Source organism: Micromonospora sp. CNZ309, from assembly GCF_002846525.1.
In genome coordinates this window covers 2,999,322-3,055,910 of the sequence record NZ_PJNG01000001.1, presented here as the reverse complement: position 1 = coordinate 3,055,910, position 56,589 = coordinate 2,999,322, and the positions used below count along the sequence as shown (strand labels likewise).

The following is a 56,589-nucleotide window of genomic DNA, read 5'->3' as shown; positions in this document are numbered from 1 at the left end:
CGACCGACTTCGGCAGGTCGAGGTGGGCGACGAAACGGACGTCGGGCTTGTCGATGCCCATGCCGAACGCGATGGTCGCCACCATCACCAGGCCGTCCTCGCGCAGGAAGCGCTGCTGGTTGCGGGCGCGGGTCGCCGCGTCCAGGCCCGCGTGGTAGGGCAGCGCGGAGACGCCGTTGGCGGCCAGGAAATCCGCCGTCTTCTCCACCGAGGCGCGCGAGAGGCAGTAGACGATGCCGGCGTCGCCGGGATGCTCGTCGCGCAGCAGGCTCAGCAGCTGCTTGCGCGGCTCGCGCTTGGGCACGATCCGGTACTGGATGTTGGGCCGGTCGAAGCTCGCCACGAAGTGCCGGGCGTCGGCGAGCTTGAGCCGGGTGGCGATCTCGTCGCGGGTCGCGCTGGTCGCGGTGGCGGTGAGCGCGATGCGGGGCACGTCCGGCCAGCGCTCGTGCAGCATCGACAGGGCGAGGTAGTCGGGGCGGAAGTCGTGCCCCCACTGCGACACGCAGTGCGCCTCGTCGATGGCGAACAGGGCGATGCGGCCCCGGTCGAGCAACTGCTGCACGCCCCGGGTGCCCAGCGCCTCGGGGGCGAGGTAGAGCAGGTCCAGCTCGCCGCCGACGAACGCCCGCTCCACGGTGCGGCGGGCGTCGAGATCCTGGGTGGAGTTGAGGAAGCCGGCCCGCACGCCGACCGCCGTCAGCGCGTCGACCTGGTCCTGCATCAGCGCGATCAGGGGGGAGACCACCACCGCCACGCCGTCGCGGACCAGCGCCGGGATCTGGTAGCACAGCGACTTGCCGCCGCCGGTGGGCATCAGGACCAGCGCGTCGCCGCCGGCCACCACGTGGTCGATGACCTCCTGCTGGAAGCCACGGAAGGCGTCGTAGCCGAAGACCCGGCGCAGCACCTCCAGGGCGGCGGAGGAGCGCAGGTCGGTGGGGGAAGCCATCCGGGGATTCTACGAACCTCCCCCGACAGCCGGTGCGGGCGAGCGGCCCGGGCGCGTCGGGCGGCCGGCACCGCGGGCGTACGACGGCCGGCCCGGCGTGGCGGGATAGAGTCGCTGATTGACCACGCGCGGCCGGGGGTGCCGGCCGCGGCGCCACGGCTTGGGGGTAGCGGGTGAGCGAGGCGCGTACGGCCGAGGAACGGAGCGTGACGGTGACCGGGCAGCACACACCGGCGGAGTCGGACACCACCCTGGTGGTGGTCACCGGTCTCTCCGGCGGCGGTCGCAGCACGGTGGCGAGGGCGTTGGAGAACGTCGGGTTCTACGTGGTGGACAACCTGCCCCAGGCGCTCATGCTCGACATGGCCGAGCTGGCGTTCAAGGCGGGCGGGGCGGCCCGGCGTACGGCGATGGTGCTGGACGTGCGCTCGCGCGCCTTCTCCACCGACCTGGCGGGGGCGATCCGGGAGCTGAAGGAGCGCGGCTTCTCGCCCCGGGTGGTCTTCGTCGACGCCGACGACGAGGTGCTGATCCGCCGGTTCGAGAGCGTCCGGCGCTCGCACCCGTTGCAGGGCGACGGGCGCCTCGCCGACGGCATCGCGGTCGAGCGCGGCCTGCTGGAGGAGGCCCGTGACCAGGCGGACGTGATCATCGACACCAGCCACCTGAACGTCAACCAGCTGCGTCGGCGCGTCGAGGAGCTCTTCGGCGGCGAGGACGCCCGCCGGCTGCGCGTCACCGTGCTCTCCTTCGGCTTCAAGTACGGCCTGCCGCCCGACGCCGACTTCGTGCTCGACGCCCGGTTCCTGCCCAATCCGTACTGGGTGCCGGAGCTGCGCGAGCACACCGGCCGCGAGGAGGCGGTCAGCTCGTACGTGCTCGGGCAGGAGGGCGCGGACGCCTTCGTCGGCGCGTACGCGGACCTGGTCAACGCCACCACCGTCGGCTTCGAGCGGGAGGGCAAGCGCTACCTGACCGTGGCGGTCGGCTGCACGGGCGGCAAGCACCGCAGCGTGGCCATCGCCGAGGAGCTGGCGGCCCGGCTGCGCCACTCGGGTCTGGCCGCCAACGCCCAGCACCGCGACCTGGGGCGCGAGTGACGGCGACGCGCGTGGTCGCGTTCGGCGGCGGGCACGGCCTGTCCGCCTCGCTGCGTGCCCTGCGCCGCTGCGCCCCGGAGCTGGACCTGGACATCACGGCGGTGGTCACCGTCGGCGACGACGGCGGCTCCAGCGGCCGGCTGCGCGCGGAGCGGGGCGGCCTGCCCCCGGGCGACCTGCGGCAGGCGCTGGTCGCGCTGGCCGGGGACCACCCGGCCACCCGGCGCAGTGCCAAGCTCTTCCAGCACCGCTTCGCCGAGGTGCCGCCGCCCGCCCACGGCCCGACTCCCGCCGGGGACGGATCGGCGGGGCGCCTTGCGGTCTCCGGTGACGGGCGGGCCCCTTCCGGTCCGGAGCCGGCCGGAGTCGCCGCAGGGACGGCCGGCGGGGTCGGCGGAGGACGCGCGGGTGCCGGTGCGACCGGACGGCCGGGTGACGGCGACGGCGGGCTGGCCGGGCACGCGGTGGGCAACCTGGTGCTGTGCGGGCTGATGGAGCTGCTCGGCGACCCGGTGGCCGCCCTGGAGCACGCGGGCGCGATGCTCGGCGCGGTGGGCCGGGTGCTGCCGATGTCGTGCGAGCCGGTGGGGATCGAGGCGCGGGTGCGCGGCGCCGATCCGCGCCGGCCGGACGAGGTGCGTACGGTCACCGGACAGCACCAGGTCGCGGTGACCACCGGCCGGGTGGAGTCGTTGCGGCTCACCCCGGTAGCGCCGGAGGCCTGCCCGCAGGCGGTCGCCGCGATCGGCGCGGCCGACTGGCTGATCTTCGGGCCGGGCAGCTGGTACACGAGCGTGCTGCCGCACCTGCTGGTGCCGCAGCTCGCCGCCGCCGTCGTCGCCAGCCCGGCGCGGCGGCTCGTCACGTTGAACCTCGCCGCCGAGAAGGAGACCTCCGGGCTCTCCCAGGCCGACCACCTGGCCGCGCTGCGCGCGTACCTGCCGGAGCTGAGGGTCGACCGTGTGGTCGCCGATTCCAAGGCGGCGGGTGACCCCGAACCGGTCGAACGTGCGGCAGAATCGCTGGGTGCCCGCCTGGTCCTCGCTCCCGTCGCGGTCACCGACGGCACTCCCCGTCATGATCCGGCCGCCCTGGGCGCCGCACTGGTGCCTGTCCTGGGCGCCGATCGTTAGACACGTACGTAATCTCCGGCGACACGCCGGAACAGGTCCGTGAGGGGACGCACAATGGCGATGACGGCTGCGGTCAAGGACGAGCTGAGTCGGGTCGACGTGCCCAAGCCCTGCTGCCGGCGAGCGGAGATGGCGGCGCTGCTGCGCTTCGCCGGCGGGCTGCACATCGTCTCCGGTCGGGTCGTGGTGGAGGCCGAACTCGACACGGGAGCGGTGGCCCGGCGGCTGCGACGGGAGATCGCGGAGGTCTACGGCTATCCGAGCGAGATCCACGTGCTCGCGTCCGGTGGCCTGCGCAAGGGCAGCCACTTCATCGTGCGGGTGGTCAAGGACGGTGAGGCCCTCGCGCGGCAGACGGGGCTGCTCGACGTGCGGGGACGCCCGGTGCGGGGCCTGCCGCCGCACGTCGTGGCCGCGAACGTCTGCTGCGCGGTGTCGGCGTGGCGTGGCGCGTTCATGGCGCACGGCTCGCTGACGGAGCCGGGCCGCTCCAGCGCGCTGGAGATCACCTGCCCCGGCCCGGAGTCGGCGCTGGCCCTGGTGGGCGCGGCCCGGCGCATCGGCATCACCGCCAAGAACCGCGAGGTGCGCGGCGTGGACCGGGTGGTGGTCAAGGACGGCGACGCGATCGCCGCGCTGCTCACCCGGATCGGCGCCCACTCCAGCGTGCTGGCCTGGGAGGAGCGCCGGGTACGCCGCGAGGTGCGGGCCACGGCCAACCGGCTGGCCAACTTCGACGACGCCAACCTGCGCCGCTCGGCGCGGGCCGCGGTCGCCGCCGCCGCCCGGGTGACCCGGGCGCTGGAGATCCTCGCCGAGGACGCGCCCAACCACCTCACCTCGGCCGGCCGGCTGCGCCTGGAGCACCGGCAGGCCTCGCTGGAGGAGCTGGGCGCGCTGGCCGACCCGCCGTTGACCAAGGACGCCATCGCCGGCCGGATCCGCCGGTTGCTCGCGCTGGCCGACAAGCGGGCCCGGGACCTGGGCATCCCGGATACGGAAGCGGCCGTCACGCCCGACATGCTCGTGGTCTGATAGGACGGAGCGGGTCGGCGGTGCCGGTGGGGTCACCACCCGGCGCTGCACTGCGCCGCACGCTCGGATAGGGTCGCTGCGTACGGCAAGGAGGCCGGCACAGGCATTCCTCGCCGTGCACACCGCCTCGGGCGGTCAGGTCCTTCGAGACCGCGGCGGGGTGGCCGAGATGAACCGTCAACGGCCGGCTCCAACGGTCGGCGCACACACCTCCGCCGGCCCGGGTCTGACGCCGGCGGACCAGAACGCAAGGAGATGGGACCTGTGACCATCCGGGTTGGCATCAACGGCTTCGGCCGGATCGGCCGCAACTTCTTCCGGGCAGTGCTGGCGTCCGGCGCTGACATCGAGGTCGTGGCGGTCAACGACCTGACCGACAACGCGACGCTCGCCCACCTGCTCAAGTACGACAGCATCCTGGGCCGCCTCCCGCACGAGGTGAAGGCCACCGCCGACGAGATCACCGTGGGTGGCAAGACCATCAAGGCGTACGCCGAGAAGGACCCGTCGAAGCTGCCGTGGGGCGACGCCGGCGTGGACGTCGTCATCGAGTCCACCGGCTTCTTCACCGACGCCACCAAGGCGAAGGCACACGTCGACGGCGGGGCCAAGAAGGTCATCATCTCCGCCCCGGCGAAGAACGAGGACGTCACGGTCGTCATGGGCGTCAACCACGACCAGTACGACCCGGCCAAGCACACCATCATCTCGAACGCCTCCTGCACCACCAACTGCCTGGCGCCGATGGCGAAGGTCCTGCACGACACGTTCGGCATCCAGCACGGCCTGATGACGACGATCCACGCGTACACGCAGGACCAGAACCTCCAGGACGCGCCGCACTCCGACCTGCGTCGGGCCCGCGCCGCCGCGCTGAACATCGTGCCGACCTCGACCGGCGCGGCGAAGGCGATCGGCCTGGTGCTGCCGGAGCTCAAGGGCAAGCTGGACGGCTACGCGCTGCGCGTGCCGATCCCGACCGGCTCGGCCACCGACCTCACGGTCGACGTCGCCCGGGAGACCACGGTGGACGAGGTCAACGCCGCGCTGAAGGCCGCCGCCGAGGGGCCGCTCAAGGGCGTCCTGGTCTACAACGAGGACCCGATCGTCTCCGCCGACATCGTCACCGACCCGGCGTCGTGCATCTTCGACGCGCCGCTGACCAAGGTCGTCGGCAACCAGGTCAAGGTCGTCGGCTGGTACGACAACGAGTGGGGCTACTCGAACCGCCTGGTCGACCTGGTCAAGCTGGTCGGTCAGTCGCTGTGAGCATCCGTACCCTCGACGACCTGCTCGCCGAGGGGGTGTCGGGTCGGCGCGTGCTGGTGCGCGCCGACCTGAACGTCCCGCTCGACAAGCAGACCGGCGACATCACCGACGACGGCCGCATCCGGGCCGTGCTGCCGACCCTGAGCGCCCTCACCGGAGCCGGCGCCAAGGTGGTCGTCTGCTCGCACCTGGGCCGCCCGAAGGGCACGCCGGACCCGAAGTTCAGCCTGAGCCCGGTCGCCGGGCGGCTCGGTGAGCTGCTCGGCACGCGGGTGCACTTCGCCACCGACACCGTCGGCGAGTCGGCCCGCTCCACGGTGGACGCGCTCGCCGACGGCGAGGTCGCGCTGCTGGAGAACCTGCGCTTCAACGCCGGCGAGACCAGCAAGGACGACGCCGAGCGGGGCGCCTTCGCCGACCAGCTCGCCGCGTTCGGCGACGCCTACGTCGACGACGCGTTCGGCGCGGTGCACCGCAAGCACGCCAGCGTGCACGACGTGCCGGCCCGGCTGCCGCACGTCGCCGGGCGGCTGGTGCTGCGCGAGGTGGAGGTCCTGTCCCGGCTGACCGGTGAGCCGGAGCGCCCGTACGTGGTGGTGCTCGGCGGCTCGAAGGTCTCCGACAAGCTGGCGGTGATCGAGGCGCTGCTGCCGACGGTCGACCGGCTGCTGATCGGCGGCGGCATGTGCTTCACCTTCCTCAAGGCCCAGGGCCACGAGGTGGGCTCCTCGCTGCTGGAGGAGGAGATGGTCGAGACCTGCCGCAACCTGCTGGAGCGCTCCGAGGGCAAGATCATGCTCCCGGTCGACGTGGTGGCCGCGGACGCGTTCGCCCCGGACGCCGCGCACGACACCGTGCCGGCCGACGGCATCCCGAGCAAGCGGGTCGGGCTCGACATCGGGCCGGAGACGGTCGCCGGTTTCGCCGCCGCCCTCAAGGGCGCGCGGACGATCTTCTGGAACGGCCCGATGGGCGTGTTCGAGATGCCGGCGTTCGCCCACGGCACCCGGGGGATCGCCGAGACGATCGCCAAGGCCGACGCGTTCACGGTCGTCGGTGGCGGTGACTCGGCGGCGGCGGTACGGGCCCTGGGGCTGGACGAGTCGTCCTTCGGGCACATCTCCACCGGCGGTGGCGCCTCCCTGGAATACCTGGAGGGCAAGACCCTCCCCGGCATCGCGGCCCTGGAGAACTGATGGCGAGCGTCACCCGCCGGCCCCTGATGGCCGGCAACTGGAAGATGAACTGCAACCACCTCGAGGCCAACCTGCTGGTGCAGAAGCTGGCGGCCAGCCTCACCGAGAAGCAGCTCACCGACGTCGAGACGGTGGTCCTGCCGCCGTTCACCGACCTGCGTACGGTCCAGACCGCCGTCGACGGCGACAAGCTGCTCATCGGCTACGGCGCGCAGGACCTCTCGCCGCACGCGTCGGGTGCCTACACCGGGGAGATCTCCGGCTCGATGCTGGCGAAGCTCGGCTGCACGTACGTGGTGATCGGGCACTCCGAGCGGCGGGCCTACCACCACGAGGACGACGCGCTCGTCAACGCCAAGGTGCAGGCGGCGCTGACCAACGGGCTCACCCCGATCCTCTGCGTGGGGGAGGGGCTCGACGTGCGCGACCAGGGCACCCACGTGGCGCACTGCAGCGACCAGCTCGACGGCGCCCTGAAGGGGCTGACCGCCGAGCAGGTGGCGAAGGTCGTGGTGGCCTACGAGCCGGTCTGGGCGATCGGCACGGGCAAGACGGCGACCCCCGAGGACGCCCAGGAGGTGTGCGGCGCGGTCCGTCAGCGCCTGGCCGAGTCCTTCGGGCAGGATACCGCCGACAAGGTCCGGGTCCTCTACGGCGGGTCGGTCAAGTCCTCCAACGTCGCGGCGATCATGGCCCAGGCGGACGTCGACGGGGCGTTGGTGGGCGGCGCGAGCCTGGACGCCGAGGAGTTCGCGAAGATCTGCCGGTTCCCGGAGCACATCTCCCGCTGATCGCTCGCTATCCTTGACTCCGCCCGTCCGTCGGTCGGTGCCACCGTGCCCGATCTGCCCGGGCGAGGATCGTAACGAGAGGACTGACCCCAGCCATGCCGATCTGGTTCGCATACACGTTGATCGTGTTGCTGGTCATCACGAGCGTTCTGTTGACCATGCTGATCCTGCTGCACCGCGGTAAGGGCGGCGGGTTGTCGAGCATGTTCGGCGGTGGCGTCAGCTCCAGCCTCGCCGGGTCCTCGGTGGCGGAGAAGAACCTCGACCGCTACACCGTCCTGGTGGGCATCGTCTGGTTCGCCTGCATCGTGGGGCTGGGGCTCTGGCTCCGTCTCCAGATGGCCAGCGGCACGGTCTGAGCCCGCCGAGTCGTAGAATCTGCGCGCGGTCCGTCACCGACGGGCCGCGCGCAGTTCGTTCCACCCGCTGCACCGCGTCGCCCGCTGCCCCTCCGGCGGCGGTTCCCCTCCGACGACAGGAGCGAGCAGCCGTGCCCATTGGCAACGTCATCCGGGGCACCCGGGTCGGGTCCGCGCCCGACCGTCACGCCCAACGCCACCAGCCGGCCCCGTGCCGGACGGTGACCTACTGGTGCCGCAACGCCCACCGCACCGAGATCCGGCTGGCCGCCGAGGTCGAGGTGCCGCAGGTGTGGGACTGCCCGCGCTGCGGCCTGCCGGCCGGCCGGGACGCGCAGAACCCGCCGGGCCGCGCCCGGCCCGAGCCCTACAAGACCCACCTGGCGTACGTGAAGGAGCGGCGCACCGCCGAGGAGGGCGAGGCCATCCTGGCCGAGGCCCTCGCCGCCCTGCGCCGCCGACGGGGCCGTCCCGCCGGCTAGACGGCGTTCCCGCCCACGGCGGACAGCGAAGGACCCCTCGTCGCCGCCGAGGGGTCCTTCGTCGGTCAGCGCAGGCTGCGCAGGCGGGCCGGCACGTCGGCCGCCGCCGCCCGGTCCAGCAGCCAGAGGGTACGGCCGGTGCCCTGTACGCCGGCCGCCGGCAGTTGCACCGGCCCCGCCCCGGCCAGCGCCATGCCGACCGCCCGGGCCTTGTCGGACCCGCTGGCCACCAGCCAGACCTCGTCGGCCGTGTTGATCGCCGGGAGGGTCAGCGTGGTCCGCACCGGTGGAGGCTTCGGGCTGCCCCGCACCGCGCTGACCGGCCGGCTGTCGTGGTGCACCGGATGCTCGGGGAAGACCGAGGCGACGTGCCCGTCCTCGCCGACGCCCAGCATCAGCACGTCGAAGTGGGGGAGCGCGGCGTGCCCCGGACGCGCCGCGCGGGCCAGCTCCTGGGCGTAGCGGGCCGCCGCCTCCTCCGGGTCCGGCCCGGCCGGGCCGTCGGAGGCCGGCATGGGGTGCACCCGGGCCGGGTCCAGCGGCACCGCGTCCAGCAGCGTGGCGCGTGCCTGGGTCTCGTTGCGCTCGGGGTCGCCGGCGGGCAGGAACCGCTCGTCGCCCCACCAGACGTCCACCCGCGACCAGTCGACGGCGTCGCGGGCCGGCAGCGCCGCCACCGCCCGGTGCACCGCCGCGGCTATCCGCCCGCCGGTCAGCACCACCGACGCGTGGCCCCGCTCGGCCTGCGCGTCGAGCAGCTTGACCAGCAGCCGGGCGGCCACCGCCTGGGCCAGCAGGTCGGCGTCGGCATGGACGGCGACACTCGCCTCACTCATCTGTGTGCCTTCGTTTCTCCGGCCGCCGCGCGGCCGGTCTTCCGTGGTGCCCCCGACAGTCGGGCGCTCAGTGCTCGGCGCTCGTACCCACGTGCGCCGTGACCCCCGCCTCGGCCCGCTGGGCGGTGGCCGGGTCCTTCCAGACGTGCACCCGCTGCGGCGGGCGCTGGTCGAGGTCGCTCAGCCCGGCCGCCGTACCCAGCGCCTCCGCGTACACCTGGTCGGCGTCGAGCCGGCGCAGCTCCTCGGCCAGCTCGTCGCCGAGCGGCCGCCGGACGAGCGGCAGCTGCCGGTCCTCCTGGCCGGTACGGCGGAACGTCGCCACGCTGTCGTCGCGGGTCAGCGTCAGCGTGTCGCCGTTGGCGCAGCGCAGCTGCACCTCCCGCATCCGGGGGGACGCGTCGCTGTGCTCCCACGTCGGCTGGATGCCGAGTCGCGCGGCCAGCCACCCCTGCATCAGCGCGGCGGTCGGATCGCTCGGCGGCGCCACCACCGTCGCCTCGGTCACCCTGGCCTGGGTGGTGTCGAAGGCCCCCGCCACGAGGGTGCGCCACGGGGTGATCCGGGTCCACGCCAGGTCGGTGTCGCCAGGTGCGTAGTCCCGGGCCCGCTGGCGCAGCGCCTCGATCGGGTCGGCGGCCTGCGCGCTGTCGGTGATCCGCCGGTCGGCCACCACGCCGAGGAAGTCCGTGGAGATCTCGGCCGGCGGCTCGCCGTGCCACCACGTCACCACCGGTACGTCCGGCACCAGCAGCGGCATCACCACCGACTCGGCGTGCAGGGCCAGCCGCCCGTACATCCGGGTGACCACCGCCTCGCACGGGCCGAGCCGGCCGCCGACGACGATCTCCGCGTCCAGCCGGTTGCGTTCGCGCTCCACGTCGGCGCGGACCACCACCAGCAGCCGGCAGGGGTGGGCGGCGGCGGCTATCGTCGCCGCCGCCTCCGCCTCGCGGACCCGCTTCTCGTCCACCACCACGATCAGGGTGAGCGCCATGCCGCTGGCCACCCCGCCGGCGCTGCGCCGCTCGGCGGCGAGCGCCTTGACCACCTCGTTTCCGGTGGTGTCCCACAGGCCGATCACTGGAGCCTCCTGGTTTGCTCGCTGCGCCTGCTCGCGGCACCTGCCTTCGCGCTCACGCCCGCCGCCAGGCGCGGCCCTCGCGGGCCAGCATCTCGTCGGCGGCCCGGGGGCCCCACTCGCCGGCCCGGTACGGCTCCGGCGTGGTGCCCGCCCACGCGTGCTCCAGCGGGTCCACCACCTGCCAGCTCTGCTCGACCTCGGCGGCGTCGGGGAAGAGCGTGCGGTCGCCGATCAGGACGTCCAGCACGAGCCGCTCGTACGCCTCGGGGCTGGCCTCGGTGAACGCCTCGCCGTACTGGAAGTCCATGGCGATGTCGCGGACCTCCATCGTGGTGCCGGGCACCTTGGAGCCGAACTTGAGCACGACGCCCTCGTCCGGCTGCACCCGGATGACGAGCTGGTTGTTGCCCAGCGACTCCATGTCGGCCTCGTTGAACGGCAGGTGCGGCGCCCGCTTGAACATGATGGCGACCTCGGTGACCCGCCGCGGCAGCCGCTTGCCGGCCCGGATGTAGAACGGCACCTCCGCCCAGCGGCGGTTCTGGATGCCGAGCCGCACGGCCACGTAGGTCTCCGTGGTGGAGTCCTCCGGGACGCCCTCCTCCTCCAGGTACCCGACGGCACGCTCGCCGCCCACCCAGCCGGGCAGGTACTGGCCGCGTACGGTGCCCTCGGCGACGTCCTTGGGCAGGGTGATCGCCCGGAGCACCTTGAGCTTCTCCGTGCGGATCTCGTCGGCGTCGAAGCTCGTCGGCTCCTCCATCGCCACCAGCGCCAGCAGCTGGAGCAGGTGGTTCTGGAACACGTCGCGGGCCGCGCCGGCCGAGTCGTAGAAGCCGGCGCGGGTGCCGATGCCGACGTCCTCGGCCATGGTGATCTGCACCGAGTCGACGTACTTGGAGTTCCACAGCGGCTCGAACAGGTTGTTGGCGAACCGCAGGGCGAGGATGTTCTGGACGGTCTCCTTGCCCAGGTAGTGGTCGATGCGGAAGACGTCCTTGCGGGTGAAGACGTCGTCGACCAGGTCGTTGAGCGCCTTCGCCGACGGCAGGTCGTGCCCGAAGGGCTTCTCCACCACCACCCGCCGCCAGCCGCCGGACTTGGCGTTGTCGGCCATCCCGGTGCGGGCCAGCTGCTTGAGGACCACGGGGAACGCCGCCGGGGGGATGGAGAAGTAGAAGGCGGCGTTGCCCGGGATGCCGTGCGTCTGGCGCAGCTCGTCCAGCATCTCGGAGAGGTGGTCGAACGCGGCGTCGTCGTCGAACGAGCCGCCGACGAACTTGATGTTGCCCGCCAGGCGCGCCCACACCTCCTCCCGCCAGGGGGTGCGGGCGTGTTTCTTGGCCGCCTCGTGGGCCAGCGACTCGAAGTCCCCGTCGCCCCAGTCCCGGCGGGCGAAGCCGAGCACGGCGAAGCCCGGGGGCAGCAGCCCCCGGTTCGCCAGGTCGTACACGGCCGGCAGGAGCTTCTTGCGGGCCAGGTCACCGGTGACGCCGAAGATCACCAGAGCGCACGACTCCGGGATCCTCGGCAGCCGGCGGTCCTGCGGGTCGCGCAGCGGGTTCACACCGCCTCCTCGCTCCGCGTCGTCCATGGTCCCCATCGTCACGCCCGCAACGCCCCGGCCGCATCGAGCAGCTGGGCCACGCCCGCCGACCGGTCGGTCAGGTGCAGCCGCACCACCGGGCGCTCCCGCTCGGCCAGGGCCTGCCGGTCGCCGGCGGCCTGCGCCGCCTGCAACTCGCCGAAGGTGTACGGCCGCCCCGGCACCGGCAGGTCGTCGGCGACCGCGCCGGTGAGCTGGAGGTAGCTGCCGACCTGCGGACCGCCCTTGTGGTACTGGCCGGTGGAGTGCAGGAACCGCGGGCCCCAGCCGAAGGTGACCGGACGGCCGGCGGCGCCGGCCAGCAGCGGCCGCAGCCGGGCGGCGTCGGCGTCGGCGAACCGGTCGAGGTACGCCATCACCGCGAGGTAGCCGTCGTCGCCCGCCCCGTCGATCAGCAGGCGCAGCACGCCGGCCAGGTCGCCCGGGGCGCCCTGCGGCGCGTACACCTCGATCGCGCCCTCGGTGAACGACGGCGTCTCCGCCGGCGGACCCGAGGCGAGGATCCGGTTGGTGTTCTCCTTGCTCTCGGTGACGTTGGGCTGGTTGAACGGGTCGATGCCCAGCACCACGCCGGCGACCGCGGTGGCGTACTCCCAGGCCAGGAACTGCGCGCCGAGCGGGCCGTTGACCGCCACGTCGGCGTCGACGCCGCCGGCCGGGACGGCGCCGGCGGGCAACGCGCCGCCGTAGGTCACGGTGAGTACGTCGTCGCCGGCGGCACCGGGACTCTGCGGCGACTCCACGACGACCGGCAGGATGCCGACGCCGGCCTTGCCGGTGGACTCGGCGATGAGCTGCTCCGCCCAGTCGCCGAGGCCCTCGATGCCGGTGCCGTCGGAGATCAGGGCGACCTTGTCCCGGCCCATGGTGGCCGCCGCGCCGAGCGCCGCGCCGAGCGCCAGGCCCGGGTTGTCGCGGTCCCCGCCCAGCGACCGCGCCAGCGCGTCGGCCTGGTCGAGCAGCTCGCCCACCTCGACGCCGGCCAGCGCCGACGGGACCAGCCCGAACGCGGTCAGCGCGGAGTAGCGGCCGCCGACGTTCGGGTCGGCGAGCACCGTGAAGGCACCCATCTCGGCGGCGGTCTGCTCCAGGGGCGAGCCCGGGTCGGTGACGACCACGAAGTGCCGGCCGGCCTCCGCCTCGGTCATCCCCGCGTCGAGGAACGCCTGCCAGTAGGCCCGGCGGTGGCTGTCGGTCTCGACCGTCGAGCCGGACTTGCTGGCCACCACCACCACGGTGCGCTCCAGCCGGTCGGCCAGCGCCGCCCGGACCTGTCCCGGGTCGGTGGTGTCGAGCACCGTCAGCTGCTTGCCGAGGGTGCGGGCGATGACCTCGGGGGCCAGCGACGAGCCGCCCATCCCGGCGAGCACCACGTGGTCCAGGTCGGCCAGCTCCGCCTTCAGCTCGGCGAGCTGGGGGAGCAGTTCCCGGCTGCGCAGGTGGGTGTCCACCCAGCCGAGGCGGATCTTCGCCTCGGCCTCGGCGTCCGGCCCCCACAGGGTCGGGTCCTTCGCGGCCAGCTTGCCCGGCACGCCGGCACCGACCAGCGCCTCGCGGGTGGAGGCGGGCGCCGACTTGTCGACGGTGTCGGCCCCGTGCACGGAGAGCCCGGCGGCGGCCTCGACCGCCCCGGCCAGCAGGTCACTCACGCCGCCACCTCGCTTCGCTCGGCGGCGGCGCGAGGCGCCGCACTGCTGAGCCCGATGGTTCGCTCGCTACGCTCACTCACGCGTTGCCTCCCGCCTGCTGCGCGGCCTGCGCGTTGCCCTTCGCGGCGTCGCCCGGGTGGCCGGCGCCCCGGCCCGCGGCCGACAGCGACTTGCGGACGCCGTCGAGCAGTTCCTGCCAGCTCGTCTCGAACTTCTCCACGCCCTCGCGCTCCAGGGTCTCGATCACGTCGGCCACGTCGATCCCCACCGACTCCAGGTCCGCGAAGACCTTGCGGGCCTCGTCGTACGAGCCGGTGATGGTGTCGCCGCGGGTCTCGCCGTGGTCGGCGTACGCGTGCACGACCGGCTCCGGCATGGTGTTGACCGTGCCGGGGGCGATCAGCTCCTCGACGTAGATGACGTCCCGGTAGTCCGGGTTCTTGGTCGAGGTGGAGGCCCACAGCGGCCGCTGCGGGTGGGCGCCGGCGTCGGCGAGGGCCTGCCACCGGTCGGAGGAGAAGACCTCGCCGTAACGCTCGTACGCCAGCTTGGCGTTGGCGACGGCGGCCTTGCCGCGCAGCGCCTTGGCCTCGTCGGAGCCGAGCTTCTCCAGTCGCTTGTCGATCTCGCTGTCGACGCGGGAGACGAAGAACGAGGCGACCGAGCCGATCTTCGACAGGTCGTGGCCGTTGGCCTTGGCCTTCTCGAGACCGGCCAGGAACGCCTCCATCACCTGCGAGTAGCGCTCCAGCCCGAAGATCAGCGTGACGTTGACGCTGATCCCCTCGGCCAGGGTGGCGGTGATGGCCGGCAGGCCCGCCTCGGTGGCCGGGATCTTGATGAAGAGGTTGGGCCGGTCGACCAGCCACCACAGCGCCTTGGCCTCGGCGACCGTCCTGTCGGTCTCGTGGGCCAGCCGCGGGTCCACCTCGATGGAGACCCGGCCGTCGACGCCGCCGCTGCCCTCGTACGACGGGCGCATCACGTCGCACGCCCACCGCACGTCGTACGTGGTGAGCATGCGTACGGCCTCCTCGACCTCCACGCCACGGGCGGCGAGGTCGCGCAGTTGCCAGTCGTACTCGTCGGCGTCGCTCAGCGCCTTGGCGAAGATCGTCGGGTTGGTGGTCACCCCGGCCACGTGCTTCTCCCGGCGGAGCTGGTCCAGCCCGCCGGAGGACAGCCGTACCCGGGAAAGGTCGTCGAGCCAGACCGCCACGCCTGCGGCGGTGAGTTCACTAAGCCTGTCCGTCATGCCGTCCACGCTCCCCTCAGTTGCCGGTCGTGAAACCGGTGATGTCGCCCATCCGGGTCAGCGCCGCGTGCGCGGCGGCCACGATCCGGTCGGGGGTGAAGCCGAACTGCTCGAAGAGCACGGAGTGCGGGGCGCTCGCGCCGTAGTGCTCCAGGCTCACGCTCTCGCCGCAGTCGCCGACGATGCCGTGCCAGGACATGGCGATGCCCGCCTCCACGCTCACCCGTGCCTTTACCCCGCGCGGCAGTACCGACTCCCGGTACGCCTCGTCCTGCTCGAAGAACCACTCCTGGCAGGGCATCGAGACGACCCGGGTGGGGGTGCCGTCGGCCTCCAGCCGCTCGCGGGCGGTGAGGCAGAGCTGCACCTCGGAGCCGGTGCCGATGAGGATCACCTGCGGCTTGCCGTTGGACGCCTCCGCCAGCACGTAGCCACCCCTGGCCACGCCCTCCGCGCCGGCCAGGGCCGCGCGGTCCAGCGTCGGCAGCGGCTGCCGGCTCAGCGCCAGCGCCGTCGGCCGGTCGGTGTGCTCCAGGGCCTGCCGCCAGGCCCAGGCCGTCTCGTTGGCGTCGGCCGGCCGGACCACGTCCAGGCCGGGGATGGCACGCAGCGCGGTCAGGTGCTCCACCGGCTGGTGCGTGGGGCCGTCCTCGCCGAGACCGATCGAGTCGTGCGTCCAGACGTAGACCACCGGCAGCTTCATCAGCGCGGCGAGGCGGACCGCCGGGCGCATGTAGTCGCTGAACACCAGGAAGGTGCCGCCGTACGGGCGGGTGCCGCCGTGCAGCGCGATGCCGTTGAGGATCGCGCCCATGGCGTGCTCGCGGATGCCGAAGTGCAGCGTGCGGCCGTACTCGTGGCCGGGGAAGTCCTTGGTGGCGTGGACGGCGGGCACGAAGGACGGCTCGCCCTTCATGGTGGTGTTGTTGCTCTCCGCCAGGTCGGCCGAGCCACCCCACAGCTCCGGCAGGACTCCGGCGAGCGCCTCCAGGACCTTGCCGGAGGCGGCCCGGGTGGCGACGCCCTTGGCGTCGGCGGGGAACTCCGGCAGCGCCTCGGTCCAGCCGCTCGGCAGGATCCGCCCGGCCATCCGGTCGTAGAGTGCGTGACGCTCCGGGTTGGCCTTCGCCCAGCCGTCGAACGCCGTGGTCCACTCCTGCTGGGCCCGGGCACCGCGCTCCATCACCGTGCGGGCGTGGCCGAGCATCTCCTCGTCGACCTCGAAGGTCCGCGCCGGGTCGAAGCCGAGGAGCTTCTTGGTGGCGGCCACCTCGTCGCCGCCCAGCGCCGAACCGTGGATCTTGCCGGTGTTCTTCTTGTTGGGCGCGGGCCAGCCGATGATGGTGCGCAGCGCGATGAAGGAGGGACGGCCGGTCTCGGCCTTCGCCGCCAGCAGCGCCCGGTGCAGGGCCTCGACGTCCTCGTGGTAGTCGCCCTGGTCGGCGTCGCCGGCGCGCCAGTCGACGGTCTGCACGTGCCAGCCGTACGCCTCGTAGCGGGCCGCGACGTCCTCGCTCTTGGCGATGCGGGTGTCGTCCTCGATCGAGATCTCGTTGTCGTCGTAGATCACCGTGAGGTTGCCGAGCTGCTGGTGCCCGGCGAGCGCGCTGGCCTCGTGGCTGATGCCCTCCTCGATGTCGCCGTCGGAGACGATGCACCAGATGTCGTGGTCGAAGACCGAGCGGCCCGGCTCGGCCTCCGGGTCGAACAGGCCGCGCTCGCGGCGGGCGGCCATCGCCATGCCGACCGCGTTGCCGAGGCCCTGCCCGAGCGGCCCGGTGGTGGTCTCCACGCCGGGGGTGTGCCCGTGCTCGGGGTGGCCCGGGGTCAGCGAGCCCCACTGCCGCAGCGACTCCAGGTCCTGCAGGGCCAGCGGGTAGCCGGAGAGGAAGAGCTGGATGTAGAGGGTGAGGCTGGAGTGGCCCGCGGAGAGCACGAAGCGGTCCCGGCCGGGCCAGTTCGGGTCGGCCGGGTTGTGCCGCATGACCCGGTTGAAGAGCAGGTAGGCCGCGGGCGCGAGGCTCATCGCGGTGCCCGGGTGGCCGTTGCCGGATTTCTCCACGGCGTCCATGGCCAGCACGCGGACGGTGTCGACGGCCCGGCGGTCGAGGTCGGACCAGTTGAGTGCGGGGTGCTCAGGTCGGTTGGCAGCCACGATGGTTGTGCTCCTCGGCAGATGGGCGGAACCCTCAGTGATGACCCTATCGAGCGGTCCTAAACGTCCGCCCAGGGATCTCTGCATGCCGGTCTGTACTGGTCGGCGCCGCTGACCGGTACCGACCCGACGGTGTGACGGCCCGCACCGTTGTCGGGTCGCCCGGGCAGCCAAAACGACGACGCGTAGTCTGTGGTGCGGTGTGTGGCCCCACCCGGGTCCGGCCGATCCGACCTCCCCTGCCGACGCCGGAAGGTGGCAATCCGTGAGCATGATCACCGAGCGCCCCGTCAGCAACTCTGCCGGGCAGCCGCCGGTGCGGACCACGGTGGAGACGTCGGCGGCGACCCGCCGGGACGTCCGCGCGGTGGTCTCGGCCTACGTGACGCTGACGAAGCCGCGGATCGTGGAGCTGCTCCTCGTCACCACGGTTCCGGCGATGATGCTCGCGGACGGCGGGATGCCGTCGCTCTGGCTGGTGGCCGTGGTGCTGGTCGGCGGCTCGCTCGCCGCCGGCGCGGCGAGCGTCATCAACTGCTACATCGACCGGGACATCGACCAGCTGATGCGGCGCACCAAGCGCCGCCCGCTGCCGACGCACACCGTGACACCGCGCAACGCGCTGATCTTCGGCCTGGTGCTGGCGGCGGTGTCGGTCGCGATGATGGCGGCGTTCACCAACCTGCTGGCCGCCGGGCTCACGCTGGCGGCGATCGTCTACTACGACGTCGTCTACACCCTCTGGCTCAAGCGCACCACGACGGCGAACACGTTCTGGGGCGGGGCCTGCGGGGCGGCGCCGGTCCTGATCGGCTGGGCGGCGGTGACCGGGACTCTCTCCCCGGCCGCGTGGGCGCTGTTCGCGGTGGTCTTCTTCTGGCAGATGCCGCACTTCTACCCGCTGGCGATGAAGTACAAGGACGACTACGCCCGGGCCGGCATCCCGATGCTGCCGGTGGTGGCCTCCACCCGGCGGGTGAACGCCGAGATCATCGGTTTCGCCTGGCTGACCGTGGCGTCCTCGCTGGCCGTGTGGCCGCTGGGGATGAGCCTGATCTACGGCGTTCCCGCCGTGGTGGTGGGCGCGATCTTCGTGGTGGAGGCGCACAAGCTGGCCCGCCGGGTCGCGCGGGGGCAGGCCGTCAAGCCGATGCGCCTGTTCCACTGGTCGACCACCTACCTGACCATCCTCTTCGCCGCCGTCGCGCTCGACGCCCTGATCTGACCGGGCCGCTTGCGCGCCGCCCCGCCCCGCCCGGCCCGTCCTGACTGCGCCGCGCTGCTGTGACTGCGCCGCGCTGCTGTGACTGCGCCGCGCCGCTGTCACCGCGCCGCGCCGGGTCCGCATGCGGATCGCGGGTCGGGTCCCGGCCGTCGCTGCCGTACCGGAAAGTCATTGTTGTGTATGCCTTGTCCGGGTTTTCCGTCACATCGGTGACACCGTTCGCATCGGTCCTGAACCGCTTCGGATGCCCCGGGCCGGGCCGGTTCGGGACGGCGTTTTGGCGCGATAAGTGGGGATGATCAGGGCATATCGCCTGTGGTTCTCCTTAAACCTGCGGGTAATTGGCATCACAAAAGGTTCATGGTTCTCGCCCGCCCGGGTGGAAGTCTGCTTACGCTTCGCGTCATGGCAGATGGTTCCGATACGACGCTGACGGCCGAGCAGACCCCCGGGCACGCCCCGCAGGGCCTGGTCGCGGGCATCAAGTCGTTCGCCGCCGGTCACGGCGGGGCGAAGGCGGTCATCGAGTACGTCGGCAAGCGTGGCGCGCGCATCGTCCTCGTGGGTGAGGACGGGGTGTGGGGCGACCAGTTCGCCGACGACACCGTCGTGGCGCGGCAGGCCTGCGCGACGGCGGGAGTCACCGTCGAGAACGCCTGGGAGCGTGAACTGATGGACCAGATGCGTCCGAGCAACGACCTCTGGCGGTCGATGGCCCGGCGCACGATGGCCCGTTGACATAAATTGACCGACCACCACCAGTCGACCCGGGGGAAACCCCGGGTCGCTCTCGTAACCTGTGCCGAGCTGCCGGACCTCGACCCCGACGACCGGCTGCTGCTCGACCCGCTGGCCCGCCGCGGGGTGACCGCCGACGTGCTGGACTGGGCCGCCCCGGACGCCGACTGGCCCGCGTACGACCTGGCGGTGCTCCGCTCGCCGTGGGACTACGCGCTGCGGCGCGACGAGTTCGTCGCCTGGGCGTCGCGGGTTCCCGCCCTGGCCAACCCGGCGGACGTCGTGCGCTGGAACACCGACAAGCGGTACCTGGCCGAGCTGTCCGCGGCGGGGGTGCCGACCGTGCCGACGTCCTGGGTAGCGCCGGGGGAGGACTGGCAGCCGCCCGCCACCAGCGGCGAGTACGTCGTCAAGCCGGCCGTCAGCGCGGGCAGCCAGGACACCGGCCGCTACGACCTGACCGATCCGCACCACCGGGAACTGGCCGTGGCGCACGTGCGGCGGCTGTCGGACGCCGGGCGGCTCACCATGGTGCAGCCGTACCTCGATGCCGTCGACACGGCCGGCGAGACGGCCCTGCTCTACCTGGCCGGGCCGGAGGGCCCGACGTTCAGCCACGCGATCCGCAAGGGGCCGATGCTGACCGGCCCGGACCTCGGGGTCGACGGGCTGCACCGGCCCGAGGAGATCACCGCCCGCACCGCCACCGCCGCGCAGTTGGCGGTTGCGGAGAGGGTCCTCGCGGCGGTGCCCGGCGGGTCGGGGCGACTGCTCTACGCCCGGGTGGACCTCATCCCGGGCCCGGACGGCGCGCCGGTCCTGGTGGAGCTGGAGCTGACCGAGCCGTCGCTGTTCCTCGGCCACGCCGACGGTGCCGCCGACCGGCTGGCCGACGCGATCCTGCTCCACCTGGCCCGCGCCGCCGGCTGACCGGCCCGCCAGGTGCGCGGCTGGACGGGCCGGGGAGCGCTCAGGCGGCGACCGGGACGGCCCGGTCGACGGCGTCCAGGGCCGGCGACGGAGCGACCGGGCGGCGCTCGCGGGTGGACCACTGCACCGACAGGGTGGCCAGCAGGACCAGGCAGGAGCCCAGCATGTGCGCGCCCACCAGCAGCGCCGGCAGGTTGGTGAAGTACTGCACGAAGCCGATCAGGCCCTGACCCAGCTCGACGGCGACGAGCACCAGCGCGGCCCGCGCGGCCCGCTGCGCGCCGACCGCGCGGAAGGCGAAGACCAGCGCCACGGACAGGCCGATCAGCAGGAAGACGCTGTCGGCGTGCACCTGGGAGATCGTCTCGGGGTCGAGCCCGTTGCGGGCGGCGCCCTGGTCGCCCGCGTGCGGGCCGCTGCCCGTCACCCAGGTGCCGATCACCAGCACCGCAGCGCTGACCACGGTGGTGAGCGCGGTGAGGGTCCGCAGCGGGGCCGGCACGACGGCCACCGCCGGGCCCGCCGGGTCCTTGATCCGCCGCCACAGGGCGTACGCGGCCGCGATCACCAGCATCGAGGCGAGGAAGTGCAGGCCGACCACCCACGGGTTGAGGTTGGTGAGCACGGTGATGCCGCCGACGACCGCCTGGGCCGGGATGCCGAAGAGCACGGCGACCGCGAGCGGGATCAGCTCCCGCCGGCGGGGGCGGTGCAGCAGCACGGCCACCAGCACCGCCAGCGCGATGATGCCGACCGCGAAGGTGAGCAGGCGGTTGCCGAACTCGATCACCCCGTGCACGCCCATCTCGGAGGTCGTGACGTACGAGTCGTCGGTGCACCGGGGCCAGGTCGGGCAGCCGAGGCCGGACGCGGTGAGCCGGACGGCCCCGCCGGTGACGACGATGCCCACGTTCGCGATGATCGAGGCGAGCGCGAGACGGCGCAGCAGGGCGGTGGAGACCGGGAACCGGACGGATCGCTTCACGGCGCAAATCCTACGCACCGTAGTGGAGCACGATCGGGTGACTCCGTCCGTGCGGTGGTTCGGATCACCGGGACCCCGGTTTGCGGGCCTCGGGCGAATTACGTAACGTTGGCGTTGTGAAAAACGTGGCGGGGCTCCCGGGGCACCGGCCGACGGCTGTCCCGGCCGACGGTCGGTCCGCGTCCGTCGCGGACCTCTCCACCCGCGACCGGGTCACCCAGTTGCTGCTGGAGCGCGGCGCGACCACCGCCGCGGAGCTCGGCTCGGCGCTCGGGCTCAGCCCGGCCGCGATCCGCCGGCACCTCGACGCGATGCTCGCGGACGGCGACGTGCTCGCCCGCGAGCAGACCGTCCGGGGCCACCGCGGCCGCGGCCGGCCGGCGAAGGTGTTCCTGCTGACCGACGCGGCCCGGGTCCGCTGCGGCACCCACCACTACGACAACATGGCCACCGCCGCGCTGCGCTGGATCTCCCGCAACGGGGGCGCCGAGGCGGTCGAGGCGTTCGCGGCCGACCAGGTCGCGGCGCTGGAGGCCCGCTGCCGGGCCGCCATGGAGGACGCCGGCGACGACCCGCTCGCGCGGGCCGAGGCACTCGCCGGAGCGCTGACCGCCGAGGGTTACGCTGCGAACGCGTCCACGATCGCCTCCGGCGGCCAGCTCTGCCAGCACCACTGCCCGGTGGCGCACGTGGCCGCCGAGTTCCCCCAGCTGTGCGAGGCCGAGACCGCGGTCATCTCCCGCCTGGTCGGCACCCACGTGCAGCGCCTGGCCACCATCGCGCACGGCGACGGGGTGTGCACCACGCACATCCCCACCCAGCCGGGGCGTGCCCGTTCCGGTAAGACCGTCACCACTGTGAGGACAGATAGATGACCGAGCAGATCGTCCAGCCCCTGACGCAGGAAGAGCAGCTCGCCGCCCTGGGTCGCTACGAATACGGCTGGGCCGACCCCGACGTCGCCGGGGCTGTCGCCCAGCGCGGCCTCGACGAGGCGGTGGTGCGGGACATCTCGGCCAAGAAGAACGAGCCGGCCTGGATGCTCGACCTGCGGCTGAAGGGCCTGCGGCTGTTCGGCCGCAAGCCGATGCCGGCCTGGGGCGCCGACCTCACGGGGATCGACTTCGACAACATCAAGTACTTCGTGCGGTCCACCGAGAAGCAGGCCACCAGCTGGGAGGACCTGCCGGAGGACATCAAGAACACCTACGACCGGCTGGGCATCCCCGAGGCGGAGAAGCAGCGCCTGGTCGCCGGTGTCGCGGCGCAGTACGAGTCCGAGGTCGTCTACCACAAGATCCGCGAGGACCTCGAGGAGCAGGGCGTCGTCTTCCTCGACACCGACACCGCGCTGCGCGAGCACGAGGACGTCTTCAAGGAGTACTTCGGCACGGTGATCCCGGTCGGCGACAACAAGTTCGCCGCGCTGAACACCTCCGTGTGGTCCGGCGGCTCGTTCATCTACGTGCCGAAGGGCGTGCACGTGGAGATCCCGTTGCAGGCCTACTTCCGGATCAACACGGAGAACATGGGCCAGTTCGAGCGGACGCTGATCATCGTCGACGAGGGCGCGTACGTGCACTACGTCGAGGGCTGCACCGCGCCGCTGTACTCCTCCGACTCGCTGCACAGCGCCGTCGTGGAGATCATCGTCAAGAAGAACGCCCGGTGCCGCTACACGACCATCCAGAACTGGTCGAACAACGTCTACAACCTGGTCACCAAGCGGGCCGTGTGCCACGAGGGCGCGACCATGGAGTGGGTCGACGGCAACATCGGCTCCAAGGTCACCATGAAGTACCCGGCGGTCTACATGACCGGCGAGCACGCCAAGGGCGAGGTGCTCTCGGTGGCCATGGCGGGCGAGGGGCAGCACCAGGACGCGGGCGCCAAGATGGTGCACGCCGCGCCGCACACCTCCTCCACCATCATCTCCAAGTCGATCGCCCGGGGCGGCGGCCGCACGTCGTACCGGGGCCTGGTCCAGGTGCTGGAGGGCTCGCACAGCAGCCGGAGCACGGTCAAGTGCGACGCGCTGCTGGTCGACACCATCTCCCGCTCGGACACCTACCCGTACGTCGACATCCGCGAGGACGACGTGTCGATGGGGCACGAGGCGACCGTCTCCAAGATCAGCGACGACCAGCTCTTCTACCTGATGAGCCGTGGTCTGAGCGAGGACGAGGCGATGGCGATGATCGTGCGTGGCTTCATCGAGCCGATCGCCAAGGAACTCCCGATGGAATACGCCCTGGAACTCAACCGCCTGATCGAGCTCCAGATGGAGGGCGCGGTCGGCTGACGCCGGCCCGCCCTGCGGGCCGCGCGAACGCCGACCGACCCTCCAGTTGATGACACCGTCGTCGTAGAACAGACCAAGGAAGAGATGACTACCCAGGCTTCCGCGCCGCCCAGCACCAAGTCGCAGGCGCTCCGCTCGTACGACGTCGCCGACTTCCCGGCCCTCACGGGCCTGGAGGAGGAGTGGCGCTTCACCCCGCTCAAGCGGCTGCGCGGGCTCACCGGCGGGGCGCAGGCCGCCACCGGCACGGTCCGTCACGAGTACGGTGACCTGCCCGAGGGCGTCACCGTCGAGCGGATCGGCTCCGACGACCCGCGGGTGGGCAGCGTGCTCACCCCGGTCGACCGGGTCAGCGCGCTGGCCTACGGCGGGGCCGGGCAGGCGCTGCTGGTGCAGGTCGCCCGCGACGCCGTGGTGGCCGAGCCGGTGAGCCTGCGGGTGGTCGGCGAGGGCGCCGAGGGCGTCGCCTTCGGGCACACCTTCGTCGAGGTGGGCCGCTTCGCCGAGGTGACCCTGGTGCTGGAGCACGTCGGCTCGGCCACGCTGGCCGACAATGTCGAGGTGGCGGTGGCCGACGGGGCGAAGCTGACCCTGGTCACCGTCGCCGACTGGGCCGGCGACGCCGTGCAGGCCCAGCACCTGCGGGTCCGGCTGGGCCGCGACGCCAAGGTGGTGCACGTCCAGGTCTCGCTCGGCGGCGACCTGGTGCGGCAGTACACCTCGGTGGAGTACACCGAGCGGGGCGGCGAGGCCGAGCTGTACGGCCTCTACTTCGCCGACTCGGGCCAGCACCTGGAGCACCGCCAGCTGGTCGACCACACCGTGCCGGACTGCCGCAGCTACGTCGGCTACCGGGGCGCCCTGCAGGGCGAGAGCGCGCGCACCGTCTGGGTGGGTGACGTGCTGATCCGCGCCGAGGCGACCGGCACCGACACCTACGAGATCAACCGGAACCTGCTGCTGACCGACGGCGCGCGGGCGGACTCCGTACCCAATCTGGAGATCGAGACCGGCGAGATCGCCGGCGCCGGGCACGCGAGCGCGACCGGGCGCTTCGACGACGAGCAGCTGTTCTACCTGATGGCCCGGGGCATCCCGGAGGCCGAGGCGCGGCGCCTGGTGGTCCGCGGCTTCTTCGCGGAGCTGATCAACAAGATCCCGGTCGAGGAGCTGCGCGAGCGCCTGGGCGACGCCATCGAGGCCCGGCTCAGCAAGGTCGGCGCCTGATGATCCGCCTCTGCTCCGCCGAGGACGTGCCGAAGGGCACCGTGGTCAGCGCGGACGTCGACGGCACCCCGATCGCGCTGGTGCACGGCGAGGACGGCGTCTTCTACGCCGTCTACGACGAGTGCTCGCACGCCGCGGTCGCCCTCTCCGAGGGGGAGGTCTCGGGCTGCACGCTGGAATGCTGGCTGCACGGATCCCGTTTCGACCTGAGGACCGGCGAGCCGACCGGGCTGCCCGCCACCGAACCCGTTCCCGTCTATCCCGTCGAAGTCCGAGACGGCGACATCTTCGTCAGTCTCACGCCGAGCAATGGAGTGACCCGATAATGAGCACCCTGGAGATCCGCGACCTGAAGGTGTCGGTCAAGCTGCCCGAGGGTGAGCTCAAGCCGATCCTGCATGGGGTAGACCTGACGGTGAATTCGGGTCAAACCCACGCGATCATGGGCCCGAACGGCTCCGGCAAGTCCACCCTGGCCTACTCGATCGCCGGCCACCCCAAGTACGAGATCACCGGCGGCTCGGTGACCCTCGACGGCGAGGACGTGCTGGCCCTGTCCGTCGACGAGCGGGCCCGCGCCGGCCTCTTCCTGGCCATGCAGTACCCGGTCGAGGTCCCCGGCGTCTCGGTGGCGAACTTCCTGCGTACCGCCAAGACCGCCATCGACGGCCAGGCGCCCAAGCTGCGCACCTGGGGTGGCGAGCTGCGCGGGGCCATGGAGCGCCTCCAGATGGACCCGGCGTTCGCGCAGCGCAACGTCAACGAGGGCTTCTCCGGCGGTGAGAAGAAGCGGCACGAGATCGTGCAGCTGGAGCTGCTCAAGCCGAAGATCGCGATCCTCGACGAGACCGACTCCGGCCTCGACGTGGACGCGCTGCGCGTGGTCAGCGAGGGCGTGAACCGGGTCCGCGACAACGGCGACACCGGCATGCTGCTGATCACCCACTACACCCGGATCCTGCGCTACATCAAGCCGGACTTCGTGCACGTCTTCGTCGCGGGCCGGATCGTCGAGCAGGGCGGCCCGGAGCTGGCCGACAAGCTCGAGGAAGAGGGCTACGAGCGGTACGCCGCCGGGGCCGGCGCGGCGCGGGCCTGACTCCTCTCGGAAGAATGGGTGGGCCGGTCGACATGACTTCCATCGCGATCCCGGCGGGGATGCCGCAGTACGACGACGTGCCGCGTTACGACGTGGCGAAGGTGCGCGCCGACTTCCCGATCCTCGACCGGGAGGTCAACGGGCACCGGCTGGTCTACCTCGACAGCGCCAACACCTCGCACAAGCCGCGGCAGGTGCTCGACGTGCTCGGCGGGCACTACGCGATGCACAACGCCAACGTGTCCCGCTCGGTGCACACCCTGGGCACCGAGGCCACCGAGGCGTACGAGGGCGCGCGGGCGAAGATCGCCGCGTTCATCAACGCGCCGAGCGTGGACGAGGTGGTGTTCACCAAGAACTCCACCGAGGCGATCAACATCGTGGCGTACGCGTTCTCCAACGCGTCGCTGCGGCCCGACGCCGACGAGCGGTTCCGGCTCGGCCCCGGCGACGAGGTGGTGATCTCCGAGATGGAGCACCACTCGAACATCGTGCCGTGGCAGCTGCTCTGCGAGCGTACCGGCGCGACCCTGCGCTGGTTCCCGGTCACCGACCAGGGGCGCCTGGACGAGTCGGGGCTCCAGGACCTGGTCACCGAGCGGACGAAGATCGTCTCGCTGGTGCACATGTCCAACATCCTCGGCACGGTCAACGCCACCTCGCGGATCACCGAGCGGGTCCGCGAGGTGGGCGCGCTGCTGCTGCTCGACTGCTCGCAGTCGGTGCCGCACATGCCGATGGACGTGGTCGACTACGACGCCGACTTCGTCGTCTTCACGGGGCACAAGATGTGCGGCCCGACCGGCATCGGGGTGCTCTGGGGCCGGGGCGAGCTGCTGGCGGCGATGCCGCCGGTGCTGGGCGGCGGATCGATGATCGAGACGGTCACCATGGCCCGCTCGACGTTCGCCGCGCCGCCGGCCCGGTTCGAGGCGGGCACCCCGCCGATCGCCGAGGCGGTGGCGCTCGGCGCGGCCGTCGACTACCTCAGCGGCATCGGGATGCAGGCCGTCCAGTGGCACGAGAAGGAGCTGACGGCGTACGCGCTGGACGCCCTCGCCACGGTGCCCGGCCTGCGGATCTTCGGGCCGACCGTGCCGGTGGGCCGGGGCGGCACGATCTCCTTCGCCCTCGGCGACATCCACCCGCACGACGTCGGGCAGGTGCTCGACTCGCTCGGCGTGCAGGTGCGCGTCGGCCACCACTGCGCCAAGCCGGTGTGCACCCGGTTCGGCGTGCCGGCGATGACGCGGGCCTCGTTCTACCTCTACACCACCACCGCGGAGATCGACGCCCTGGTGGCGGGCCTGGAGCAGGTGCGGAAGGTGTTCGAGTGAGCGGCGCCGCAGGAGCCCGCGGATCGACGGGAGTTCAGCCTGATGCAGCTTGAGTCTCTCTACCAGGAGATCATCCTGGACCACTACAAGCACCCGCACGGTCGCGGCCTGCGCGACCCGGACGCCACGGGCGCCCGGGTCGCCGAGGCGCACCACGTCAACCCGACCTGCGGTGACGAGGTCACCGTACGGGTTGCCACCGACGGCGACGTGCTGCACGACGTCTCGTACGACGGCATGGGCTGCTCGATCAGCCAGGCGTCGGCGAGCGTGCTGCACGAGCTGCTGGTGGGCCGGGGCGCGGGCGACGCGTTCCGGGTGCACGAGGCGTTCGTCGAGTTGATGTCCGGCCGTGGCCAGGTCACGCCGGACGAGGACGTGCTCGGTGACGGGGTCGCGTTCGCGGGCGTCGCCCGCTACCCCGCCCGGGTCAAGTGCGCGCTGTTGCCGTGGATGGCGTTCAAGGACGCCGCGGCACGCGCCGGTGTGGGCGTGAGCCCGACGGAGGTTGAGGCATGAGCAGCGAGGACACCGCCACCGCGGCGACCCCGGCGACCGAGGGTGCCATCGCCCCGGCCGCGGACGCCGCCGTAGCGGCGACGAACGGCGCGTCGGCCGCCGGGGGCAGGGCCGCCGTCGCCGACATCGAGGAGGCGATGAAGGACGTCGTCGACCCCGAGCTGGGCATCAACGTGGTCGACCTCGGCCTGTTGTACGGCGTGCACGTCGGCGACGACAACGTCGCCACCCTGGACATGACGCTGACCTCGGCGGCGTGCCCGCTGACCGACGTGATCGAGGACCAGGCCCGGCAGGCGTTGACCACCGGCCCGGGTGGCGGTCTGGTCGACGACATCCGGATCAACTGGGTGTGGCTGCCGCCGTGGGGGCCCGACAAGATCACCGACGAGGGGCGCGACCAGCTGCGCTCCCTCGGCTTCAACGTCTGACCGGCCCGGCGCCGGTCCCGTCGAGCGCGTCGCCCCCGGCCAGGGGCGGCGCGCTCGACGCGTTTCTGCCGATCGACGAGAGCGGCCACTTCGCCGATGACGACGAGGGTGTCCCATCGCCGCGGATGACCCGGCGTGCGCGGGGACGATCTTTCTTCCACCGTGCGGTGTTCGGGCGGGGCCGACACCAGGGTGTGATCCGCGTGACATTCTCAATCGACAGTTGTCACCGTTCTTGTTGAGGAGACGGCACATGCGATCTCGGTTGATCTCCGTCGCGTCCGCGCTGGCGCTCGTCACGGGTGGCTCGGCGCTGGCGTTGCTGCCGGCCAGCCCGGCCAGTGCGCACTGCAGCGGGCACGGCACCCACCCGGATCTGTACAGCGGGGGCGCCATCTCGTTCGGAAACGGAACCAACATCCGCGCCTATCCGCACGTCGACTGCGGCAGTCGCGGGCTCGGCTACCCGAGCCAGGGGATCGACGTCCACTGCGCCACCTACACCAACGCGCTCTGGATCTTCCTCCGTAACACCACCACCGGGGTCAACGGATGGTCCCGGTTGGACGCCCTCAACGTCTCGCAGCCCACCACCATCGCCGACTGCTCGAGCGCGGTCGCGACGCACCAGCTGGCCTGAACGCCCACCGCCGGCACCCGTCGTAGCCGGCGAACGCCGGGAAACCGGTGGCGGCGGGCGGGGTGGGGAAGCAGGATCGGGGCGTGATCGAGACGTACCCGGTGCAGAACCTCCCCGTCGCCGCCGCCGCGCGCCGACAGCGGACGTCGTCCGGTCGCGTTCCGGTCCGCAGCCGACCGTCGTGACCGGCGCGTTCCTGGCCGGCCTGGTCGCCGGCTACGGCGTCGCCATCCCGGTCGGCGCGATCGCGGTGCTCATCCTCGGGCTCAGCGCCCGCACCTCGTTCCGGGTCGGCGCCGCCGCCGCGTTCGGGGTGGCCACCGCCGACGGGCTCTACGCCGCCGTGGCGGCCCTCGGCGGGGCCGCCGTCGCCGGGCTCGTCGCCCCGGTCGCCGGGCCGCTGCGGCTGGCCGCCGCGCTGGTGCTGCTCGTCATCGCCGGCCACGGCGCCTGGCGGGCGCTACGTCCCCGCCCCGTGACCCGGGCCGCCGCCGGTCGAGGTGCCCTGGACACCCCGGCCCGTGCCTTCGCCGGCGTGCTCGCGCTGACCCTGCTGAACCCCGCGACCGTGGTCTACTTCGCCGCGCTCGTGCTGGGTCGCGCGGACCGCGCCGAGCCGGATCCGCTCGCCGCCGGCCTCTTCGTGCTCGGCGCGTTCGTCGCCTCGGCGAGCTGGCAGCTGGTGATCGCCGGCGGAGGCAGCCTGGTCGGCCGGGTGCTGACCGGCCCGCGCGGCCGACTGGTGACCGCACTGCTCTCCAGCGCGATCATCGCCGCCCTGGCCGTGGCGGTGCTGCTGCCCGGCTGAGCCCGGCCCGGTCGCCGCTGCCCGGCTGAGCCCGGCCCGGTCGCCGCTGCCCGGCTTGGGCGGCGGTTCGCCGCCGCGGGTCCACCCACCCGTGGCGGTGGGCCGGCGTCGCCGTGCCGTAGGTTCGGCGTATGAGCAGCCGACCCGCAGCCGGAGGCGGCCGGTGGGTCGAGGTGGACCCGGCCCGGGTGGCCCGCTGGGTGGAGGGCTTCGCCGACCGGCACGGCCCGCCCGCCGCCACCGTCGAGGCGTACGGGCTGCTGCTCGCCGCCGCGGACGGCGCGACCGCCGAGCTGCACGCACCGCCCGGCGCACCCGCCGCCCCCGACCTGCCCGGTTTCGTGGCCGCCGCGGCCGCGCCCCGCCGGATCGGCCTGCTGCTCGCCCGGAAGGGCGCGGTGGCCGTCGGCGTGGCGGCGGGGGAGAAGCTGGTCGTCTCCAAGGTGGACACCCGCTACGTGCAGGGGCGCACCGCCGCCGGGGGCTGGTCGCAGCAGCGCTTCGCCAGGCGGCGCGACAACCAGGCGAAGGCGGCGCTGGGCGACGCCGCCGACCTGGCCGTACGGCTGCTGCTGCCGGAGGCGTCGTCGTTGCGCGCGGTGGTCTGCGGCGGCGACCGGCGGGCGGTGGACACCGTGCTGGCCGACCGGCGGCTCGCCCCGCTGGCGGCGCTGCGCGCGGAGCGGCTGCTGGACGTGCCCGAGCCCCGCCACGCCGTGCTCGTCGGCGCGATCGCGGCGGCCCGGGCGGTCCGGATCCTGGTGCGCGATCCCGCCCCCTCCTGATCCGGCGCACTAGGCTGGGCGCGACGGTCGGGGAGGGAGCCAGGATGGCGGAGACGGCGGCGGCCGACGTCGCCGTGGTCGGAGTCGTCGACTCCCACGACGACGCGGTCGGGGAGAGCCTGGGTGACCGGATCCGACGGCTGCGCCTGGCCCGGGGCCTGACCCAGCAGCAGGTCGTCGGCTCCCGTTACACCCGCGCCTACCTGGGCGCCGTGGAGTCGGGTGCCCGGATGCCGAGCCCCGAGGCGCTGGCCCACTTCGCCGACCGCCTCGGGCTGGCGGTGGACGACCTGCGCCACGGTCGGCCGGCGAACGCCGCCGCCCAACTCGCCGCCGAGCAGGCGGCGGCCCGCCGGGACCTCTCCGCCGGTCGGCTGGACGCCGCCGAGCGGGCGTTGACCGGCATACGCGGCCGCGCGGAGCGCTACCGACTGTCCGAGCTGGCCGGTTGGGCCGGATACCACCTGGCGGAGGCCCAACTGCACCGTGGGCGCACCGAGGACGCGGCCGCCCGGTACGACGAGCTGGCCGGGGACCTGCCTGACGACTGCCCGGCGCTGCGCGCGGCGGTGCTGGCCCGGCAGGCGTACTGCCTGCTGGTCGCCGGGGACGCGCCGCGGGCGGTGGCGATCCTGGAGGGCGGCCTGCGGGCCCTGCGGGCGGCGCCACCGGTGGACGCCGACGCCGAGCTGCGGTTGACCAACGCGTTGATGTACACGTTCCTCGAGCTGAGCTGGCGGGAGCGGGCCCGGCGGTTGGAGCGGGAGGTGACGCCCCTGCTGACCCGGGCGACCAACCGGGAGTGGGTGGCGCAGTTCCACGCCGTCGCCGGGCAGTTGCGGCGTGACGGCGAACTGGACGAGGCGGACCGGCACCTGCGGGAGGCCGTCCGTCGCTACACCGAGCTGGGGCTCACCCGGGAGATCGGCCTGTGCCACTGGGCCCGTGGCTACGTGCTGCTGCGGGCCGGGCGGCCGGGGGAGGCGGGGACGCAGCTGCGGCGCGCGCGGGAGACGCTGGGCGACGTCGGCGCGGTGCTCGACCACGCCGGGGCGACGCTGGAGCTGGCCGAGGCCCGCCGGCGCGAGGGCGCGCTGGACGAGGCGGCCGAGCTGGCCGAGGAGGCGGCCGGGGCGGCGACGGCCAGCGACCACCGCGAGATCATGGCCGAGGCCGACCGGGTACGCGGGCTGGTGCGGGCCGCCCAGGGCGACGGCGAGCAGGCGCGGCGGCTGCTGCTGCGGGCGGTCGACCGGTACGAGCGGGCCGGCCTGATGGGCGACGTGGTGATCACCTGCCGCCACCTGGCGGAGCTGTTGCTGGCCCGGGCGGAGCGGGACGAGGCGGCGGCGGTGCTGCGCCGCGGCCTGCGTGCGGCGGAGCGGCTGTCGTGAGCCGGCCGGAGCCGGACGGGGCGGATCCGGCGACGGGCGGGCTGGGCGCGCGGGTGCAGCGGCTGCGTACGCAACGGGGGCTCACGCAGCGCGCCCTGGCCGAGCCCCGCTACACCGCGGCCTACGTCTCCGCCGTGGAGAGCGGTCGCCGGGTGCCCTCGGGCGACGCCGTCGCCCACTTCGCCGAGCGGCTCGGTGTCACGCCCTCGGACCTGACCACCGGCCGCTCGCCGGCCGAGGTGGTGCGCCTGGGGCTGCGCCTGGCCGAGGCCGACCTGGCCGGCTCCGTCGACGAGACGGCCGCCATCTGCCGCGAGGTGGCCGGGGCCGCCGCCGACCTGGCGGAGCCGGTGCTGGAAGCCCGGGCCCGGCTCGGCCTGGCGGGCGTGGCGCTGCGCCGCGACGAACCCGGTACCGCGTCGGCCCAGCTCGACCGGGCGGAGGCCCTCCTGGCGGGGGCGGCGCCGCACGTACGCGCCGAGGTGGCGGCCGGCCGCGCCGGGCTGGCGTACCACGACGGTGACCCCCGCTACGCCCGCTACCTGCTCACCGAGGCCCGCGACGCGCTGCTGCGCGACGGGTACCCGGATCCGTCGGCCCTGCTGATCCTGCACGCCGAGCTGGTGCGCTGCCACGTCGCCCTCGGCGACGAGGGGGCGGCGGCGGGGGCCGCCAGGCAGGCCCTGGCCCTGGCGGTGCTCCCCGCGCCGGCCCGGGTCGCCGGCCTGCACCTGAGCGTCGCGGCCTCGCTGCTCGCGTCGGGGCGCACGGCGGAGGCCGCCGTCGCCGCCGAGCAGGCTCGCCAGGCGGCCCGGCAGGTCGCCCTGCGGTGGCTGCTGGCGTGCTGTCACCGGGCCCGGGGGCAGGGGCGCCGGGGTGCCGGCGACCTGGCCGGCGCGCTGGCCGACCTGGCGGGGGCACACGCGGTGCTGGTGGACGCCGGGCAGCCGGCGCTGGCCCGCGAGGTGGGGGTGGAGCTGGCGGAGGTGTACCACGCGCTGGGCCAGCCGGGGCGGGCCGACGCACTGTTGCGCGACGCCGTCGACCTCGGCGGCGACCCGGTGGTGGCGGCCCGTGCCGAGCGGGTGCGTGGCCTGCTGCGCGACGACGACGGCGACCGGGCCGGTGCCGAGCGGCACCTGCGGTCGGCGCTCGCCGGCTACCGGGCCGCCGGGCGGCGCCGGGAGCTGGCAGCGGTGGTCCTGCTGTTGGCCGACCTGATGCAGGGGTGGGGCCGCCCCGACGACGCGCTCGATCTGCTCCGCGAGGGGCTGCACCAGGTGGAGCAGGTCGGCGATCGGGTCGCCGTGCCGCGCGCCACGGCCTGAGCCCCCGGCGACGGGTACGCCGCCGGGGCCCTCGGCCGGGCCGTCGGGCCGGCCCGCCGTGGACCGGTCACCCGTCCGCCGTGCCTCGGGCGGGCGACCCGGTGCGTGCCCGTGGCGTCAGTCCCGGGCCCAGAGCGCCGGCGCGTTCGGTGGTTCCCAGCCGGGCTGGGCGGTGTGCGCCTGGAGGCAGCGGTAACCGACACCGCCGTAGGTGACCCGGGCCCCGACCGGGTACGCGGTGCCGGCCGCCCAGGTGCCACCGGGGGCGGTGCCGGTCGGGGTGGGGGTGGGACCCGAGGTCACGTTGAGGACGAAGTCGAAACTCGCCTCCCGGACGCCGTTCACCGTACGTACCGTCATCAGCAGCGCGGGGTCGAAGAGCGTGTCCGTGCTGTTGCGGGGCTCGCCGGGGAAATACAGCTGGGTGGTGAGCACCGGCCGGTCCGGCGCCTGCGCCTTGACGTGGATGTGCCGGGTCCGCCCGGGATAGAGGCCCGGCACGATCGTGCTGAGCCGGTACGCGCCCGACGCGTCGGTGAACTGGTGGCCACGTAGCCGGTAGCCGACGTTGTCGTAGCCGCCGTTGGCGTCGGCCTGCCAGAAGTCCAGCAGCACGTCGGGCAGCGGCCGGCAGTCCAGCCCGAAGACGTGCCCGGTGACGGTGAGTCGGGTGCCGACCGTACCGGCCTCGACGAGCGAGGAGCGGCGCGGTGAGTTCGGCTTGAAGTAGGGGCCCTCCATCTGCGGCGGCGTCGGGTCGTCGCCGTCGTCGCAGTACGGGGTGAGGGGCGGCGCCGGCATGGGGTCGGCCGTCCTCGCGCCCACCGCCCGCGCGGCGCCGGCGACGAGGAACGGGGCGGGCAGGGCGAGCGCCGCCGCCCGCAGCACGCTCTTGCGTGTCACGCCGCTGTGGGGGCGGGCACCGTCTGGCTCCCCTGCGTCGCTGGCTGCACCGTTCATGAGGGTTCCTCCTGGTGATGGGGGCGGGTGTCGGCCGGCCCGGGAGGTCCCTGGCCGACCCGGGCCGGCGACCCGACGCTATTGACGGACGTCGGGCTGCGTCGATGTGTCAGCCGGCGGGATCGTGGTGTTTTCCGCCGTGCCGGCGGAACGCGCCGGGGGAGTCGCCGGCCTCCCGGCGGAAGAAGCGGCAGAAGTAGGCGGGGTCGGCGAAGCCGAGCCGGTCGGCGATCGCGGCCACGGTGAGGTCGGTGCGGGTCAGCAGGCGCTTCGCCTCCAGGACCCGGGCCCGGCGGATCAGCCGGGCGGGGGTGGCGCCGGTGGCCAGCGGGACCGCGTCGTTGAGGTGGCGCACCGACACGCCGATGCGGCGGGCGTACGCGCGGGGAGGCTCGCCGACGAGATCCGGTTCGCCGAGCAGCTCCTCGAAGCGGCGGGCGATCGCGGCGGCGCGCCGGTTGCGGGTGCCCGGCCCGGGCGGCGGGCCGGGCGGCGGGCCCGTGGGCCGGGACCGGCGCACCTCGGTGAGCAGGAGGTGCAGGTAGGCGCGCAGGGTGCTCGTCCGGCCCGGCCCACCCCGGCGGTACTCGGCCGTCGTCCACCGCATCAGGGTGGCGATCCGCCTCGCCTGCGCGTCGTCACGCGGGCGCCAGGAGCGGTGCCCCGAGCGGCGCAGCGCGTCGCGGTCGGCCGGGAAGGTCAGCAGGAACTCGGCGGCGCAGAGCAGTACGTGCCCGCGCAGGTCGCGCTGGTCCTGCCAGTGGTGCACCTGGCCGGGCGTGACGACGAACAGGTGCGGCGGTCGGACGGGGTGGGCGTCGAGGTCGATGACGTGGGTGGCCCGCCCGTGGGTCACGTACACCAGCTCGTAGAAGGCGTGCCGGTGCGGGAAGTCGGCGCGGGAGAGCGGGCCGATCTCCTCGAAGGAGCCGACGGCGAAGGGCAGCTCGTCCGGGGCGGGTACCGCCAGGTCGTGCCGGGGCAGCGGCGGCCCGGTCGCGGGGGCCGGCGTCGGGGAGCGGGTGGCCGGCCCGGGGGCCACGGCGGGTCGTGCGGGGACGGTCCGGGTCCGGCGGTCGTACGGGCGCGGCGGGGACACGGGCGGCTCCGTTCGCAATGGAGGGACGGGGTGACGATCGATCGCCGCCTGTATTGACGGCGTCGGATGTCTAACCTACGGTGAGGGCAACACAGTTAACAACATTTGTTGTTATCCCTGTAGCGCATCGCCTCGATCCCGCCGTTCGGCACTCGCGTGCCTGATCAGCGGGCCTGACCCGATCCTCCACATCGTTCTGACCGCGAGGAGACCCCCATGCTCCGACGACCAGCCACCGTGGCGGCAACTACCCTGAGTGCTGCCGCTCTGGTGCTGACCCTGGCCCTGGCCACCCAGGCCGGCGCCGACACCACCCCCACCTCCGCCGCGCCGGCCGCCGGCCCCGACGGCGTCGCGCCCGAGATGTTCGCCGCCCTGCAACGGGACCTTCGGCTGACCCCGGCCCAGGCCCGCGCCCGCCTCGAGGTCGACGAGCACGCCAGCCGGGTGCAGCAGGTGCTGGGGACCACCCTCGGCGCCCGCCACGGCGGCACCTGGGTCGCCGACGGGGGAGCCGCCGTGGCGGTCGGCGTCACCCGCGCCGCCGACGCCGCACGGGTCCGCGCCCTCGGCGCGGTCCCCGTCCCCGTCACGTACGGGGAGGACGCCCTCGACGGCGCGGTCGACCGGCTGAACCGTCGGGCCGCCGCCGCGCCGCCCACCGTCGTCGGCTGGTACGCCGACCTTCCCGGCAACTCCGTCGTGCTGCTGGCCCGCGACGGCGGCTCGGCCGCGGCCCGGGCCTTCGCCGCCGCCGCGGGGGTGCCGGCCGGCGCGGTGCGGGTCCAGGCCAGCACCGAGAGCCCGAGGCCGTACGCCGACGTGATCGGTGGCAACGCCTACTACACCGGCAGCAGCCGCTGCTCGGTCGGGTTCTCCGTCGACGGGGGCTTCGTCACCGCCGGGCACTGCGGCCGGACCGGTGCCCGCACCTCCCAGCCGGGCGGCACCGTGCGCGGCTCCACCTTCCCGGGCCGCGACTACGCCTGGGTGCAGGTGGACGCCGGGAACACCCCGCGCGGGCTGGTGAACGACTATCGCGGCGGGACGGTCCCGGTGGCGGGCAGCGTCGAGGCCGCCGTGGGGGCGGCGGTCTGCCGGTCCGGCTCCACCACCGGCTGGCGCTGCGGCACCATCCAGCAGAAGAATGCCTCGGTGACCTACCCGGAGGGCACCGTCACCGGGTTGACCCGCAGCAACGCCTGCGCCGAGCCGGGCGACTCCGGCGGCTCGTGGATCTCCGGCAACCAGGCGCAGGGGGTCACCTCGGGCGGCTCCGGCAACTGCACCTCCGGCGGAACCATGTACTTCCAGCCGGTCAACGCGATCCTGGCCGCGTACGGGCTGACCCTCGTCACCGCCGGCGGCCCCGCGCCGACCCCCACGCCCACCTCGACGGGCAACCCGCCCGGCGGCACGACCTGGCAGGCCGGCACCGGGTACGCGGCCGGCGCGACGGTGACCTACGCGGGGGTGTCCTACCGTTGCCTGCAGGGGCACACCGCCCAGCCGGGCTGGGAGCCGCCGAACGTGCCGGCGCTCTGGCAGCGGGTCTGACCGTCGCCCCGTGGCGTCGTCCGTCAGGACGGGACTCTGCGTGCTCAGAGACTGCCGCGGAAGGTGTCGCAGGACTTCGGGTCGCCGGTGGAGTAGCCCCGGGTGAACCACTCCTTGCGCTGGGCGGAGGAGCCGTGGGTGAACTCGTCGGGGTTGACCGGCCGGTTGGCCCGCTCCGAGATGGCGTCGTCGCCGATCTTCTCGGCGGCGTCGATGGCCTGTTGGATGTCCTGCTCGCTGATGCTGGTGAAGATCTTCTGGCCGCTCGCGTCGGCGGTGCCGGTGGCGTTCTTGGCCCAGGCGCCCGCGTAGCAGTCGGCCTGCAACTCCAGCTTCACCGAGAGCGCGTTCGCGCTGTCCGGGTCGCGCTGCTGCTGGCGGCGCATCTGGGCCTCGGTGCCGAGGAGGTCCTGCACGTGGTGGCCGTACTCGTGGGCGAGCACGTACGGCTGGGCGAACTCGCCGGCGGCGCCGAGCTGCTGGGCGAGCACCTGGTAGAAGGTCAGGTCGATGTAGACCTGGTCGTCGGCGGGGCAGTAGAACGGGCCGACGCCGGAGTCGGCCTGCCCGCAGGCGGTGCTGACGCCCTGGCTGAAGAACACCGTGCGCGACGGGCGGTACTGCTCGCCGAACGCCTCGGGCAGGGCCTTCTGCCAGTACGCCTGGATGGAGTTGACGTAGAGCGTGTTGCGGCAGTCGAGCTGCTGGAGCGCGTCCTCGGCCGAGCACTTCTGTTCCAGCGACGCGTTGTCGCCCTGCGGCTCGTCGCCGCCGTTCGTGGCCGCGTTCAGGCCGAAGCCGCCGCCGACGAGCGCGACGAGCACGGCGATGACCAGGCCGACGATGCCGCCCCGGCCGCCGCCGATCGGGATGGGGATGCCGCCCAGCCCGCCGCCTCCGCCGGATCCTCGCCGGTCGTCCACCTGGCTGGTGTCGATCCGCGCGTTCTCGTTCAGCTCCATGTCAACCCCGATCACCCGATTTGATCCGTTTTGGTGGTTGCGGTACCGGACCGGGTCCGGACGGCGTTCCGGTACCCGATGATCTTGATCGGTAATCCGGAGGGGTGGCCGGGCGGCGCCCGGTACACTTGCCCCGTGCTGCTCTGCGAAGGCTGAACCGCCCCGCGCCGACGGGCCTCGTGCTCGCCGGCGCTTTCGCGTGCCCTGAGTCAGCCCTTCCAGACCCCGAGAGCGAGTCCTCCGACATGATCACTGCCACCGGCCTGGAGCTGCGCGCCGGCGCCCGGATCCTGCTGTCCGACACCACGCTGCGCGTGCAGCCGGGTGACCGGATCGGCCTGGTCGGCCGCAACGGCGCCGGCAAGACCACCACGCTGAAGGTGCTCGCCGGCGAGGGCCAGCCGTACGCCGGGCAGATCGACCGGCGCAGCGCCATCGGCTACCTCCCGCAGGACCCGCGCACCGGCGACCTGGAGGTCACCGGCCGCGACCGCGTCCTGTCCGCCCGCGGCCTGGACGTGCTGATGGCCCAGATGCAGGAGATCGAGGCCAAGCTCGCCGACGGCGCCGACGACAAGCTGGTCCGCCGCTACGGCGCGCTGGAGGACCAGTTCGCCTCCCTCGGCGGCTACGCGGCCGAGGCCGAGGCCGCCCGGATCTGCGCCAACCTCGGCCTGCCGGACCGTGCCCTCGCCCAGACCATCGGCACGCTCTCCGGCGGTCAGCGCCGCCGCATCGAGCTGGCCCGGATCCTGTTCCGCGACGCGGGCGAGAACGGCGGCGGCATCCTGCTGCTCGACGAGCCGACCAACCACCTCGACGCCGACTCGATCACCTGGCTGCGCAGCTTCCTCGCCAACCACAAGGGCGGGCTGATCGTGATCTCCCACGACGGCTCGCTGCTCGAGTCGGTGGTCAACAAGGTGTGGTTCCTCGACGCCACCCGCTCGGTCGTCGACGTCTACAACCTGGGCTGGAAGGCGTACCTGGAGGCCCGCGAGACCGACGAGCGGCGCCGCCGCCGGGAGCGGGCCAACGCCGAGAAGAAGGCCGGCGCGCTGATGGCGCAGGCCGACAAGATGCGGGCCAAGGCCACCAAGACCGTCGCCGCGCAGAACATGGCCCGCCGGGCCGAGAAGCTGATCTCGGGCCTGGAGGAGGTACGCGTCGCCGACAAGGTGGCGAAGGTGCGCTTCCCCAGCCCGGCCCCGTGCGGCAAGACCCCGCTCACCGCGACCGGCCTGTCGAAGTCGTACGGCTCACTGGAGATCTTCACCGACGTCAACGTGGCGGTCGACCGGGGCTCCCGGGTGGCCATCCTCGGGCTCAACGGTGCCGGCAAGACCACCCTGCTGCGGATGCTCGGCGGGCTGCTGGAGCCCGACACCGGCGGGGTGCACGCCGGGCACGGTCTGCGGCTCGGCTACTACGCGCAGGAACACGAGACGCTCGACGTGGACCGTACGGTGCTGGAGCACATGCGCAGCGCCGCCATCGAGCAGACCGACACCGACCTGCGCAAGATCCTCGGCGCGTTCCTCTTCTCCGGCGAGGACGTGGACAAGCCGGCCGGGGTGCTCTCCGGCGGCGAGAAGACCCGGCTCGCGCTGGCCACCCTGGTCTGCTCCGGCGCCAACGTACTGCTGCTCGACGAGCCGACGAACAACCTCGACCCGGTCAGCCGGGAGCAGGTGCTCGACGCCATCGCCCGCTACCCGGGCGCGATCGTGCTGGTCACCCACGACCCCGGCGCGGTCATGGCGCTCAAGCCGGACCGCGCCATCCTGCTGCCAGACGGCGATGAGGACGCCTGGAGCGACGACCTCCTGGAACTGGTGGAACTGGCCTGACGCACCCCGGCCCGGCCCGGCCCGGCCCGGTCCGTCGTGTCGCGACAATAACTTCATGATCGACCCGGTGGGGCGACCCGGCGCGGCAAGCCGGTCGGGTGGCCCGGTGAGGTGGCCCGGCGGGTCGCGGTGCGTGCGGGTGGGTCGTGTGGACAGTCAGCGCAGGAGGTCGCGTAGGTGGGGCAGGACGCCCGAGGTGGCCAGGATGACCACGCCGATGACGATGAAGATCGCCGGAACGAGCCAGTGGCCGGCGCGCCCGACCAACCGCGTCACCCGGGGATGGTTGCCGAGCCAGGCGCCGGCCGCGCACCACAGCGCGATGAGCACCACGAAGACCAGTAGGAAGACCGCGCTGTCCGCCGGGCCGAGCGCCCGGAACACCGGCACGTAGATGGCGATGTTGTCGGCGCCGTTGGCGATGGTCACCCCGGCCACGCCGATGGTGGAGCCCACCACCGCGGGTGTCTCGTCGGCGTCGCGGTCGAGCAGCGCGCGGACGCCGAGAGCGACCGGCAGCAGGCCGAGCAGCCCCGTCCAGGGGTCGGGCACCACCAGGAGCCCGGCCGCGACCACGACGCTGGCCAGGGCGAGGGCGCCGATGCCCAGGTACTGCCCGGCGACGATCTGCCAGGGGCGGGGGCGGCCGGTGGTGCGGGCGGCGACGAAGAGCAGCGTCAGGACGACGATGTCGTCGACGTCGGTGGCGGCGAACACCACGGCGGCACCGGCGGCGGTGCCCAACAGGTCGATCACGCCCGCAGGGTACGGGCGGGCCGCCCGTCGAGCCGGCTGAGCCCGCTGAGCCGGCCGCGCGTGGTCGGGGCCGGCGTCCCGGAGGTCGGGAGCATCACTCTATCGGGAAGCTGACATTGCATAGCGTGTCGGTTGGCGAAGAGTTGATATCTGGCGCATGATCGTTCGAGGCGGTCTAATAGGTGGGACCGTATCCGAACCGCACAGTCTGGGACGTGAGGACACAGCATGGCAGCCACTGGCACAGCCACCAGCACTGAGAAGGGTCGCCGGATCGTCGGAGCCGAGCGTCAGACGCTCGCCAAGGACCTGGTAAAGCGGTACACCTCGGGTGAGAGCATCCGCGCGCTCGCGGCCTCGACCGGCCGTTCCTACGGGTTCATCCACCGGGTGCTCACCGAGTCCGGGGTTCAGCTGCGGCAGCGTGGCGGCGCCCGACGCCGCAAGAAGGCGTGACCCGCCCACCAGCGTCGTCCATCAGCGCCGCTCCCCGGGTCGCTCGGTGACCGCCGAGACGACCGGGGTCCGGCTGGAATGCGACGGGCCGGTCGCGACGGTCACGTTGTGCCGGCCCGACGTGCTCAACGCCCAGACTCCGGCGATGTGGCGCGCGATGAGCGAATTCTCCCGCGACCTTCCCGGCGACGTACGCGTCGTCGTCGTGCGCGGCGAGGGGCGGGCGTTCTCCGCCGGCCTCGACCTGTCCGTGGCCGGTGCCTCCGGGCCGGGGTCGTTCGCCGAGTTGGCCACCCTGCCTGAGCAGGAGTGTGCCGACCGGATCGCGGAATACCAGGGCGGCTTCACCTGGCTGCACCGCCCCGACGTCGTCTCCGTCGCCGCCGTGCAGGGGCACGCGATCGGCGCCGGCTTCCAGTTGGCGCTCGCCTGCGACCTGCGCGTGCTCGCCGAGGACGCGAAGCTCTCCATGGCCGAGGTGACGCTCGGCCTGGTCCCGGACCTCGCCGGCACGGGACGCCTGGTCGACCTGGTCGGCTACAGCCGCGCGCTGGAGATCTGCGCGACCGGCCGGCGGATGGACGCCGCCGAGGCGGACCGGATCGGCCTGGCCACCCTGGTGGTGCCCAACGCCGAGCTGGACGCCGCGGTGCGTGACCTGGCCGCCGGGCTGCTCGCCAACGACCGCAACGCGGTGGTGGAGATCAAGGCCCTGCTCGCCGGCGCGGCCGGCCGGTCCGCCGCCGAGCAGCAGCGGGCCGAGCGGGAGGCGCAGACCCGCCGGCTGCGCGATCTCGCCGGGCGCGGAGAATAGTAAGGACCGTTCGGGAAGGCCAGGGTTACGGCTGAGGTTGTCAGAGTCGTCGGGACAATTGACCTGACGGTGCGGTCAGCCCGACGACCCGGAGGTGAACGTGTCCAACTCGATGTCCGGCGGCGGCATGGCCGGTTGGAGCATGCTCCGGTCGATGCGCAACCGCGACGAGATCTCCACGCACCGCCTCAAGCGCGGGGTGGCCCAGCGGATCGTGGCCTTCGCACGGCCCTACCGCCGGGACATCGTCGTCTTCCTGGTCACCGTGGTGCTGGCGGCGGTCATCGGGGTCGCGACCCCGGTGCTCGCCGGCGACGTGATCGACACGATCACCCGGGGCGGTGCCGACGCCGGCAGCGCGGTGGTCCGGCTGGCGCTCGTCATCGCCGGCCTCGCGGTGGCCGACGCGCTGCTCTCGCTCGCCCAGCGGTGGTATTCGGCCCGCATCGGCGAGGGCATCATCCTGGACCTGCGCACCCGGGTCTACGACCACGTCCAGCGGATGCCGTTGCAGTTCTTCACGCGTACCCAGACGGGGGCGCTGGTCAGCCGGCTCAACAACGACGTGCTCGGCGCGCAGCGGGCGTTCACCTCGACGCTGTCCGGGGTGGTCAGCAACGTCATCCAGCTCGTGCTCACCGCCGCGGTGATGTTCACCCTCTCCTGGCAGATCACCGCGCTCTCGCTGGTGCTGCTGCCGGTCTTCATCATCCCGGCCCGCCGGGTCGGCAAGCGGCTCGCCGAGATCACCCGGGAGTCCTACAACCTCGACGCGAAGATGAACGCGACGATGACCGAGCGGTTCGGCGTCTCGGGCGCGTTGCTGGTGAAGCTCTTCGGCCGCCCCGAGGTGGAGGCGCGTCGGTTCGCCGGGCGGGCCGAGCGGGTGCGCGACATCGGCATCCAGTCCGCGATGTACTCGCGGACCTTCTTCGTGGCGATGCTGCTGGTGGCCTCGCTGGCCCAGGCGCTCACCTACGGGCTCGGCGGCTGGCTGGCGGTCACGGGCAACGTCAGCGCCGGCACCGTGGTGACCCTCGCCCTGCTGCTCACCCGCCTCTACGGCCCGCTGACCGCGCTGTCCAACGTCCGGGTCGACGTGATGAGCGCCCTGGTCTCCTTCGACCGGGTCTTCGAGGTGCTCGACCTGAAGCCGACGATCGAGGAGCGGCCCGACGCCGTGCCGGTGCCCCGCGACGCCGGTCGGATCGAGTTCCGCGACGTGCGGTTCCGCTACCCCAGCGCCGCCGAGATCTCGCTCGCCTCCCTGGAGGAGGTCGCCGCCCTCGACCGTACGGTCAACGAGCCCGTGCTCAGGGGCGTCTCGTTCGCGGTCGAGCCGGGGCAGATGGTGGCGCTGGTCGGCCCCTCCGGCGCCGGCAAGTCGACGCTGTCCATGCTGATCTCCCGCATCTACGACGTCACCGACGGGCAGGTGCTGGTCGGCGGGGTCGACGTCCGTGACGCCTCCCTCGACTCGCTGCGCGACGAGATCGGGGTGGTCACGCAGGATTCGCACCTGTTCCACGAGACCATCGCCGAGAACCTGCGCTACGCCAAGCCGGACGCCACCGACGACGAGATCTGGGCGGCCCTGGCCGGGGCGCAGGTCGCCGATCTGGTCCGGTCGCTGCCGGAAGGGCTGGACACACTGGTCGGCGAGCGCGGCTACCGCTTCTCCGGCGGCGAGAAGCAGCGCATCGCCATCGCCCGGCTGCTGCTCAAGGCCCCGTCGATCGTGATCCTCGACGAGGCGACGGCGCACCTCGACTCGGAGAGCGAGGCCGCCGTGCAGCGGGCGCTGTCGGTGGCGCTGACGGGGCGTACCGCGCTGGTGATCGCGCACCGGCTCTCGACCGTCCGCGAGGCCGACCAGATCCTGGTGCTCGACGGCGGGCGGATCGTCGAGCGGGGGCGCCACGAGGAACTGGTGGCCGTGGGCGGGCTCTACGCCGAGCTCTACCGCACCCAGTTCGCAGTCGCCGACTCGCCCACCCCGTACGCCGATGCGACCGGGCCCGAGCCGGTGGCCGTGCCGCCGCTGCGGCCCTACCTCGCCGACGAGGCGCTCCCGCCGGCGGCGGCCAACTGACCCTGCCGCGAGCTGCGGCCGGTCACCGCCGGTCGGCGGCGCGACTGCCGCTGCCGACCGGCGCCTCAGTCGGCGGTGACCGCCGCCCGCAACTCCCCGAACGCGGCGCCGAGCGTCTCCGGGGTGAAGTGCGCGTTCAGCCCGCTGGGGTTGGGCAGCACCCACAGCGGGGCACCCGCCAGCGGCTCCGGCTGCGGCCCGAAGGCGGCCTTCGGCCGGGCGAACCCGATCCGGTACGCGGTCACCCCCACCACGGCCACCCACCGGGGCCGGTGCCGCGCGACCTTGGCGGTGAGGACCTCCGCCCCCTCGAGAAGTTCGGCCGGGGTCAGCTCGTCGGCGCGGGCGCTGGCCCGCGCGACCATGTTGCTGATGCCGAGGCCGTAGCCCGGCAGCTCGTCCTGCTCGCTGGGGTGCAGCAGCCGGGGCGTGAACCCGCCCCTGTGCAGCGCCGGCCAGAACCGGTTGCCCGGCCGGGCGAAGTGCCATCCGGTCGCCGCCGACCACAGGCCCGGGTTGATCCCGACGAAGAGCACGTCCAGGCCGGGGGCGATGACGTCGGGGATGGTGCGCTGCGCCGCCGCGGCGAGTTCCTCCCGCGTCGGCCGCGGATGCCGTGCGGCCGCGTCCGTCGCCACCGCCCGCCGCCGGGCGGGGGAGCCGGGTGCCGACCTGCCGGCGGGCGGGGCCATCACAGGCTCCGCAGTACGCCGCCGTCGACCGGCACGGTGACCCCGCTCAGGTAGCTCGCGGCGGGGGAGAGCACGAACGCGGCCACCCGGCCGAACTCGGCGGGGGCGCCGATACGGCGCAACGGGATGGCGGCCTCGGCCTCCGCGCGTGCCCGCTCGGGGTCGCCGGTGGCCGCGAAGAGCTCCACGTTGCGGTCGGTCATGATCCGCCCCGGCAGCAGCCCGACCACCCGTACGCCCCGGGGGCCGTACTCGTCGGCGACGTCCTTGGCCATGCCCGCCAGGCCGGGCCGTAGGCCGTTGGAGATGCCCAGGCCGGGCACCGGCCCGCGCGCCGAGGTCGACAGGACCAGCCCGACCGCCCCGCCCGCGTCCCCCGCCAGGTGCTCGGCGACGGTACGGACCATGCGGACGGTGCCGAGGAAGACCGTCTCGAAGGAGTGGCGCCACTGCTCGTCGGTGACCGAGGCGGCGCTGCCGGGCGGCGGCCCGCCGACCGAGACCAGCGCCCCGTCCAGCCGCCCGAAGTGCTCCCGGGCCGCCGCGACGAGGCGCTGCGGCGTCTGCGCGTCGGCCAGGTCGGCGGTCAGCCCGATCGCCCGCTCCGGCCCGCCGAGGCGCTGCGCGGCGGCGGCCACCGCGTCGGCGTCGCGGGCGGAGAGCACGACGCGGGCGCCGTCGGCGACGAGGCACTCCGCGGTGGCGTAGCCCAGCCCCCGGGAGGCGCCGGTGAGTACGTACACCCGATCGGTCAGTCCGAGATCCATGCCGTCGATCCTGCCGCACCCGGCCGGATCCGCCAGCGGGGCCCTCGGACCGCCACGGCCGGCGACCGGGGGCGGACGGTCCAGCAGCAGAGGACGGGCCAACGGCGGACGGTCCAGCGGCACCGGTTCACCGGCGGGGCGGTTCAGTGGCTGCGGTTCAGCGGTGGGCGGGGCGCAGCATGCGTACCCGACCGGCGACCTGGACCGCGACGGCGCCGCCGGCGCGCCCCCACGCCGGCAGCCGACGCGGGCGCGGCGGTGCGTGCCCGTCGTAGCGGTGGGCGGCCTCGCGCGCGGCGAGTTCCTCCGCGCCCAGTGGCGGCAGCGCGCCCTGGTCGCGCAGGTCACGGGCCAGGTCCCAGCCGTCGCGCAGCGAGCCGCCGGTCGGCCGCCCCGACGCCCAGCGGGCGAAGGTCGCCGACCACTGCGGACCGAGACCGGCGGCGAGCAACGGCCAGTGCCGGGCCACCTCCCCGGCGCGTTTGCGCAGCAACGCGGCCCCGGCGGCGGCGAGCGCCGCAGGGTCGAAACCCGCCGGCGCGGGGCCGCCGGCCACCAGCGCCGCCACCAGCGCCGCCTGCCGCTCGGCCAGGTCGCCGCTCACGTCACCACCGGGAAGCCGGACGCGGCGGCCAGGGCGTCCAACTCGGCGCGCAGCAGCGTCGTGGGCGGGTAGTGCCCGTCGCGTTCCAGCAGGAGCGCGGGCGGCCGGCGGCGGGCGCACAGCTCGCGCAGCAGGTCCAGCACCGGTGGCGGCACCGGATCGGTGTGCGTGTCGTGGTAGTAGCCGCCGTGCTCGGCGCCGCCCGCGACGTGCACGTAGGAGACCCGCTCCAGCGGCAGCCGGTCGAGCAGCGCGACCGGGTCGGTGCCCCGGTTGCGGGCGTTGGCGTACACGTTGGCGACGTCGAGCAGCAGGAACGCGCCGGTGCGGTCCATGATCTCGGTGAGGAAGTCGGCCTCGTCCAGCTCGTCGTCGGGCCAGTCGAACAGGGCCGCGATCGGTTCCAGCGCGAGCGGCACCGGCAGCGCGGCCTGCGCCCGGGCGACGTTGGCGCAGACCGCGTCGACCGCCTCGCGGCTGCGGGGCAGCGGCAGCAGGTGGCCGGCCTCGACGCCGCCGGCCCGGACGAAGGCGATGTGCTCGCTGACCAGCGGCGCCCCCACCAGCTCCGCCACCGCGCCCAGGTGGGCGACGCGGGCCGGGTCGACCGGTTCCGCGCCGCCGAGGGACAGGCGCACGCCGTGCGGTACGACCGTCACGCCGCGCTCGCGTAGCGCGGCGAGCCCCGCCGGCAGCGGCCCGGAGGTGGCGACGGCCTCCGCGACCACCTCCACGAAGCGCAGCCCGGGCAGGTCGGCGACGAACCCGGCGATCTCCGGCCGCCAGCCGATGCCCACCCCGTGCGGGCCGGTCATCCGCCGCACCCGCCTCCGCCGCAGCCCCCGCCGCCTCCGCACGAGCTGCCCCCGCTGCACGAGCTGCCCCCGCCGCACCCGCCGCCGCTGGAGGAGGCGCCGGTGCCGCTGATGGCCTGGCGCTGGATCTCGGCCTGGCTGGCGAAGCCGGGGTCCATGGCGTAGAGCGACGCGGTGCCGAACAATGCGACGCCCATCGCGGCGCCCGCCGCGCCGTACGTGGCGTAGGCCGGGCCCGAGGCGGGCGCGAGGTAGGTGTGCTGGCGCCGCAGGTCGCGCAGTGCCCGGGTGGCGGCGTGGGTGCGCCACGGCACCCGGTGCAGGAGGACGGCCACGACGATCAGCGGGATCTGGCTCAGCACGAGCCAGCCCACCGGACGGTCGTTCATCAGCCCGGCGACGATGCGCGCCACGCCGACCAGCAGCAGGGCGGTGAGCAGGAACGCGCCCAGGCGCAGCGCGGACCGGCGGGCCGGTGCGAGCGCGAGCCCGCGCTGCTCCAGGCTGGCCCGCAGCTGATCGAGCGCCCGGACCACCCACTCGTCGCGGGCCAGCTGCCGGGTGGTGGCGTTGCGGCCGGCCGCGAAGTGGATCGCCTGGTCCAGTGGTGTGATGCCGGCCGGCAGCGGCCCGCCGGTGGTCAGCCGCCGGTCCGGTCGTACGCCGATGGCGCCGCTGCTGCGCAGCGCGCCGACGGAGGCCCAGATCGCCAGCTGCTGCCCGCCGTTGAGGTAGGCGACCTGCTGCGGGCCGAGCTGGCCGACGTGACCCACCGACGGGCCGGCGAGGACCGCGAGCCGGTGGACGAGCGTACCGACGACGATCACGACGGCCACGAGGAGATAGACCCGGAGGAAGGTGGGGCCGGAGATGCCCCAGGTGTCACCAGGCGCGGCGGGGACGGTCATCTGCTGCTCCTTCGGGCGAGGGGATCGCGGCCCAATTGTGGAGCAGCCCCGCCAGGGCGTACCCACCGCGTGGGTCGAGTTACCGGACCGATACGCGTGGCGGGGGCGGACGGTCAGCGGCGGCGCACGGCCTCCTCGACCAGGTCGAGCACCGGGCCGAGGTCGCCGGCGGGGCGGCCCATCGCCAGGTGCAGCACCAGCCCGTCGTAGGCGAGTTCGAGGAACTGGGCCAGTACGTCGATCGGCACGTCCTCGCGGAGCACGCCCGCCTCCCGCTGCCGGGCCAGCCGGTCGCGGGTCGCCTCGGCGACCGCCGCCGACCGCTGCGCCCACCGCTTGGCAAACGCCGGGTCGGTCCGCAGTCGCCGGGACACCTCCAGTTGGCTGCCCAGCCAGCCGGTGGTGTCGGGGGAGACGGCGCCGGCCAGCAGGTCCCGCATGACCTGGACCAGGCCGTTGCGGGCCACGGTCTCCACCATGGCCGCGGCGTCGTCCTCGGCGACGGCGAGGAAGAGCGAGTCCTTGTCGCGGAAGTGGTGGAAGATCGCGCCCCGGGACAGCCGGGTGGCCTCCTCCAGCCTGCGGACGGTGGCGCCCTCGTAGCCGTGCCGGGCGAAACACGCCCGCGCGGCGGCGAGGATCTCCTGCCGGCGCGCGTCGAGCTGATCCTGACTTACTCTGGGCACGGGTCGATCGTGACAGCTCACCCTCCGTTGTGCAAACCGTACGTACGGCTTGGTTTGGCCGCGCGCATGATCATCGGCAGGGCGCGTGCCGGTTAGGATCGCCCCGTGATGCCACTCCCCACCGCCGTCGCGGTCCCCGCCGCGCCGCTGACCGTCGCGGCCGTGCAGGCCGAGCCCGTACCCGGCGACGTGGCCGGCAACGCGGCGAGCGCCGCCCGGCTGGTCCGCCGCGCCACGGAGCGCGGCGCGCGGGTGACCGTGCTGCCGGAGCTCTTCCTGCCCGCGTACCACCTGCCGACGCTGGCGGCCGATCCCGCCGGCACCGACGTCGCGGCCGACGCGGCGGCCACCGTCGACGACGCGCGGCTGGACCCGCTGCGCGAGGCGGCCCGCGACGGCGGCGCGGCCGTGGTGGTCGGCGCCGCCGTCCGGCACCCGGACGGCCGGCGGACGATCTCCGCCCTGCTGGTCGACGGGGCCGGCGACGTCCGCGTCGGGTACGACAAGCAGCAACTGTGGAGCGGCGAGCGGGAGCTGTTCGTCGCCGGTGACCGGGGCGCGACCCTGCTCGTCGACGACTGGCGGCTCGGGCTCGGCATCTGCTACGACGGCTGCTTCCCGGAGCACGGCCGGGCCGCGGCGGCCGACGGCGCGCACGGCTACCTCTGCCCGAGCGGCTACCTGGCCGGCTCCGAGCACCGCCGCGACCTGTACTACGCCGCCCGGGCGCTGGACAACACGATGTACGTGGTGTTCGCCAACCTCGTCGGCGGCGCCGACCCGTGGCGGTTCAACGGTGGCGCCGCCGTCTACGACCCGGAGGGCCGCCCGTTGGCCAGAGGCGCGGACACCGGCGAGGCCGTGCTGGTCGTCGCGCTCGCCCCGGAGGCCCTCGCGGCGACCCGGGCCGCCCACTGCATGCTGCTCGACCGCCTGCCCGACCAGGGCGGGGCCCGCGCGGCCCTGCCGGCCTGACGGGCCGCCGGAAGCCGACTCGGCACTGTCGGCGGGCGGTGCCGGTCCCGTAGGGTGCCCGAGTGCCGCTGCTCCTGCTGGACCTGGACAACACGCTGCTCGACCGGGCCGGTCCGTTCCGCGCCTGGGGGGAGCGTTTCCTGGCCGGTGTCGGCGCGCCGCCGGCCGACATCGACTGGCTGCTGTCCATCGACGCCGACGGGCTGACCGACCGGTGGGACGTGGCCGACGCCGTACGGGACCGCTACCGGTTGCGGATCCCGTCCATCGACCTGGTCGAGGAGCTGCACGACTGCGTGGTGGCCGACGTCCGGCTCGATCCGTTGGTGGCCTGCGCGCTGCGGATCGCCGACGGGGCGGGCTGGACGCCCGTGGTGGTCAGCAACGGCGCGGTGCGGCAGCAGGAGGCCGTCATCCGGCGTACCGGACTGGACCGCTTCGTCGCCGACTGGGTCATCTCCGAGGAGGTCGGCGTCAGCAAGCCCAACCCGAGGATCTTCGCGCTGGCCGCCCGGCGGGTGCGGCTGCCGTTGCGCGGCGCCTGGGTGGTCGGCGACGGCCCGGAGGTGGACATCGGGGGCGCCGCCGCCGTGGGGCTGCCCAGCGTCTGGCTGCACCGGGGGCGGAGCTGGGTCGACAGCCGGTTCGCCCCCACCCGCACCGCCGACGGCGTGATCGCCGCCGTCGCGGCGGTGCTCGCCGCCTGACAGGCGGCACGCCGGGCGTAAATCGGTTGACCCGGGTGGCGCCGGCCCGTGAGCATGGTCGGCGCATCGTGCAACCGGGTGCGCCCGGTCGAGGAGAGGGGGTCGGTCATGGCCGTCTTCGCAGGTCATTTCCACCTGCCTCCATCAGCCTCGAGCAAGGGAACACCACCGCAGTGCGCGATCACGACCTTCCGGCGCGCGAGCGCCGTACCCGCGGCAAGCGCCGCTACGACGACGACGAGCAGCTCTTCCTGAAGCGGGGCCGGGCCGCCGGTCCCGCCCCCGCCGACCCGGACGCCGAGCCGGACCCCGAGACGGGGGACAGCTGGTCCTCCTGGGACGACGCCGTGCAGGGCCCGCAGCCCCACCCCGACTGGCTGGTCACCGAGCTGGCCGCCAGGGACACCGAGCTGGGGGTGCTCAAGACCGGCAAGGAGGCGGACGTCCACCTGGTCCGCCGGGCGGTCCCCGACACCGACCGGTCCTGCCTGCTGGCCGTCAAACGGTACCGGGACCCCCAGCACCGGCTCTTCCACCGCGACGCCGGCTACCTGGAGGGGCGCCGGGTCCGCCGGTCCCGGGAGAACCGCGCGATGGCCGGGCGCACCGCCTTCGGCCGGCAGATGATCGCCGGGCAGTGGGCCGCGGCGGAGTTCGCCGCGCTGGCCCGGCTCTGGGAGGTCGGCAGCCGGTACGGGACGATTTCCGTCCCCTACCCGGTGCAGGTGCGCGGCACCGAGCTGATGCTGGAGTTCCTCGGCGACCACGACGAGGGGCTGGCCGCGCCCCGGTTGGCCCAGTTGCGGCCGGAGGCTGGGGAGCTGCGCGAGCTGTGGGGGCAGCTCGTCGACGCCCTCGTGGTGCTCGCCCGCGCCGGCCTCGCGCACGGCGACCTGTCGCCGTACAACCTGCTGGTGCACGCGGGGCGGCTGGTGCTGATCGACCTGCCACAGGTGGTCGACGTGGTGGCCAACCCGCAGGGGCCGGAGTTCCTGGCCCGCGACGTCCGGGTGGTCGCCACCTGGTTCGCGGCCCGCGGCCTGCCGGCGGCGGACGCCGATCCGGCCGCGTTGACCGCGTTGCTGCTGCGGGAGGCGGGGATCCGCTGACCGCGACGTCCCGGGCGGCCGGCACGTGCCGCCCGGGACCGGGTCACTGGAGGTAGCGCTCGACCGCCGGCTTGGGACGCAGGCCCTGGGCGTCGGGGTCGCCGTGGGTCTGCCGGGCGGCCCGCCGTCGCCGCAGCAGGTCCCAGCACTGGTCGAGGGACTCCTCCAGCTCGCGCAGCCGGGTGCGGGCGTCGTCGTCCGTGCCCGACTCCCCGGCCTGCGCGTCGGCGCGCAAGCGGTGCTCCTCGTCGACCAGCTCGGAGATGCGGTTCAGGATGGTCTTGTCGTCCATGCCCTGAGCCTGGCACAGGCCGTGCGGGCGCGCCCGGGTTCCACCGTCGTGCCCGCTTCTGCGGTAGGTTGCCCAGCCATGGTCCCCACCGTCCGCGCCGCCGGCCCCTCCGACGCGGCAGGCGTCGTCGCCCTGCTCCGCGCGGCCCGCCCCCATCTGGTGGTCACGCCGCAGGTGCTCGCCTGGCAGGCGACCGGCAAGCCGGCGGAGCGCTTCGGGATGCTCGTCGCCGAGGCGGGTGACGGGATCGCCGGCGTCGCCCGTACGGGGCTGCTGCACGAGAGCACGGAGCCGGGGCTCGGCTTCGTCAACCTGGTCGTGCACCCCGAAGGGCGGCGGCGGGGCGTCGGCTCGGCCCTGCTCGCCGCCGCCGAGGAGCGCCTCGTCGGGCTCGGCGTGCGCCTGGCGTACGCCCGGGTCGTCGACGAGCCGGCGTCGCTCGCCTTCGCCGAGCGGCACGGGTACCGGTCCGGCCGACGCAACGTGATCCTGGGTCTCGACCTGGCGACGGCGGTGCTGCCGCCCGCGCCCGCCCCGCCGGCCGGGGTGCGGCTGGTCACGGCGGCGGACCTGCCCGACCCACGCCCGCTGTACGAGGCGGACCTGGCCGCCGCCCCCGACGAGCCGGGCGACGTCGGGATGGACGAGATCAGCTTCGGCGACTGGCGGGCCGCGTACTGGGACCGGCCGGACCTGGACCGGGCGCTCAGCACGGTGGCGTCGGCCGACGGGGTGGTGGTGGCCTTCACCGTCGCGCTGACCGACGGACGCGACCGCTACCTGTCGGGCATGACGGGCACCCGGGCGGCGTGGCGGGGTCGGGGCCTCGCCCGGCTGGTCAAGCACTCGTCGCTGCGGGCGGCCCGGTCGGCGGGCCTGCGGTGGGCGTCCACCCTCAACGACGCCGGCAACGACGCGATGCGGGCGGTGAACGCCTGGTGCGGGTACCGCCCGGTGGCCGCCGAGTGGCGCCACCTGCGCACCCTCCACGAGTGACGCCCGACACGAAATCCTTCATGGACGAGCATTCCCATGAGCAAAATTCTCGTTCGACGGCTAGCGGATCCTCGACGGGTGGTGGCATGCTTCCCGAATCGTGACGCAAGGCAGCCGTCTGCGTGACGGTCTGTCACAGCGCAGCGTGACCAAGGGGGAGGAGCCGCGGGTGCGGGATGCCATGGCCGGGCGGAGCGTCGACGACGCACGGGGGCGGGCCGCCCGCTCGATACCACTGTGGAGGATGCTCCCGGGTCTGCTGCGCGACCCGCTGGGCCAACTCGTCGCGGTGGCCGACTCCGCCGAGGGCGAGATCGTCCGGCTCAACCTCGGGACGATCCGTCCGTACCTGGTCACCGAACCGGCCCACGTGCAGCACATCCTGCGCGACAACGAGGCCAACTACACGCGCGGCGGCAACAGCATGCTCTGGCGTCCGGTGCGGCGACTCACCGGCGAGGGCATCCTGTCCGACGGGCCGCAGTGGCAGGCCAGCCGCGCGCGCATGCAGCCGCACTTCACCGCCAAGCGCATCGACTCCCTCGTGGACATCATGAGCCGCGCCGTCAGCGACGCCGTCGACGAGTTCGAGGAGCCGGCCCGCACCGGCCGATGGTTCGACGCCGGCACCGAGCTGGGACGGGTCATCTGCCGGGCGATCAGCAGCGTCTTCTTCGCCGACCGGGTGAGCCTCGCCGACCAGCTGCGGATCGTCGCCGCCCAGGGCACGATCGTGACGGCGCTGCGCGCCCGGCTGCTCCTGCCGTTCGTGCCCGACGCCGTGCCGGTGCCGGGCGACCGCGCCCTGAGCCGCGCGATCGGCGTCGTCGACGACATCATGCTGCCGCTCGTACGCGCCGAGATGGCCAACCCGCGCGACGGCGACGACCTGCTGGCCGCCCTGGCACGCGCCCGCGACGAGCAGGGCCGCCCCCTCGACGAGCGGCAGGTCCGCGACGACGTGGTGGCGTCCTTCGCCACGGCGACCGAGACCACGTACGCCGTGTTGACCTGGCTGTGGCCGATCCTGGACGCCCACCCCGAGATCGCCGAACGGCTCTACGCCGAGCTGGACGAGGTGGTGGGGACCGACCGGACGATCAGCCGGGAGCAGCTGCGGGCGCTCACCTACACCCGGGCCGTGGTGGAGGAGCTGCTGCGGATGTACCCGGCGGGCTGGCTGCTGCCGCGTACCGCCCTCGCCGACGACGTCATCGGTGGCACCAGGATCAAGGCGGGCAGCATCGTCGTCGTCAGCTCCTACATCACCCAGCGGCTCGCCCGCTTCTGGGACCGTCCGGACGTCTTCGACCCCGAGCGCTTCCGCGGCGACCAGTCGCGCCGCGGCCACCGGTACGCGTACTTCCCGTTCGGCGGTGGCCCGCACCAGTGCCTCGGCATGTACCTGTTCAACCTGGAGGCCCCGCTGGTGGTGGCCACCATGCTCAGCCGCTACCGCTTCCGGCTGCGGGAGCCCGGCATGCCGCCCAAGCAGTTGGCGGCGGCCCTGCGGCCGGGCCGGCCGGTGGTCATGGCGCTGAGCCCGGTCCGCGAGCGGAGGCCGGCATGACCGCGCTGCCGGCGGCGACGCCCGAGGGGCGCGACGAGCTGCGCGACGCCCAGGAGCAGGGCCGCATCTGCGGCCTGGCGGTACGCGGCCAACGCGACCTCCAGGCCTCGGCCGCGGCCCGCCCCGAGCTGTTCCCCGCCGAACCGTTCGACACCATGCTGTTCGCCAACATCTCGCTGGCCATCGCCTTCGGTGCCCCGTGGTGCACGGCCGAGCAGCTGCGCGCCGCGAACCGCACCGTGCTGTGGGGCTTCGCCCTCGACTGGCTGATCGACCACCGGGCGCGTACCCGCGACGAGGTCGACGGGCTCGTCGCGCGCTGCCGCGCGGTGGCCGCCGGCGAGCCGCCCGCCGCCGACGACCATCTCGGCACCTACCTGGCGGCACTCCAGGAGGAGCTGGCGACGGTCCCCGCCTTCGCCGCGTACCGCCCGCTGTGGCGCGACCGGGTGGACGCGACGGTACGGGCGATGGCCCGCGAGTGGGAGTGGAAGGCGGCCTGGCGGCCCGGGGACCGGGCGTCCCTGCCGAGCCTCGACGCCTACCTCGACAACGCCGACAACCACGCCTGCACGATCGTCAACGTCGCGCACTGGCTCTACACCGGCGACGAGGCCACCCTCGCCCGGCTGGACGAGCTGGTCGCGGTCAGCGACCAGGTGCAGCGCGCCCTGCGCCTCGTCAACGACCTCGGCACCTACGAGCGCGACCTGCGCTGGGGCGACCTGAACGCGCTGCTGCTGGTCGAGGACCGCGCCGAGGTGGAGCAGCGGCTCGCCGCGCTGGTGGACAGCTGCCGCCGGATGCTGGTCCCGCTCCGCACGACCTGCCCGCGCGAGGCGGACTACCTGGCCCGGCAGGTCGGCTTCAGCAGCGGCTTCTACCAACTGGCCGACTTCTGGGGCATGTCGTGACGGCGGCACCCGTCGCCGCGCCCGACGTCGGCGACGCCGGGCTCGCCGCCGCCGGCCGTGAGCTGGTGGCGGCGATGCTGGCCGCCCCCGCCGGCACGGTCTCGCCCTCGATCTACGAGACCGGCCGGCTCGTCGGCGACGCGCCCTGGCTGCCGGGGCACGCCGAGCGGCTGCGGTACCTGCTGGCCGCCCAGCGCGCCGACGGCGGATGGGGCGCGCCCGGCGCGTACGGCCTGGTGCCCACCCTCAGCGCGGTGGAGGCGCTGCTGAGCGCCCGGCGTACCGACAGCCGGGAGGCGCACCGGCTCGCCCCGGCCGTGGACCGGGGCGTGGCGGCGCTGCGGGACCGCCTGCTGGTCGCCGTCGAGCCCGTGCCGGACATGCCGGGCGTCGACCTGATCGTGCCCGCCCTGATCGACCGGATCGACGCGCTCCTCGACGGCGGCGCGGTCGGTCGGAGCCGGCCGGCGGCGCGCGCGCTGCCGATGCCGTACGGCATGACCCGGCACCGGGCCGACGCGGTCGGTCGACTCCTCGCCGCCGGCGGGCCCGTGCCGCAGAAGCTGTGGCACGCCTTCGAGGTGCTGGACGCGCGGGCGCGGGTGTGCCTGCCGGCCCGGCCCGTCTCCGGCGCCGTCGGCGCCTCGCCCGCCGCCACCGCGGCCTGGCTGGGTGATCCCGCCCGTGCGGGTGCGGACCCCGCCGCGCTGGCCTACCTGACCGGCGTCGTCGCGCGCGGCGGCGGACTCGTGCCGTGCACGACGCCCATCGCCGTGTTCGAGCGCGCCTGGGTGCTCAGCGGCCTGGCCCGGGTCGGCGCGGCGACGGACGTCCCCGCCGAGTTGACCGGCGGGCTGGCCGCCGCGCTCGGACCGACGGGCGCGGCCACCTCGCCCGGCCTGCCGACCGACGCCGACACCACCGCCGTCACCCTCTTCGCGCTGGCCCGCCTCGGGCGCCCGGTCGCGCCCGACAGCCTCCTGGCGTACGACACGGGGGCGCACTTCTGCACCTGGCAGGGCGAGGACGGCGCCTCGGTCACCACGAACGCCCACGTCCTGGAGGCGCTGGGCTGGCACACCCGGCACCGGCCGGGTCGCCCGTACGCCGACGTCGTGCGGCGGGTGGCCGGTTGGTTGGTCGACGGCCAGCACCCTGACGGCAGCTGGACGGACCGCTGGCACGCCTCCCCGTACTACGCGACGGCCAGCGTCGCGGCCAGCCTCGCCGAGTACGCGCCCGACACCGCCGGCGAGCGCCTCGACCGGGCGGCCGACTGGGTGCGCGACACCCAGCGCGACGACGGCTCGTGGGGACTGTGGGCCGGCACGCCGGAGGAGACCGCGTACGCCCTCCAGGTGCTGCTCGGCACCGGGCGCGCGCCCCGGCCGGGCCTGGCCCGCGTCGTGCGCCGGGCGCTCGCCTACCTCGACGACCACCGCGAGGGCACCGAGGACGTTCCACTGTGGCATGACAAGGATCTCTACCACCCGGTGCTGATCGTGCGGGCCGCCGTGCTCGCGGCGCGGCACCTGGCCCGGCTGACCGGCCACGCGGGACGGTGAGCGCGGCGATCGGGTGCCCACCATGACGCACCGGTCATGATCAGGACTGCTTGAGTGATCGTCGTGACACTGCTACCGTGCGCCGGGTCGGTCGAAGCGCCATGCGGAAGCCGCCGATCGGATGAATCAGACTCCCCGCCAGGATGGGTTTTCAATGGGTTCCCGCAGTTCCAATCTGCGCCGGAAAGTCGTGGCTCTGCTGGCCTCACTCGTTGCGCTGTGGGCGTTCGCCGCGTGGGTGACCCTCCGGGAAGGCGTGGGTCTCCTCTGGGTGCAGGTGCTCGACGCGCAGGTCGCCCAGCCGGGTGAGCCGTTGGTGCTGGAGTTGCAGGCCGAGCGTCGCGCGTCCGCGGCGTACCTGGGGGGCTCGGGCGCGGCCGAGCGGGAACAGCTCGACGCGCAGTGGCGGCGCACCGAGGGCGTCGCCGACGACTTCCGCAAGTCGGTCAGCAGTTGGCGGGTGGACCTCGCGGCCGACGAGAGCCAGCGGCAGATCGACGCGGTCGTCGGCGGGCTCGACCGGCTCGACGGCGTACGCGAGTCCATCCGCGACCGGCAGGTCGACCGCGCTACCGCCACCCGTGCCTACACGGAGCTGATCGACTCGGTGCTGCGGATGTACGGGTCGCTGGGCAACCTGGACGACGAACGGTTCACGCAGGAGACCGGGGCGCTGATCGACCTCGTCCGGATCCGCGAACTCATGTCCCAGGAGGACGCCCTCGTCACCGGGGCCCTGGCCGCCGGCCGGATGACGCCCGAGGAGACCGCCGCGTTCGCCCGCGCCACCGGC

The 56,589-nt window shown here is 73.8% G+C and carries 56 protein-coding genes (2 of these 56 running past the window's edge); 37 read left to right on the top strand and 19 right to left on the bottom strand.

The features are described from left to right. Positions 1–952, bottom strand: partial view of a DNA helicase RecQ gene (gene recQ, locus CLT72_RS12210; RefSeq protein ID WP_101411680.1) — the 5' portion only. It extends 887 nt beyond the left edge of the window; the window shows 952 of its 1,839 coding nt (coding positions 1–952); it begins with the start codon at positions 950–952; its stop codon lies beyond the left edge, outside the window. Between the two features lie 212 nt (positions 953–1,164). Here recQ and rapZ point away from each other — a divergent pair, with 212 nt between their 5' ends. From rapZ to CLT72_RS12170, 8 genes are all read left to right on the top strand, one after another. After that, positions 1,165–2,052 (top strand): RNase adapter RapZ, encoded by an 888-nt coding sequence (gene rapZ, locus CLT72_RS12205; RefSeq protein ID WP_101415117.1) that lies wholly within the window; start codon positions 1,165–1,167, stop codon positions 2,050–2,052. Then, positions 2,049–3,185: a gluconeogenesis factor YvcK family protein gene (locus tag CLT72_RS12200; protein ID WP_101411678.1), complete on the top strand. Its 1,137-nt coding sequence runs from the start codon at positions 2,049–2,051 to the stop codon at positions 3,183–3,185. The genes rapZ and CLT72_RS12200 overlap by 4 nt, the downstream gene beginning before the upstream one ends. A gap of 54 nt (positions 3,186–3,239) precedes the next feature. Beyond that, positions 3,240–4,220: a DNA-binding protein WhiA gene (gene whiA, locus CLT72_RS12195; protein WP_088999356.1), complete on the top strand. Its 981-nt coding sequence runs from the start codon at positions 3,240–3,242 to the stop codon at positions 4,218–4,220. A 264-nt stretch (positions 4,221–4,484) separates the two neighbouring features. Then, positions 4,485–5,489 carry a type I glyceraldehyde-3-phosphate dehydrogenase gene (gap, locus tag CLT72_RS12190; RefSeq protein ID WP_101411676.1) on the top strand — a complete coding sequence of 335 codons (1,005 nt, stop codon included), beginning with the start codon at positions 4,485–4,487 and terminating at the stop codon, positions 5,487–5,489. Then, positions 5,486–6,685, top strand: a complete 1,200-nt coding sequence (locus tag CLT72_RS12185) for a phosphoglycerate kinase (RefSeq protein WP_101411674.1) — start codon at positions 5,486–5,488, stop codon at positions 6,683–6,685. The genes gap and CLT72_RS12185 overlap by 4 nt, the downstream gene beginning before the upstream one ends. Beyond that, the gene (gene tpiA / locus CLT72_RS12180; protein WP_101411672.1) at positions 6,685–7,476 is read left to right on the top strand and encodes a triose-phosphate isomerase; all 792 of its coding nucleotides are present in this window, start codon (positions 6,685–6,687) and stop codon (positions 7,474–7,476) included. Before CLT72_RS12185 ends, tpiA begins: the two co-directional genes overlap by 1 nt. 95 nt (positions 7,477–7,571) lie before the next feature. Next, complete coding sequence (gene secG, locus CLT72_RS12175; RefSeq protein WP_088999360.1) at positions 7,572–7,835, top strand: preprotein translocase subunit SecG; 264 nt, start codon at positions 7,572–7,574, stop codon at positions 7,833–7,835. A gap of 131 nt (positions 7,836–7,966) precedes the next feature. Next, the gene (locus CLT72_RS12170; RefSeq protein WP_101411670.1) at positions 7,967–8,317 is read left to right on the top strand and encodes an RNA polymerase-binding protein RbpA; all 351 of its coding nucleotides are present in this window, start codon (positions 7,967–7,969) and stop codon (positions 8,315–8,317) included. Between the two features lie 65 nt (positions 8,318–8,382). On the opposite strand, the gene pgl is transcribed toward CLT72_RS12170, so the two are convergent. From pgl to tkt, 6 genes are all read right to left on the bottom strand, one after another. Further along, positions 8,383–9,153 (bottom strand): 6-phosphogluconolactonase, encoded by a 771-nt coding sequence (pgl, locus tag CLT72_RS12165; protein WP_101411668.1) that lies wholly within the window; start codon positions 9,151–9,153, stop codon positions 8,383–8,385. A gap of 67 nt (positions 9,154–9,220) precedes the next feature. Then, positions 9,221–10,237, bottom strand: coding sequence for a glucose-6-phosphate dehydrogenase assembly protein OpcA (locus CLT72_RS12160; protein WP_101411666.1), 1,017 nt, complete (start codon positions 10,235–10,237; stop codon positions 9,221–9,223). 52 nt (positions 10,238–10,289) lie between these two features. After that, the gene (gene zwf / locus CLT72_RS12155; RefSeq protein ID WP_374208799.1) at positions 10,290–11,831 is read right to left on the bottom strand and encodes a glucose-6-phosphate dehydrogenase; all 1,542 of its coding nucleotides are present in this window, start codon (positions 11,829–11,831) and stop codon (positions 10,290–10,292) included. An 11-nt stretch (positions 11,832–11,842) separates the two neighbouring features. Next, on the bottom strand, positions 11,843–13,492 hold the full coding sequence (locus CLT72_RS12150) for a glucose-6-phosphate isomerase (RefSeq protein ID WP_101411664.1): 1,650 nt from the start codon (positions 13,490–13,492) through the stop codon (positions 11,843–11,845). Between the two features lie 76 nt (positions 13,493–13,568). Further along, positions 13,569–14,747 (bottom strand): transaldolase, encoded by a 1,179-nt coding sequence (tal, locus tag CLT72_RS12145; protein ID WP_101411662.1) that lies wholly within the window; start codon positions 14,745–14,747, stop codon positions 13,569–13,571. Positions 14,748–14,763: 16 nt separating this feature from the next. Further along, a complete protein-coding gene (tkt, locus tag CLT72_RS12140) occupies positions 14,764–16,902 on the bottom strand; it encodes a transketolase (protein ID WP_101411660.1) in 2,139 nt (712 codons plus the stop codon). Between the two features lie 265 nt (positions 16,903–17,167). Between tkt and CLT72_RS12135 the strand changes: the two genes are divergently transcribed. The 3 genes from CLT72_RS12135 (at position 17,168) to CLT72_RS12125 (ending at position 19,795) form a co-directional block, all read left to right on the top strand. Continuing rightward, positions 17,168–18,127: a heme o synthase gene (locus CLT72_RS12135; RefSeq protein WP_101411658.1), complete on the top strand. Its 960-nt coding sequence runs from the start codon at positions 17,168–17,170 to the stop codon at positions 18,125–18,127. Between the two features lie 405 nt (positions 18,128–18,532). Continuing rightward, positions 18,533–18,865, top strand: coding sequence for a hypothetical protein (locus CLT72_RS12130; RefSeq protein WP_088999368.1), 333 nt, complete (start codon positions 18,533–18,535; stop codon positions 18,863–18,865). Between the two features lie 6 nt (positions 18,866–18,871). Next, positions 18,872–19,795, top strand: a complete 924-nt coding sequence (locus CLT72_RS12125) for a hypothetical protein (protein WP_101411656.1) — start codon at positions 18,872–18,874, stop codon at positions 19,793–19,795. A 40-nt stretch (positions 19,796–19,835) separates the two neighbouring features. On the opposite strand, the gene CLT72_RS12120 is transcribed toward CLT72_RS12125, so the two are convergent. Beyond that, positions 19,836–20,798 (bottom strand): COX15/CtaA family protein, encoded by a 963-nt coding sequence (locus CLT72_RS12120; protein WP_199184559.1) that lies wholly within the window; start codon positions 20,796–20,798, stop codon positions 19,836–19,838. A gap of 98 nt (positions 20,799–20,896) precedes the next feature. Here CLT72_RS12120 and CLT72_RS12115 point away from each other — a divergent pair, with 98 nt between their 5' ends. The 13 genes from CLT72_RS12115 to CLT72_RS12055 all read left to right on the top strand — a co-directional run bounded on the left by CLT72_RS12115 (position 20,897) and on the right by CLT72_RS12055 (position 32,650). Continuing rightward, positions 20,897–21,655 (top strand): helix-turn-helix transcriptional regulator, encoded by a 759-nt coding sequence (locus CLT72_RS12115; protein WP_101411652.1) that lies wholly within the window; start codon positions 20,897–20,899, stop codon positions 21,653–21,655. Next, positions 21,652–23,082: a Fe-S cluster assembly protein SufB gene (gene sufB / locus CLT72_RS12110; protein ID WP_088999372.1), complete on the top strand. Its 1,431-nt coding sequence runs from the start codon at positions 21,652–21,654 to the stop codon at positions 23,080–23,082. Before CLT72_RS12115 ends, sufB begins: the two co-directional genes overlap by 4 nt. An 84-nt stretch (positions 23,083–23,166) precedes the next feature. Beyond that, complete coding sequence (gene sufD, locus CLT72_RS12105; protein WP_101411650.1) at positions 23,167–24,309, top strand: Fe-S cluster assembly protein SufD; 1,143 nt, start codon at positions 23,167–23,169, stop codon at positions 24,307–24,309. Then, complete coding sequence (locus CLT72_RS12100; RefSeq protein ID WP_101411648.1) at positions 24,309–24,635, top strand: non-heme iron oxygenase ferredoxin subunit; 327 nt, start codon at positions 24,309–24,311, stop codon at positions 24,633–24,635. Before sufD ends, CLT72_RS12100 begins: the two co-directional genes overlap by 1 nt. After that, entirely contained in the window at positions 24,635–25,408 is a 774-nt protein-coding gene (gene sufC, locus CLT72_RS12095) for a Fe-S cluster assembly ATPase SufC (RefSeq protein ID WP_101411646.1), read from the top strand. The genes CLT72_RS12100 and sufC overlap by 1 nt, the downstream gene beginning before the upstream one ends. A 32-nt stretch (positions 25,409–25,440) precedes the next feature. Beyond that, positions 25,441–26,745: a cysteine desulfurase gene (locus tag CLT72_RS12090; protein WP_101411644.1), complete on the top strand. Its 1,305-nt coding sequence runs from the start codon at positions 25,441–25,443 to the stop codon at positions 26,743–26,745. Positions 26,746–26,787: 42 nt separating this feature from the next. Further along, a complete protein-coding gene (gene sufU / locus CLT72_RS12085) occupies positions 26,788–27,264 on the top strand; it encodes a Fe-S cluster assembly sulfur transfer protein SufU (RefSeq protein ID WP_101411642.1) in 477 nt (158 codons plus the stop codon). Then, entirely contained in the window at positions 27,261–27,695 is a 435-nt protein-coding gene (locus CLT72_RS12080) for a metal-sulfur cluster assembly factor (protein WP_101411640.1), read from the top strand. The genes sufU and CLT72_RS12080 overlap by 4 nt, the downstream gene beginning before the upstream one ends. Before the next feature lie 253 nt (positions 27,696–27,948). Further along, on the top strand, positions 27,949–28,335 hold the full coding sequence (locus tag CLT72_RS12075) for an SH3 domain-containing protein (RefSeq protein ID WP_144082243.1): 387 nt from the start codon (positions 27,949–27,951) through the stop codon (positions 28,333–28,335). Positions 28,336–28,516: 181 nt separating this feature from the next. Further along, on the top strand, positions 28,517–29,143 hold the full coding sequence (locus CLT72_RS12070) for a LysE family transporter (protein ID WP_101411636.1): 627 nt from the start codon (positions 28,517–28,519) through the stop codon (positions 29,141–29,143). Positions 29,144–29,274: 131 nt separating this feature from the next. Further along, a complete protein-coding gene (locus tag CLT72_RS12065) occupies positions 29,275–29,928 on the top strand; it encodes an acVLRF1 family peptidyl-tRNA hydrolase (protein WP_101411634.1) in 654 nt (217 codons plus the stop codon). A gap of 44 nt (positions 29,929–29,972) precedes the next feature. Continuing rightward, positions 29,973–31,322, top strand: a complete 1,350-nt coding sequence (locus CLT72_RS12060) for a helix-turn-helix domain-containing protein (RefSeq protein WP_101411632.1) — start codon at positions 29,973–29,975, stop codon at positions 31,320–31,322. Continuing rightward, complete coding sequence (locus CLT72_RS12055; protein WP_101411630.1) at positions 31,319–32,650, top strand: helix-turn-helix domain-containing protein; 1,332 nt, start codon at positions 31,319–31,321, stop codon at positions 32,648–32,650. Before CLT72_RS12060 ends, CLT72_RS12055 begins: the two co-directional genes overlap by 4 nt. 117 nt (positions 32,651–32,767) lie before the next feature. Here the strand turns inward: CLT72_RS12055 and CLT72_RS12050 are convergent, their stop codons facing one another. Together CLT72_RS12050 and CLT72_RS12045 are read right to left on the bottom strand one after the other, a co-directional pair. Further along, on the bottom strand, positions 32,768–33,553 hold the full coding sequence (locus tag CLT72_RS12050; protein ID WP_250100018.1) for a dioxygenase family protein: 786 nt from the start codon (positions 33,551–33,553) through the stop codon (positions 32,768–32,770). A gap of 166 nt (positions 33,554–33,719) precedes the next feature. Then, positions 33,720–34,709: a helix-turn-helix domain-containing protein gene (locus tag CLT72_RS12045; protein WP_199184558.1), complete on the bottom strand. Its 990-nt coding sequence runs from the start codon at positions 34,707–34,709 to the stop codon at positions 33,720–33,722. Between the two features lie 237 nt (positions 34,710–34,946). Between CLT72_RS12045 and CLT72_RS12040 the strand changes: the two genes are divergently transcribed. Continuing rightward, a complete protein-coding gene (locus CLT72_RS12040; protein WP_486484256.1) occupies positions 34,947–36,266 on the top strand; it encodes a carbohydrate-binding protein in 1,320 nt (439 codons plus the stop codon). A gap of 44 nt (positions 36,267–36,310) precedes the next feature. Here the strand turns inward: CLT72_RS12040 and ypfJ are convergent, their stop codons facing one another. Then, a complete protein-coding gene (ypfJ, locus tag CLT72_RS12035) occupies positions 36,311–37,228 on the bottom strand; it encodes a KPN_02809 family neutral zinc metallopeptidase (protein WP_088999384.1) in 918 nt (305 codons plus the stop codon). A gap of 245 nt (positions 37,229–37,473) precedes the next feature. On the opposite strand from ypfJ, the gene CLT72_RS12030 reads away from it, so the two are divergent. Beyond that, a complete protein-coding gene (locus tag CLT72_RS12030; protein WP_101411624.1) occupies positions 37,474–39,078 on the top strand; it encodes an ABC-F family ATP-binding cassette domain-containing protein in 1,605 nt (534 codons plus the stop codon). Positions 39,079–39,234: 156 nt separating this feature from the next. Here the strand turns inward: CLT72_RS12030 and CLT72_RS12025 are convergent, their stop codons facing one another. Then, the gene (locus CLT72_RS12025) at positions 39,235–39,834 is read right to left on the bottom strand and encodes a cadmium resistance transporter (RefSeq protein ID WP_199184557.1); all 600 of its coding nucleotides are present in this window, start codon (positions 39,832–39,834) and stop codon (positions 39,235–39,237) included. A gap of 228 nt (positions 39,835–40,062) precedes the next feature. On the opposite strand from CLT72_RS12025, the gene CLT72_RS12020 reads away from it, so the two are divergent. The 3 genes from CLT72_RS12020 (at position 40,063) to CLT72_RS12010 (ending at position 43,196) form a co-directional block, all read left to right on the top strand. Next, the gene (locus CLT72_RS12020; protein ID WP_007462679.1) at positions 40,063–40,290 is read left to right on the top strand and encodes a helix-turn-helix domain-containing protein; all 228 of its coding nucleotides are present in this window, start codon (positions 40,063–40,065) and stop codon (positions 40,288–40,290) included. Positions 40,291–40,336: 46 nt separating this feature from the next. Continuing rightward, entirely contained in the window at positions 40,337–41,104 is a 768-nt protein-coding gene (locus CLT72_RS12015) for an enoyl-CoA hydratase/isomerase family protein (RefSeq protein WP_101411622.1), read from the top strand. A gap of 112 nt (positions 41,105–41,216) precedes the next feature. Next, a complete protein-coding gene (locus CLT72_RS12010; protein ID WP_101415114.1) occupies positions 41,217–43,196 on the top strand; it encodes an ABC transporter ATP-binding protein in 1,980 nt (659 codons plus the stop codon). A 65-nt stretch (positions 43,197–43,261) separates the two neighbouring features. Here CLT72_RS12010 and mug read toward each other — a convergent pair whose 3' ends face one another. From mug to CLT72_RS11980, 6 genes are all read right to left on the bottom strand, one after another. Continuing rightward, positions 43,262–43,888 (bottom strand): G/U mismatch-specific DNA glycosylase, encoded by a 627-nt coding sequence (gene mug, locus CLT72_RS12005; RefSeq protein ID WP_101411620.1) that lies wholly within the window; start codon positions 43,886–43,888, stop codon positions 43,262–43,264. Then, on the bottom strand, positions 43,888–44,655 hold the full coding sequence (locus tag CLT72_RS12000; protein ID WP_101415113.1) for an SDR family oxidoreductase: 768 nt from the start codon (positions 44,653–44,655) through the stop codon (positions 43,888–43,890). Before CLT72_RS12000 ends, mug begins: the two co-directional genes overlap by 1 nt. Positions 44,656–44,812: 157 nt before the next feature. Then, on the bottom strand, positions 44,813–45,259 hold the full coding sequence (locus CLT72_RS11995; RefSeq protein ID WP_101411618.1) for an SCO6045 C-terminal-like domain-containing protein: 447 nt from the start codon (positions 45,257–45,259) through the stop codon (positions 44,813–44,815). Then, a complete protein-coding gene (locus tag CLT72_RS11990; RefSeq protein WP_101415112.1) occupies positions 45,256–46,074 on the bottom strand; it encodes an MbnB/TglH/ChrH family RiPP precursor modification enzyme in 819 nt (272 codons plus the stop codon). The genes CLT72_RS11995 and CLT72_RS11990 overlap by 4 nt, the downstream gene beginning before the upstream one ends. Then, positions 46,071–46,982 (bottom strand): TIGR04222 domain-containing membrane protein, encoded by a 912-nt coding sequence (locus tag CLT72_RS11985; RefSeq protein ID WP_101411616.1) that lies wholly within the window; start codon positions 46,980–46,982, stop codon positions 46,071–46,073. The genes CLT72_RS11990 and CLT72_RS11985 overlap by 4 nt, the downstream gene beginning before the upstream one ends. A gap of 113 nt (positions 46,983–47,095) precedes the next feature. Then, a complete protein-coding gene (locus CLT72_RS11980) occupies positions 47,096–47,668 on the bottom strand; it encodes a TetR/AcrR family transcriptional regulator (protein WP_101411614.1) in 573 nt (190 codons plus the stop codon). Positions 47,669–47,776: 108 nt separating this feature from the next. Here CLT72_RS11980 and CLT72_RS11975 point away from each other — a divergent pair, with 108 nt between their 5' ends. The 3 genes from CLT72_RS11975 to CLT72_RS11965 all read left to right on the top strand — a co-directional run bounded on the left by CLT72_RS11975 (position 47,777) and on the right by CLT72_RS11965 (position 50,459). Beyond that, positions 47,777–48,643 (top strand): carbon-nitrogen hydrolase family protein, encoded by an 867-nt coding sequence (locus CLT72_RS11975; protein WP_089003346.1) that lies wholly within the window; start codon positions 47,777–47,779, stop codon positions 48,641–48,643. A gap of 62 nt (positions 48,644–48,705) precedes the next feature. Then, on the top strand, positions 48,706–49,350 hold the full coding sequence (locus CLT72_RS11970) for an HAD family hydrolase (RefSeq protein WP_101411612.1): 645 nt from the start codon (positions 48,706–48,708) through the stop codon (positions 49,348–49,350). A 173-nt stretch (positions 49,351–49,523) separates the two neighbouring features. Then, complete coding sequence (locus CLT72_RS11965) at positions 49,524–50,459, top strand: serine protein kinase RIO (RefSeq protein WP_101411610.1); 936 nt, start codon at positions 49,524–49,526, stop codon at positions 50,457–50,459. A 43-nt stretch (positions 50,460–50,502) separates the two neighbouring features. Here CLT72_RS11965 and CLT72_RS11960 read toward each other — a convergent pair whose 3' ends face one another. After that, positions 50,503–50,751 carry a DUF2630 family protein gene (locus tag CLT72_RS11960; RefSeq protein WP_101411608.1) on the bottom strand — a complete coding sequence of 83 codons (249 nt, stop codon included), beginning with the start codon at positions 50,749–50,751 and terminating at the stop codon, positions 50,503–50,505. A 78-nt stretch (positions 50,752–50,829) separates the two neighbouring features. On the opposite strand from CLT72_RS11960, the gene CLT72_RS11955 reads away from it, so the two are divergent. The 5 genes from CLT72_RS11955 to CLT72_RS11935 all read left to right on the top strand — a co-directional run. Then, positions 50,830–51,747, top strand: a complete 918-nt coding sequence (locus tag CLT72_RS11955) for a GNAT family N-acetyltransferase (RefSeq protein ID WP_101411606.1) — start codon at positions 50,830–50,832, stop codon at positions 51,745–51,747. A 229-nt stretch (positions 51,748–51,976) separates the two neighbouring features. Further along, positions 51,977–53,317, top strand: coding sequence for a cytochrome P450 (locus CLT72_RS11950; RefSeq protein WP_199184746.1), 1,341 nt, complete (start codon positions 51,977–51,979; stop codon positions 53,315–53,317). After that, a complete protein-coding gene (locus CLT72_RS11945) occupies positions 53,314–54,231 on the top strand; it encodes a terpene synthase family protein (RefSeq protein WP_101411602.1) in 918 nt (305 codons plus the stop codon). Before CLT72_RS11950 ends, CLT72_RS11945 begins: the two co-directional genes overlap by 4 nt. Continuing rightward, a complete protein-coding gene (locus tag CLT72_RS11940) occupies positions 54,228–55,796 on the top strand; it encodes a prenyltransferase/squalene oxidase repeat-containing protein (protein WP_250100027.1) in 1,569 nt (522 codons plus the stop codon). The genes CLT72_RS11945 and CLT72_RS11940 overlap by 4 nt, the downstream gene beginning before the upstream one ends. A 154-nt stretch (positions 55,797–55,950) precedes the next feature. Then, a protein-coding gene (locus CLT72_RS11935) for a nitrate- and nitrite sensing domain-containing protein (protein ID WP_101411600.1) crosses the window boundary here: on the top strand, positions 55,951–56,589 show its 5' portion. 1,953 nt of this gene lie beyond the right edge of the window; 639 of the gene's 2,592 nt are visible here — the first part of the coding sequence; the start codon lies at positions 55,951–55,953; its stop codon lies beyond the right edge, outside the window.

Excerpts from the sequence above, each read along its gene's own strand:
- sufD (WP_101411650.1), top strand. The coding sequence starts at position 23,167 with ATGACTACCCAGGCTTCCGCGCCGCCCAGCACCAAGTCGCAGGCGCTC.
- sufC (WP_101411646.1), top strand. The coding sequence starts at position 24,635 with ATGAGCACCCTGGAGATCCGCGACCTGAAGGTGTCGGTCAAGCTGCCC.
- whiA (WP_088999356.1), top strand. The coding sequence starts at position 3,240 with ATGGCGATGACGGCTGCGGTCAAGGACGAGCTGAGTCGGGTCGACGTG.
- CLT72_RS11985 (WP_101411616.1), bottom strand. The coding sequence starts at position 46,982 with ATGACCGTCCCCGCCGCGCCTGGTGACACCTGGGGCATCTCCGGCCCC.
- CLT72_RS12020 (WP_007462679.1), top strand. The coding sequence starts at position 40,063 with ATGGCAGCCACTGGCACAGCCACCAGCACTGAGAAGGGTCGCCGGATC.
- secG (WP_088999360.1), top strand. The coding sequence starts at position 7,572 with ATGCCGATCTGGTTCGCATACACGTTGATCGTGTTGCTGGTCATCACG.
- zwf (WP_374208799.1), bottom strand. The coding sequence starts at position 11,831 with ATGGACGACGCGGAGCGAGGAGGCGGTGTGAACCCGCTGCGCGACCCG.
- pgl (WP_101411668.1), bottom strand. The coding sequence starts at position 9,153 with ATGAGTGAGGCGAGTGTCGCCGTCCATGCCGACGCCGACCTGCTGGCC.
- CLT72_RS12010 (WP_101415114.1), top strand. The coding sequence starts at position 41,217 with ATGTCCGGCGGCGGCATGGCCGGTTGGAGCATGCTCCGGTCGATGCGC.
- CLT72_RS12090 (WP_101411644.1), top strand. The coding sequence starts at position 25,441 with ATGACTTCCATCGCGATCCCGGCGGGGATGCCGCAGTACGACGACGTG.
- CLT72_RS12075 (WP_144082243.1), top strand. The coding sequence starts at position 27,949 with ATGCGATCTCGGTTGATCTCCGTCGCGTCCGCGCTGGCGCTCGTCACG.
- CLT72_RS12000 (WP_101415113.1), bottom strand. The coding sequence starts at position 44,655 with ATGGATCTCGGACTGACCGATCGGGTGTACGTACTCACCGGCGCCTCC.
- CLT72_RS12100 (WP_101411648.1), top strand. The coding sequence starts at position 24,309 with ATGATCCGCCTCTGCTCCGCCGAGGACGTGCCGAAGGGCACCGTGGTC.
- mug (WP_101411620.1), bottom strand. The coding sequence starts at position 43,888 with ATGGCCCCGCCCGCCGGCAGGTCGGCACCCGGCTCCCCCGCCCGGCGG.
- CLT72_RS11975 (WP_089003346.1), top strand. The coding sequence starts at position 47,777 with ATGCCACTCCCCACCGCCGTCGCGGTCCCCGCCGCGCCGCTGACCGTC.
- CLT72_RS12130 (WP_088999368.1), top strand. The coding sequence starts at position 18,533 with ATGGCAGATGGTTCCGATACGACGCTGACGGCCGAGCAGACCCCCGGG.
- CLT72_RS11990 (WP_101415112.1), bottom strand. The coding sequence starts at position 46,074 with ATGACCGGCCCGCACGGGGTGGGCATCGGCTGGCGGCCGGAGATCGCC.
- CLT72_RS11955 (WP_101411606.1), top strand. The coding sequence starts at position 50,830 with ATGGTCCCCACCGTCCGCGCCGCCGGCCCCTCCGACGCGGCAGGCGTC.
- CLT72_RS12080 (WP_101411640.1), top strand. The coding sequence starts at position 27,261 with ATGAGCAGCGAGGACACCGCCACCGCGGCGACCCCGGCGACCGAGGGT.
- ypfJ (WP_088999384.1), bottom strand. The coding sequence starts at position 37,228 with ATGGAGCTGAACGAGAACGCGCGGATCGACACCAGCCAGGTGGACGAC.
- tal (WP_101411662.1), bottom strand. The coding sequence starts at position 14,747 with ATGACGGACAGGCTTAGTGAACTCACCGCCGCAGGCGTGGCGGTCTGG.
- CLT72_RS12030 (WP_101411624.1), top strand. The coding sequence starts at position 37,474 with ATGATCACTGCCACCGGCCTGGAGCTGCGCGCCGGCGCCCGGATCCTG.
- tpiA (WP_101411672.1), top strand. The coding sequence starts at position 6,685 with ATGGCGAGCGTCACCCGCCGGCCCCTGATGGCCGGCAACTGGAAGATG.
- sufB (WP_088999372.1), top strand. The coding sequence starts at position 21,652 with ATGACCGAGCAGATCGTCCAGCCCCTGACGCAGGAAGAGCAGCTCGCC.
- CLT72_RS11960 (WP_101411608.1), bottom strand. The coding sequence starts at position 50,751 with ATGGACGACAAGACCATCCTGAACCGCATCTCCGAGCTGGTCGACGAG.
- CLT72_RS12060 (WP_101411632.1), top strand. The coding sequence starts at position 29,973 with ATGGCGGAGACGGCGGCGGCCGACGTCGCCGTGGTCGGAGTCGTCGAC.
- sufU (WP_101411642.1), top strand. The coding sequence starts at position 26,788 with ATGCAGCTTGAGTCTCTCTACCAGGAGATCATCCTGGACCACTACAAG.
- CLT72_RS11945 (WP_101411602.1), top strand. The coding sequence starts at position 53,314 with ATGACCGCGCTGCCGGCGGCGACGCCCGAGGGGCGCGACGAGCTGCGC.
- CLT72_RS12065 (WP_101411634.1), top strand. The coding sequence starts at position 29,275 with ATGAGCAGCCGACCCGCAGCCGGAGGCGGCCGGTGGGTCGAGGTGGAC.